Genomic DNA, 57,671 nt, shown 5'->3' with positions numbered 1-57,671 from the left:
AAAAATATTTAACAATTCCTTAAAAAACGATATTGATAATCTTCTTTGGCACAATAATTATTTTTTTAGGAGTTGCTCCCGCTAAAATTTCTTGAACCTTTTCATTACTCATCGCTATTTCTTCAATTTGTTTAGCATCTAAATCCGCTGCTAAAGCCAAGGTAAACTTCATTTTACCATTGAAACTTACCGGATAGTTTATCTCATCTTCTACCAAATACGCTTCATTTAATTCTGGTAATTTCTCAAATTCTATAGAAGTATTTTTACCTAATTTTTCCCACAATTCTTCGCAAATATGTGGCGCATAAGGAGAAATAATAACCGCTAAAGGTTCTAAAATCGCTCTCTTATTGCACTTCATTTTTTGCAACTCGTTTACAGCAATCATAAACTGAGAAACCGAAGTATTGAATGAGAAATTCTGAATATCAAACGTAAATTTCTTAATCAAAGTATGTAGAACTTTCAATTCTGCTTTGGTTGGCTCTTCCTCTGAAACCGAGAAGTTATCTCCATCAAAATAAAGGTTATAGAATTTTTTCAAAAATCCGTAAACTCCGCTTAAACCTTGTGTATTCCATGGTTTTGATTGCTCTAAAGGACCAAGGAATATTTCATACAAACGCAAACAATCTGCACCATATTCTTCTGCAATATCATCTGGATTTACAACGTTGTATTTTGATTTTGACATTTTTTCTACTTCACGAAGAACCTTTAACTCCCCTTTATTATTTGTAATAACAAATGCGTTGTTAAACTCTGAACGCCATTGTTTAAATTTTTCAATATCTAAACTACTTTCATTTTTCAATAATGAAATATCAACATGTAAAAATCTAAATTTAATTTCTGAAATTGTCTTTTCATCCAAACCTTCATTTCTGTAAAATTCTTCCTTTTTTTCAATCCAATCCGATTCAACACTTGAAAGAGCTAATAAGTCTTGGGAAATATAAATTGGCGTTATTTTTTTATCTTCATGATAAGATTCAGCAATAAATGCGCTATAACCCAAAATCATTCCTTGATTTATCAATTTTTGGAAAGGTTCATCTTGGTTAATGTAACCTCTGTCTTTTAAGAACATATTCCAAAAACGAGAATACAATAAATGACCAGTTGCGTGTTCGCTTCCGCCAATATATAAATCGACGCCGCCCCAATAATCTGATAAATCTTTTGCACAAAATTCACCATCATTTTTCGGATCCATATATCTCAAGAAATACCAAGAACTTCCTGCCCAACCTGGCATGGTAGAAAGTTCCATCGGGAAAACGGTTTTTTCATCAATTAAATCTACAGCCACTACTTTTTGGCTAGCTTCGTCCCAAGCGAAATTTTTCGCATTTCCTAATGGTGGATCGCCGTCTTCTGTTGGTAAATATTTCTCTACTTCTGGCAATTCTAATGGCAATGCAGAAACAGGCAAAGTATAAGGCATTCCGTCTTTATAATACACAGGAACCGGCTCTCCCCAATATCTTTGACGAGAGAAAATCGCATCACGCTGTCTGTAATTGGTAGTTCCGTGACCGATTCCCATTTTTTCGATTTCTGAAATAATTTTTGCTTTCGCATCATTATAATTCAGTCCGTTTAAAAATTCAGAATTTACACAAACTGAATCTTTAGAATCATAAGATTCTTCTTGAATATCGAAATCGTTTTCAATAACATTAATGATTTCTAACCCGAATTTTTTCGCAAAACGATGATCTCGTTCATCATGCGCAGGAACCGCCATTACAGCCCCTGTTCCGTAACCCATCAAAACGTAATCTGAAATATAAATCGGGATATTTTTCCCTGTGAAAGGATTTATTGCAAAACTTCCTGTGAACGCTCCGGAAACGTTTTTCACGTCTGCCATTCTATCACGTTCCGTTTTTTTAGAAGTTTCTTCTATATAGTTTTCAACTTCAGATTTTTGCTCTGGAGTCGTTAATTTTTCTACCAAAGGATTTTCTGGCGCCAAAACCATAAAAGTTGCCCCAAAAATCGTGTCGGGTCTTGTTGTAAAAACCTCAATTTCTGCCTCATCAACTCGGAACTCGGAACTCGGAACTCGGAACTTTACCGCTGCTCCTTGAGATTTTCCAATCCAATATTCTTGAGAATCCTTCAACGGTTGTGGCCAATCTAAAGTTTTCAATCCATTTAAAAGTCTTTCAGAATACGCAGTGATTCTCATGCTCCACTGCATCATTTTTTTCTGAAAAACAGGATAACCGCCACGTTCAGATTTTCCGTCTTTTACCTCATCATTCGCCAAAACAGTTCCCAAAGCAGGACACCAGTTTACAGTAGTTTCGGCTCTATAAGCCAATCTGTAATTGAGTAAAATATCTTGTTTTTTGTTTTCATCAGCAGCATTCCATTCTTCTGCGGTAAAATTTAATTCATCATTTTGAACTGCGTTTAAGTTTTCAGTCCCGAATTTTGAAAAATGTTCTACCAAAGTTTCGATAGATTCTGCTTTATCCGAAGTTTTATTGTACCAAGAATGAAACAATTCTATAAAAATCCATTGCGTCCATTTGTAATAAGAAGCATCAGAAGTTCTCACTTCTCTACTCCAATCGAAAGAGAAACCAATTTTTCTTAATTGCTCTTCATATCTGGTAATATTTTGCTCTGTAGTAATTGCAGGATGCTGCCCAGTTTGAATCGCGTATTGTTCTGCTGGCAAACCGAAAGAATCATAACCGATAGGATGCAAAACGTTAAAACCTTGATGTCTCTTGAACCTTGCATAAATATCAGAGGCGATATAACCCAGAGGGTGACCTACGTGTAAACCCGCTCCAGAAGGATAAGGAAACATATCTAAAACGTAGAATTTAGGTTTTGTAGAATTATTTTCAGTTTTATAAGTTTGGTTTTCTTCCCAAAACTTCTGCCATTTTTGCTCTATCTGCTTGTGATCGTAAAACACGCTGTAATATTTTAAAGTATTGTTAAACTTGATTTCTAAGAATTTACAAATTTATGATTTTTAAAAGAAAAATCCCTATCGTTATGAATAAGGATTATAAAATATCTCGTTTACAAATTAATTAATCTTATGTATTGATCACTTTTACAATATACATTTTCTCCGCCAATTTCTTTTTCCCCCTTTTACAATGAGTTTTTGAGCGGTGAAAGAAACTACTTCTACTTTTTTCACAGCTCCATCTTAAAAAATCCCTTACGGAAAGCCTCTTAAAAAAACTTTGGCTAAATACAGAATGCGAGAAGGAAGTGTTTCTAGAAAGAAAACCAATATCATGAAAGACCAAAATTTGGTGTACAAAGAACACATGAATTTTTCCACGCTCAAGTCTTTATATTATACCGCCAATTGGGCTTTCAATGGATTTAAGAAATATTCTAAAATTTTTAATTAAGAAAATCTACTTTCCCGTCATTAAGATGGTAATAACCACCAATGACTTTCAGTTCTCCTTTATCAATTAAATCTTTCAGTTCTTGGTTTTGAAGAATTTTCTGAATTTGTTGGTCTACATTATAATGAATTGCGTCATCTAATTTTTCAGATTTTCCTACGAAAGGCTCCACTCCTTTTCTGAGTGTTTCTATAAGATTAGAAATTTCTTTGGGTTCTTTTCCTTCATTATGTTGAGAAATTGCAGCCGTAATTCCGCCACATTTTTCGTGGCCCACTACAATAATTAATTTAGTGTGTAAATGATTCACCGCATACTCTAAGCTCCCCATCGTCATATCATCATCTAATGAATTCCCTGCAGTTCTTATCACAAACAAATCACAAATTCCACGGTCAAAAACCAATTCTACAGGCACTCTAGAATCAGAACAGCTCACAACCGTTGCGATAGGATGTTGCCCAGAAACTTCTTCCTTCATTCTGGCTTCATCTAAATGCGGAAAAGCATTTTTGTGATGTACAAAATGTTCATTTCCAGTTTTTAAAACTTCTAAAATTTGATTTGGATTAAGATTTTCTTGGATATGGGTTTCTTTTTGAGAAATTTGGTTAGAAGTACAACCCGTAAAACTCCACATTGCGCCTACCAACATTAAAACGCCTACAATTACTTTCTTCATGATAATTTTTTGCAAAATTATGAAGATTATAAATCGCTACGAGATGATTGTTATCAGGTATTATGCTCAGAATAAATTATGCTAAAATTTTCTCTAGAATAATCTCAGAAGAATTCGGTTGAGAATGAACAAAATTCCTTGCATTTTCACTCATTTCTTGTAACAGATTTGAATTTTTTGATAATTCAATGACAAAATCAGCTGCCAATTCTTCATTATCGAAAGATTTACCTCCATTTTGGGCAATTAAAGCATCAGCTTCAGGATTTTTCTTGTATTGATTTCCAAAAATTACAGGAACGCCGAAAGTTGCCGCTTCTAAAATATTGTGCAAACCTTTATCGTGAAAACCACCTCCTACAACTGCAATATCTGCATAAGAATAGAGTTTGGAAAGCAAGCCAATACTGTCTATGATGAGTATTTGTGAAGTTGTAAAATCGTGAAGTTGTGAAGTCGTTTCAATTTCAGTTTTACGATTTTGCGATTTTGCGATTTCACTGTAGAGAATTGCGCTTGGAAAAATTTGTTTGAGATTTTGAACTCTTTTTAAATCATGTGGTGCGATAAGAATTTTAAAATTTTCTAATTTTTGAGAAAGAATTTGAGCCATTTTTTCTTCGGCTTCCCAAGAACTTCCGAAAACCAGCAGTTTTTTATCTGCTTTAAAATCTGAAATCAACTCTACGGAATTATCTCTGTTTTTGATTTGTTTCACTCTGTCAAAACGTGTATCTCCAGAAACCGAACCTTTGGTTAAACCTACTCTTTGAGCTAAAGAAAGAGACTTTTCGGTTTGATGAAAAATCCAATCCACATTTTTTTTCAGTTCATTCACAAACCATTTTCCTTGTGGTTTAAAGTAAACTTGATTTTCATAAAACAACGCTGAAATCACAAAAACTTTAGCTCCATTTTGCTTGAGTTCGTCTAAAAGATGATACCAAAAATCGTATTTTACGGTAAAGAAAATTTCAGGATGAACCGCTTTTACAAATTCTGAAATCGTAGATTTTTTATCAAAAGGAAGATAACACAAAATATCTTCTTTGTTCTTTTTCAACACGTTTTCATAACCAGAAGGCGAGAAAAAAGTAATTAAAACTTTATGATTGGGATATTTATCTTTCAGTTTTTCTAAAACTGGCAAACCTTGTTCATATTCTCCCAAACTTGCAGCGTGCATCCAGAGGACACTGTCCTCATTTTTTATTTTAGATTTTACAATTTCTAAAGATTGTTTTCTGCCTTCTAAACCACTTTTAATCTTGTCATTAAACCACGACAAAACCTTGAACGCTAATTCAAGATGAAAGATGGATATGTTGTAGAGAAATTTCAATGTGAGAATGTAATTTTATTTTTTGTAATGATAATAGGTATTAAAACCAACAATAGAAACCAACATAACAATAATTATTGTAGGGACAAAAAAAGATAAACTTTCTTGAAATCCTTTAATAATTTTTATTTCTTCAAATAAAATTCTGGAAAACAAGAATAGAATAAAAACTAATAGTGCATTTACAAAAGTTCTTGCTAATTCGGGCTTTGCTTTTATTTTTGGAGATATATTTAGTAATTCTGAATCTGTATTTTTTGAGACATGATTGAGCAAAAGAAAAAGTAAACTCCCTATAATAGGCAAAGTCCAAATCATGCTTTTATTTCCATAAACATTTGGTTTTCCATCAAATCCATAATGTTGAGGAATTATTTCGGGAAGTTCAGAAAAATGAATTATTGTGAAAATCCATAAAAATAAAAACAATATAACTTGAATAATTAACAGTAGTTTATTAATGTTTTTGTAGTTTATCATTTAATAAAAATATTTTTTTTAAACTTAGTCATTAATTCACAACTTCCAATTTTTAATTAAATCATTGTTTTCACAAACCTCAATTTGTGCGTGTGCTTATTTTGTTCTGCATTATAAATTCCAGAAAAATCTAGAGAATCTATTCTCACTTTTCCACTTGCATGAATAATTTCAAAAGGCGATAATACTAAACCTACATGAATAATTTTTCCTTCTGCATCTTCAAAAAACGCTAAATCTCCTGCTTCGCTTTCTTCTACAAAATCACGAGCTGTTCCATGTAAAGCTTGTTGTTCTGGATCTCTCGGTAAAGTAATTCCGTGAACTTTATACAACAACTGTACAAATCCGCTATCATCTATTCCAAAAAAACTTCTTCCTCCCCATAAAAAAGGGACATTCAAGAATTTTTTGGCCGTTTCTACTAAACTTTCTCGCAGGTTATTTGTATCAACAGCATTTTCTGTTGCAAAACCGACTTCACTTCCTATGGAAAGTAAACTTTTACCTTCTGGCAAATTAAATTCACCAAAAGACTGCGTCACCAAATTTTTAGAAATTTCAGCATTTTGTTTTTTTAAAACTGTAGAATTCACCCAACCTTCATAGCCATCAAAATCCATTTTGATTTTACTGAAATTCCCTTCCGTTTCTAAAATTTCACAGGTTTCACCATATAAAATTTGAGAAATCATTTCAGATTTTTCTGAAACTTCGGCTCTCATCGGTGAAACAGACACGCTGCAGTAGTATTTTTCCATAACCTTATATCTTACGAACTAAATGAACTCCGTCTCGCAAAGGTAAAATTACATTTTCAAAATCTGCATCTTCAGCAACTAATTTATTCACGAGTTTTATCTGTTCGGTTTGTTTATTTCCCTTTTCATCAAGCACTTTTCCGTACCAAAGTACATTATCAATCATCAAAACACTTCCAGATTTCATTCTGGGTTTCACCAATTGTAAATATTCATGATAGTTTTCTTTATCCGCATCAATGAAAATCAAATCAAAGGTTTCGCTAGAATTTTTTAAAAATTCTTTAGCATCTTGTAGTTTAAAGTCTATTTGAGAAGCCCATTCACTTTGGGCAAAATATTTTTGAGGCAAATAAGCCAAATCTTCATTTACATCTAGCGTGGTCAATTTTCCGTCTCTCTGCAAGCCTTCAGCTAAACAAAGCGCTGCATAACCGGTGAAAGTTCCAATTTCTAGAATATTTTTTGGCGAAATCATTTTTGAAATCAAAGAAAGAAATCTACCTTGAAGATATCCCGAAATCATGTGTGGTTGTGTAGTTTTCTGAAAAGTTTCTTTGCGCAATCTTTTCAAAATTTCTGGTTCTGCAGAAGCGGTATCTTCTAAATATCTATCCATTTCTGGATGCAATTCTTCGAAATAACTCATGGATTGATGTGATGATTTTTTACAAAATTACAGAATTTATTTACTTTTCTTTTTAACTTTGAGCAAAAGATTCATTTTGAAAAACATTTTTTACCATCCAATTTTCATCTTTTTTATTTGGCCAATTTTATTTTTCCCACTTATTTTGATCACTGGCTATGATATTTTCTACAATAATCATTTCAATAAAAATATAAGGAGAAATTTATTCACCCTGTCTTTTGGAACATTATTTTATTTGGCTGTTGGTATAGGTTTGTTTTTTCTTTCATCAAAAAAATAAAAAACCTCGAAAAAAATTCGAGGTTTTTAAATAATAAATCTAAGATTCTATTTTTTTACTGGAGCGATGTCCATTAGTTTCATGAATTCATCTAGCTTAGGCATGATGATGATTTCTGTTCTACGGTTTTCTGCACGTCCAGAAACGGAAGCATTAGTCGTTTTAGGATTGTACTCACTTCTACCTCCTGCTGTAATTCTGTTAGGATTTACGCCAAATTGTGTTTGTAAAATTTTCGCAACAGAAGTAGCTCTAAGCGCTGACAAATCCCAGTTGTCTTTTGGTAAATTAGCACTTGCTAAAGGAACGTTATCCGTATTTCCTTCGATAAGAACGCTGTAAGTATCATAATCATTAATCACTTTAGCCACTTTTCCTAGCACTTCTTGAGCCGCTGGTAAAATGTTATAATCTCCTGTTTTGTAAAGCATTTTGTCAGAAAGTGAAATCATCACTACTCCTTTTAGAACTTTTACATCTACATCTGCATCTGCTACATTATCTAAACTTCTTTTCAATTTATTAGATAAAGCTAAATTTAAACTGTCATTTTTAGAATTGGTAGAAATCAAACGCTTAATGTAAGAGTTAGACGCATTAATCTCTCCGATTAATTTATCAATATTAGCAGAACCTTTTCCTGCGTTAGACAAACAAGCGTCTAGTGAAGATTTAAGTGCACCGTTTTGGTCTCTTAATAAATTGTTTTCACTGGTCAAACCTGCATTTGCTGCTTGTAAATCTTGAATTTGTCTTTGTCTCTCTCCTGCATTCTCAACACATTGTTTGTAGTTAAGATTTAATGCATCATATTGCTTTTTGCTCACACATGAAGTAAGCGTAAGTGCGATTGCTCCAAAAGCAAAAATTTTTAAAATTTTCATAAAGCTTTTATCTTTTTAAAATTATTGTTACCAAAATTACAAAAATCATTCCACAAGAAGAATTATATTTGCCTAAAAATAGGCAGTTTTGTTAGATTTTAACAATTTTAAGGAAAATTTAGAAGTTTTAGGAGAAGACATTTTTTCTAAAAAATTTCTTTTGGCTGTTTCTGGTGGTGCTGATTCTATGGTGCTTTCGCACTTGTTTAGATTTTTCAATTCCAGTCAAAATGGCAAAGGTCTAGAGTTTCAAGTAGCTCATGTAAACTATCATTTTCGAGGAGATGATTCTAATCTTGATCAAAAAATTGTAGAAGATTTTTGCAAAAAAAATAAAATCAAATTTCATCTAAAAGATGTTTCAGAACAAGAAAAAACTCAAATGAAATCCCTTCAAAATTGGGCGAGAGAATTGAGATATGATTTCTTTTTCAAAATTTTAGAGGAAGAAAATCTGGATTATGTTGTTACAGCTCATCATCTCAATGATGAGCTGGAAACTTTTTTCATCAATCTTTCTCGAGGTTCTGGAATTAAAGGATTAAGCGGAATTCCTAAAAATGAAAACAGCATTGTTCGTCCACTTCTGAAATTTACCAAAGCAGAAATTTATGATTTTGCAGAAGAAAACCGCATCGATTTCAGAGAAGATAAATCCAATGAAAAAAACGATTATCTTAGAAATAAAATCCGAAATCAACTCACCCCAAAAATTCTGGAAATTTTTCCACAGTTTCTAGAACAATTCGGTGAAAGTTTGTCTTATCTAAGTTCGGTTAACGATTTTTATCAAAACGAAACCGAAAAGACCTTTCAAGAAATTTTAATGGATGAAAATGAAGAAGGATTTACCTTGAACAAAGAAATTTTATTCCGAAAACCGAAAGTTCTCATCATTGAAATCATTAGAAAACTAGGTTTCACAGGAATTGAAATCGAAAAAATCATAAATGCTGAAAATGGTAAATTTTTCCGAAGCAACACTTATGAAATTTCTATCAAAAGAAAAGAAATTGTTTGCAACAAAAGAAAAAAATGAAATTTTACAAGAAATTGATAAAATTAATTCTTAAAATAAGTTAAATCAGACTATTTATATCTTTTTAAGACCTACAATTTTATATTTTTGTACCTCTAAAAATTAAATAATGAAGAAGTTTTTGCTTTTACTTTTTATCGCTATTACCTCATTGTTCTCTGCACAAATTCAGAAACACGTCACGATAAAATACGATGTAAAATCACTCCCAAATAACGAATACGAAGCAGTAATTACCGCTAATATTGACAAAGGATGGCATATTTACTCTAAAGATATTGATCCAGAATCTGGAGCGATTCCCACAGAATTAAAACTAAATTCTAAAGATATTCAACTGATTGGAAAACCTGTAGAAATAGGTAGCAGAAAAACTGAATTTTCTGAAGCTTTTGGTACAGATTTGATTTTCTTATCTGGAAATGTGACAATTAAGCAAAAATTTAAACTCAAAAATCCTGAAAAACCAGCCAATGTAATCGCAGAGTTTACGTATCAAACTTGTGATGACAGAGTTTGTCTAGCTCCTGAATCTTTAGAATTTGAAAAAACGATAGAAAGTTCAGCAGTTGTAAAAACTGAGGACAACAAAGAAAATGTACAAAATGTAGATTCAGCAAAATCTGTAGCCTCTACAATTCCTGCAACAACTGAAAATACAGAAATTGCTCCTCAACAAGAAGGTTTAAAGGTTTCTTCATTAGATTTCGAAAATCCTTTAACAGACTGTGGAGTAGCAAAAGAAAAAAAATCTGAAAACTACCTCACTTATTTATTTTTAGGATTTTTAGGTGGATTAATCGCTTTGTTAACGCCTTGCGTTTTCCCAATGATTCCATTGACGGTTTCATTTTTTACCAAAGGGCAAAAAGACAAATCAAAAGGAAAAAGAGACGCATTTATTTACGGATTTTTTATTCTTTTAATCTTCGTTTTATTGAGCGTTCCGTTTCACATTATTGATGGAATTGCGGGAAACATTTTCAACCAAATTTCTACATCAGTAAGCTTAAATATTGCATTTTTCTTGATATTCTTATTCTTCGCAGGAAGTTTCTTCGGATATTATGATATTACTTTGCCAAGTTCTATCGCCAATAAATCTTCAAAAGCGGAAGAAGCAGGAGGAATCATCGGGATTTTTTTTATGGCTTTAACCCTGGTCATTGTTTCATTTTCTTGTACTGGACCAATTTTAGGAAGTTTATTAGGAAGCGCTGTTACGGGTTCTGCAAACGTTCCGATGTTATTAACTTTTGCTTTAGCAGGATTTGGTTTAAGTTGGGCAATCGTTTTCGGATTATTGGCATTATTTCCACAAGCGTTACAAAGTTTACCAAAATCTGGCGGTTGGATGAATACCGTAAAAGTAGTTCTAGGATTCGTAGAATTAGCTTTAGCATTGAAATTTTTGTCAAAAGCAGATTTAGTTTCCAAAACATTCTTACTAAAACGTGAACTTTTCATCGCGATTTGGATTATCATCACCATCGGTTTAGTGCTTTATTTATTTGGAAAAATCAGATTTCCACACGATGATAAAAACCAAAAAATTTCTATCACTAGAAAAATCTTTGGAGTTTTAGGAATTGGATTTTTGGTTTATTTAGTTCAAGGATTAGTTCCTGCAGAAAGACCAAAATTACAAATGCTTTCAGGAATTTTGCCTCCAATTAATGTGAGCTATCTCCATGATGAAAAAGACGGAATTCTGGGAATGCATCCAGAACATGATTATTTCAAAGCAATAGCATTGGCAAAGAAAGAAAACAAGCCCGTTTTAATAGATTTCACAGGTTATGGTTGCGAAAACTGTAGAAAAATGGAAGAATTTGTGTGGAGCGAACCAGACATTTTACCTACTTTACAAAACGAGGTTATTCTCGCTTCTCTTTATGTAGACGACAAAGAAGAATTGCCAGAAGCAGAACAAACCAAAGTAGATTTAGGAAACGGACAAATGAAACGCATTAAAACCATCGGAGATAAATGGAGTATGTTCCAACAAGTGAATTTTAATAATAATTCTCAACCGCATTACGTTTTGGTAACTCCAGAAGAAAAAGTGATTAACACTCCTGTTTCTGGTTATATGCCGAAAGAAGATTTCAAAAAATTCTTAGAATGTGGAATCGAGTTTTATAAAAAACAGAAATAAAATCATCATTTCATGGATAAAAAAGAAAGCTTTCAAAATTTTGAAAGCTTTTTTTATAATTAAATTCTTTAGAACATTTTATTTAGCCAATTCTTCGTTTACCGTTTTGGTATTGATTCCGTTGGTTACATTTTTTATTCCGTTATATTCTAGAATCGCTTTTGCTTGGCTGCTTCTGTTTCCAGTTCTACAAAAAACAATTACAGATGGTTTTCCTTTGAATTCATTCAATCTACTTTCTACTTCATCAAGCGGAATATTCACGGCTCCTTTTACACTTCCTTCTGCAAATTCTTGTGGCGTTCTTACATCTACTAAAAATGCTCCGTTTGCAACTTGTTCTTTAATTGAAACTTCTTTTTGGGCTTCAGTTTGAGCATTACTTTCTGCTGGTTTAGGAGAAGAACACTGTGTTCCTATAATAACTAAAGCTCCAAAACTCAATATTGATATTAACTTTTTCATTTTTTTTCTATTTTTTACAAAACTATTTCATTAGCGAGAGTTCTTATGTAACAAAAGTTACAATAGCAAATTTTGGTTTTGAATATTTTCGCAATCGATAATTCAGAAAAAACATGCTTCAAAAAAAATTACTTCTTCAACTTCTCTTTTTAGCACTCGCTGTTTTATCTTTTTCACCCCTAATTTCTCCGCCAATTGCTTTATTATTCGGAATTCTTTTTGTGAATATATTCGGAAAAGTTCTAGAGACAGATACTTTTGTCAAAAAATTATTGCAATATTCTATTGTAGGATTAGGTTTCGGCATTAACCTGAACACCGCAATAGAAGCAGGAAGTCAAGGTTTTCTTTTTACCGTTTCTACGATTGCTTTGGTCATGATTTTCGGCTTATTTTTAGCCAAAATTTTAAAAATTGACAAAACCATTGCTCAACTCATTTCTGCAGGAACCGCAATCTGTGGAGGAAGCGCCATTGCAGCAGTTGCACCCATTTTAAAAGCCAATAGCAAACAAACTTCTGTAGCTTTAGGAATTGTTTTTGTCTTGAATGCTGTTGCACTTTTTATTTTCCCAGAAATTGGGCATTTTTTTAATTTAAGTCAAAATCAATTTGGAATTTGGAGCGCTATCGCCATTCACGATACAAGTTCTGTAGTTGGCGCTGCCAGTAAATATGGCAACGAAGCATTACAGATTGCCACCACCGTAAAATTAGCAAGAGCTTTATGGATTATTCCGTTGGCTTTTCTTATTTCTATTTTTACCAAAAGTGAAGGGAAAATTAAGATTCCTTATTTCATTGGTTTCTTTGTTTTAGCGATTTTAGCAGGAACTTATCTTCCTTTTTTACAAAATTTCAATTCTATCATTTCTGAAATTTCCAGAGACACACTCAAGGTTGCTCTTTTCTTAATTGGAGCAGGATTATCTCTACAAAATCTCAAAAATATAGGTGTCAAGCCTCTTCTTTTAGGAATTATCCTTTGGATATTCATTTCTAGCATTTCACTTTACGCTGTTTTAGAATTTTTGAAGTAAGTATCGGCAGAATAAAAAGTTTGGTTTAAATTTGTATTCAATCAATACAAATTAATTAGATAACCATGAAGAAACTATTTTTTATTCCTTTGATTCTAATCGCTTTCTCGTGCAACAAAACCGCAGAAAATAATGCTAAAGATATAGACAGCACTAAGATTATTGATTCCATCAATGCGGTGAGAATGAAATACAATGACAGCATCAGAGCATTGAACAACAAAAATAATTACAGTGATTTAAGCGGAAAACATAAACTTACTTTCGTATCTGATGATGGCGTTTCATTAACTGGAACCGTGAATTTCACAAAAATTATGAGTGATGGTTACGAAGTAAAAGGAAATGCAAAATCTGGAAAAAACATCCTCATCATTGACGGAAAAGCTGATAGAGTATCGCCAAAACACATTAATTTCTACGGAAAAATCACACAAACCATCAATGGTAAAACAGAATCTAAGAGCAACAGCAATACATTCAGAGATGAAGGAAAAGGAGAGTTCTTTAGACTTCAACAGAAAATAAACGCTCAAGGTTTTGTAGATTACATCGATATTTGGAAATAAATTGAGGTAAAGGTAAAGGTAAAGGTAAAGGTAAAGGTTGAAAAATTTGAAATCTTTAATCTCGTATCTCAAATCTCTCATCTAAAAAATTAAAAATTATGCTACATCACGAAATTTCAGGAAACGGCAAAAAACCATTGGTTTTACTTCATGGTTTTATGGAAAACACGACCATTTGGGAAGAAATGGAAGCTCATCTTTCTAAAGATTTCACACTGATTAAAATAGATTTACCCGGCCATGGAAAATCTAAAGTTTATCAAGAAATACACACCGTAGAATTGATGGCAGAAAAAGTAAAAGAAGTAATTGATGCTCTAAAATTAGAGAAAATCAATTTGCTAGGACATTCTTTAGGAGGTTATGTTTCTCTGGCTTTTGCAGAAAAATTTCCTGAAATTTTAGAAAGTATGACTTTATTTTTTTCGACTACAGTTGCAGATGATGACGAAAAAAAGCAAATCCGTAAAAGAAGTATTGCAGTAATTGATGAAAATTTTGAGACTTTCGTCAAAACTTCTATCCCAAATCTTTTTAGCAATAATGAAAAAGATATTTTAGAAGGCAAAATAGAATTGGCGAAAAACATTGCAAAATCTACCAATAAAGAAGGCGTAAAAGCCGCTCAATTAGGAATGGCAGAAAGACCAGACCGAACTGAAATTTTAGAAAATTTAGATGCAAAAATCCTCATCATTACTGGGAAATATGACAATGCTGTAAAAACCGAAAATCTTCTTAAAATAATCCCTGAAAAGACCAACATCAAAACGTATGTTCTTGATTGCGGACATAATGGACATTGGGAAAAACCCACGATTTGTGCAGAAATTATCAATACGGAATTGTTGCATAATTTGCCGAAACATTTTGTTTTGTAAAATATCAATATTACTATTTACAATATGATTAATAAAGATATTTTTAAAATTTTCATATTAACTCTAATAATAACAAATTCCTTGATAATTGGTTTTTTGCCAGGATTATTATACTTCTATTTTTTACCAATAATAAGTCTAATAATTTTAATTACAATCTTATGGTTTACTAATTATAATTCTTTAAAAAAAATTGTATTTTCAATTCTTCCAATTATAATAGTTCCTATATGCATTTTAATTTGGAAGAAAATAAATACTATTGAACCAGAAATTTTTTTGATTCCAAAAAACTATAGAGGTTTTGTTTATATTTCTTATAATCATAAATGTGGAACTCCAATAAAATACGAAGAAGATTCACGAGTTTATGAGATTCCAAACGATGGCGTTCTTTTAACTCAATTTAAAGATGAACAAGGATTTATAAATCAAAAATTTTATATTATTGATAATGAAAAAAGAGTGAAAATTGAAGAGTTAATGGTACAAGATTTCAATGAAGAATGGACGTTAGAAAAAAATAAAAAAGAACCTCCTAGAGATAAATTAGCAATTTTTTATGCGGGAAGAACATATTCAAATGGTAATTCAGAATTTTTTATTGGAACGTATAACGATTTAAAGAAGTATTACTATTATGAAAAAAGAATAGATTCTACCGCAAATAAAAAAATTGAGAAATTAAAAACTGATTGCCGATAATGAAATAATAATCAAATCTCTTTTCACAATAGGGATTGCAGTGAAAATCCCGCAACCGCTGAAAGCGAGTGAGGAATTGCAACGGAAAGCCCGACCCTTTTTGCAAAATTGCAAAGATTTGGGTGTTGGAAATTTTGCAAATTGGGGATTGCCCAAATTCTAAAGCAACCCTAGATTTTCAACCACCACTTTTCCGCCGTAAACGATACAAAGTATAGAGGAAATAATCACCAAACTGGCTTGTAATTTTTTAGATTTCAAAAGACTTTTGGTATAAGGAATACTAAACAAATACGCCGCTAAAAACATCCCGAAAATAGAACCTAACCCGAAAATAAGAATGTACATCAACCCTTCTAAAGGTGTTTTCATCTGAGAAATCACCAAAACTACTAATGCTCCGCTCCCAGCCAAACCGTGAATTAATCCCACGCCGAAAGCTGCTCTAGAAGTGTTATGAGTATGAGTGTGTTCTTTCGGAAAAAAGAGTTTAAAAACTCTGTAAAGCCCCAAAATAATTAACATAACACCTACTCCTGCTTCAAAATTTTTAAAAACTTCTTCCCCAATTTGAAACTTAAATCCAATCATTAAAATTCCAATGAAAAAAATAGTTGCGGTATGACCAATTCCCCAATAAATTCCATCTTTCATGGATTGTTTCAGATTTTCGCGGTGAGAAACAAGTGTGTTCACCGCCAATAAATGGTCGGCTTCAAAAGCATGCTCTAAGCCAGAATAGATGGTAAGAAATATTTTAAACATTTTTAAGATTTGAGATATGATACTTTAGATATGAGATAATTATTAAATGAGATGTAATTTTTTAAATAAAAATCTGAAATCTCACTTCTTGAATCTCGCTTCTATTAACTGTAATGATAATACGCTGCACAAGCTCCCTCTGAAGAAACCATTGGTGCTCCTAAAGGATTCCCAGGATTGCAAAGTTTCCCAAAATGCGGACATTCAACTGGTTTTTTAATGCCTTTCAGGATTTCACCAGCAATACAAAGATTTTCTTCTTTTTTCTCTAAATTTTCAATGTCAAATTTTTTAGAAGCATCAAAATCTTTGTACTTTTCTTTCATGACTAAACCAGAATTTGGGATTTCGCCAATTCCGCGCCATTCTTGAGTTCCAATTTCAAAAATTTCGTTGACCACTTTTTGAGCAGGAATATTTCCTTCGTCTTTCACCAAACGTTCGTAGCAATTTTCTACTTTATGTTCGCCTTTTTCGAGTTGCAAAACAGCGTGATAAATGGCTTTAAGCAAATCTGCAGGTTCAAATCCTGAAATAACAATCGGTATTTTATATTTTTCGGCCAAAGGAAAATATTCTGAAGTTCCCATAATGGTACAAACATGACCCGCTCCCAAAAACGCATCAATATTGCAAAATTCATCATCTAAAATGGCTTCCATTGCAGGCGGAACCAGAACATGAGAAACTAAAAGTGAGAAATTTTTAAGACCTAATTTTTGGGCATGAACCACGCTTAAAGCATTACTTGGAGCGGTAGTTTCAAAACCTACAGCAAAGAATACCACTTCTTTATTAGGATTCTGCTCTGCAATTTGAACAGCTTCTAACGGAGAATACAGAATCCTTAAATCTCCACCATCAGCTTTGGCTTGAAGCAATGATTTTTCACTTCCCGGAACTCTTACCATATCTCCAAAAGAACATAAAACGGCGCCTTTTTCCATTAAAGCTACCGCTTTATCAATCAACGAAATCGGGGTAACGCAAACTGGGCAACCAGGACCGTGAATCATTCTCACTTTGTCTGGAAGTAGTTCTAACAAACCGTTTTTCACTAAAGAATGGGTTTGTCCGCCACAAATTTCCATGATATTCCAAGGTTTTGTAACAATTTTTTCGATTTCGTTTAAATAAAACTTTACGAGTTCTGGATTGCGGTATTCGGTAAGAAATTTCATGCTTTTTTATTTAAATACTTCAAATTCAATGTCTTTCAAAGATAATCATTTTTAGAAGAAATAAGTGTAACTTAATTTACCAAAAAACGGAGTTCCTGGCGTAAAGTGAATCTCTGAAACAGGCTGAATTTCGTTATACAATCTGCTTTCTGTATCAAATTGGGTTTCTTTCCATTTCACATTAAAAATGTTCTGAACAGAAACTCCCAATTCCCATTTTTTAGTGGTATAATTTACCGTTCCATCCCAAACAAAGTATCCTTTTGCCACCACAGAATTATCTTCATTTGCAGGTCTATCTCCCATTAATCGGTAACGCAAACTTCCGTTGAAACCCATTTGTTTTCTGTAGGTAATTCCTCCTGTGCTTACTAATTTTGGAGCTAGAGGAATGAAATTTTCATCAGCAGGAAAATTTAAACTTCTTGGTTTCGCTATACTTAAATTAAAATCTGCAAACCAATTTTTATAAATTTCGTAGCGAGCAGTGATATCAATTCCCATTCTTTCGGTTTTTCCACCTTCTTCTACCACCGCTTCATCTCCAACATAAACAAACTCTTGGTCTAACCAAAGATACCAAACCGCCGATTGAAGAATGAGTTTTTTGCCAATTTTAAAAACTCCACCAAAATCAGCTCCCAAAGCTGGTGGTAAAACCTTTTTGCCGTTTTCTAAAACTGTAACTCTGGTGTCATTGCTATGAAATCCTTTCCCAAAGTAAGAATACAATTGCACATTTTCATTGAAACGATAATTCATTCTTAATTTTGGACTGAAAATATTGGAATTTGATTTTAGTTTTTGCTGAAGAAGTTTGTCATTATACTGATTATCAAAATAATCAAATCTGATGGAAGGTGTAATATCAAAATTTTGATTTAAAGCAATTTTTTGACTCCAAAAAGCACCCAAATTCATTTCATTTACGTCACCAAATTTTAAAGCTTCTGTAGTGATGGTTCTGTCTTTGGTTCTGGAAAGTTCTAAATCATTTACATCATCATAACGCAATTGAATTCCTGCAAATGTCTCAGATTTCAGACCAAAAATTTTTGTGGATTTTTCGTAAGTAGAATTAAAACCGTACAAATTTCTATCTTCTTTTTGGCGAATTTGGTCGCCATTAATTGGGTCATTTAAGAAAAATGTAAAGTTGGAATACAACTCAAATAGGTATTTAGAATAGAAAATCTGATTAGTGAGTTTCCCACCATTTTTTAAATACGATTTTAGATTCGCATTAAAATTATATCGAGAAGTTTTGCCTCCTTCATTGTCATCAATTGCACCAAACCAGTCAATTGTCCCATCATCTACGGCTCTATCAGGTATTTGCCCGGAAGCATTCCATTTACTGGAAAGTCCAGAGAAATAAGCTGTTAAGAAATTATTATCATTCAACTTTCCATGATATTTCAGCATTCCATTAAAACGGTTAAAATCTTGAGGACTTTCAAAATAGCCGTCTGTGAAATAAGCTTCTGTTGCTAAAAATAAACTTTGATTTTTTACTTCTTTGTTGTTTTTTAAAAGATTAAAACCCAAAACTCCACGGTACGTTTTGAATTGCCCAACTTCTAATTTGGCAAAATTATTTTCCAGAAAATCTTTGGTTTTAAATTCTACAAAACCAGCAGTAGTGAAATTTCCTTTTTCGGCAAAATAAGGTCCTTTATCAAAATTTACTTTATCAATAAATTCAGGAATCACGAAATGCAAATCTGCATAACCTTGTCCGTGAGCATGAGAAACCATGTTTACAGGAATTCCGTCCACAGAAATATTAACATCCGTTCCGTGATCTACATCAAAACCGCGAATAAAAAGCTGCTCCGCTTTTCCGCCTCCAGCGTGTTGACCGATGAAAAGCCCTGGAACAGAACGCAAAATTTCTTGCGAATTGTTAATCGGGCGAAGATGAATATCTAATTCTGAAATCGTTTGGAAAATGTTATTTTTTGCAGAACTTTTCAATTGAATCTCTTCGATACTCACTATTTTTGGGTTGAGAAAAATGTAACCAAAATCTTTCTCTTTTTTAATGGAATTTAAGTCAAATTCTTCTTTTTCGTAGCCAATTCCTGAAACATAAATTTTTTGATTTTCCGAATTGAAATTTTGAAGACTCACAAAACCATTTTCGTCAGAAAATTCTTGAAAACCATCATTAAAATCACTTATTAATACTGATGAAATTGGCTTTTTTGTAATTTCATTTAAAACATAAATTCCTTTTAAATTTTGTGCAAAAAATTCATTAATTGAAATTAAAATTAATAAAAAAAGAAAGATTTTTAACCTCATACCGTATTACTTTTTTATATTTTCGTGTTACTTTTTGCAAATTAAAAACCCTTTCAGAGTTTGAAACTCTGAAAGGGTTAGTTTATATCATTTTACTGGTTACCAATTTCCCATGAATAATCCCTTTTAAACCAATTAATTTATTGGCTAAATCGGTTAAACGATTTGCGTTTCCTTTAACTGCAATAATTTCTAAGCAATTATCATGGTCTAGATGAAAATGTTGTGCTGAAAGAATTTCTTTGTAAAATTTATGCTGAATATCATTCATCTTTACACCTACATCACCTTTATGATGATCAAAAAGCAACACAATAGCACCAGAAACCACATCATTTTCTTTCCATTTCTTTTCTACAATTCGGTTTTCTACCAAGTGTCGAATCGCTTGTGAACGGTTTGGCAAATGATTGTCTAGAACAAATTGGTCTAATTCTTTCAAAACTTCTTCGTCTAAACTCACTCCAAATCTTACTTGCGCCATCGTGTTACTTTCTTAAAAATTATTGTTACTAAAATAATTAAATTCCAGATAGTGAATAAATTATTTTACATGATTTTATTCAGTTCTATCACAAAAACCAAAGTAGCATTCGGTTGAATCATTGGTGGCGCTCCGTTTTCGCCATAAGCTAAATGTGGCGGAATATACACTTTCCAACGAGAACCTTCTTGCATTTTAGTCAACACATCTTTCCATCCTTCTATCATTTCTGAAATTCTAAAAACTTGAGCACCTACATCTTTAGTAGAATCAAAAACCTGCTTATCTAGCAAATAACCTTCATATTCTACTTCTACCTCATCGGTTATTTTTGGAACTGCTCCGTTTCCTTCTACCAAAATTTCGTATTGCAAACCGCTTTCTAATTCTGTAATTTTAGGATTTTCTTTATTTTTTTCGAGAAAAGCTTGTCCTTCATCTGCATTTTTTTGCAACATTTCACCACGAAGCAAGAGCACATAATTGTTGAAAATATCAATAGATTTTTTTGGCGAAATTTTTCCCATTTCATTATTGAAAACAGTTTTCATTCCTTCCGTAAAATCATCGTATTTAATATCTTCAAAGCCCATATCTTTCAAGCTCATCGCCAAAACAACACCTGCAGAATAAGATACTTTGTCTTCGTCTTCGGTGTGGTCTATTTTTCCTAATAAATCGTAAATGTCCATTTATGAAATTTTAAATTTTTTTAATGTCATTCTGAATGCAGCAAAGCGAAATGAAGAATCTTTTACCATTAGATTCTTCACTACATTTCATTTCTTTCAGAATGACAGTATTCATTTTATTATTTTAACTTTAAGTAATAATTCAATTGTCCGAAACTGATGTTCTCGTCATTTGGTGAAAGTTTTTCGTGGAAATGAAGCTCAAATTTATCTCCCAAAAATTCTATTACCAAATCTACTAACAAAGCATTTTGCCATACTCCACCAGAAAAAGCGATTTCTTTCACAGCAAAACCTTCTGCTATTTTTTCAATCGCTTTAATTAAAGTATAATGAAAATTCAGTCCGATTTCTCCCAAATTTTTTCCTGATATTTTTTCTTTTAAAATCCTTGAAAATAGTTTTTTAGTGGGAATATTTTCAAAATTTTCTTCTTCTAAATAATCAATCAACTTTACATTTTCATCAAAAGCATCTTGAGAAATTTTCTCCAGCCACATTGCAGATTCTCCTTCAAAAAACAAAGGTTTTTCATAACCTAAAACAAAAGCAACCGCATCAAAAAACCTTCCCATAGAAGAAGTTTTAATCTCTGATTTTTCAATTAAGTTGGTGTAAATTTTCCATTCGTTTTCATCAAAAGCAAATTTCAAATCTTCATTATTTCCTGAAATTGAAAGTGCTGAAATTTTAGGTGTTTTAGACATTTTATCGCTTAAAATCCAAGCGAAATTTTCGAGTTGAGCCACTCTTTCCATTTTTTGATTTTCAAAAAGGAAAAATTCTCCGCCCCAAATTTCTGTAGAAGTTCCGAAACCAATTCCGTCCCAAATAATGCCCAAAATTTTATCTTTTTTCCATAGCTTTTTTTCTCCTAAAATGGAGGCGAAATGTGCTTTATGATGTTGGATTTCTTCTATTCTCGCAGATTGAGCAGATTTTTTTGAAAATTTTGAAATTATATTTTGATTTTCATATTTTGGGTGTAAATCTTTAAGAATTATTTCTGGCTGAAAATTAAATATTTTTTGATAAGATTTTACCGTATTTTCAAATCTTTCGTAGGTTTCAAAATTCGCTAAATCGCCTATGTATTCTGAAATATAAACGTGATTATTTGGAACAATAGCAAAGGTGTTTTTCAAGTCTCCACCTAAACTCAAAATTTTATTTTTCTCTTTATTGAGTTCCGAAAGTTCTTCGGCAAAGAAATAATTCGGCGCAAAACCTCTGGAACGACGAAAAACAATTTTCTGGTGATGTTTTGGAGAAAATTTAATCACAGAATCGTCTTGAGGATGCTGAATTTCTAATGTATTATGCAAAAAATAATCTGCAATTTTACCTAAAATTTGCTCAGCTTCTTCTGTTGTAGAGCAAATTGGCGAACCATGGAAATTTCCACTGGTTGCGATGAGTGGTTTTCCGAAAGTTTTCGAAATCAACTTCAACGTTCCAGAATACGGAAACATCGCGCCAATCGTATTCATATTCGGTGAAATTTCTTCAATTGCCAAATCTTTTTTGTCCTTAATTTTAGTAACAATTATAGGACTTTCAGAGGATTTGAAATGCTGAATTTGCAATTCAGAAATTTCTAAATATTCCTTCATTGTTGAAATTCCTGAAAATAAAACGGCGAAAGGTTTCGTAGGTCTGCGTTTTCTTTTTCTCAACTCTAAAATGGCTTCTGAATTGGTAGCATCACACATTAAAAGATATCCTGCTGTATTTTTGAGTGCTACGATTTTTCCTTGAGATAATTCTTTGGCTAATTTTTCGAAAATTTCTTTGTTGGAGCCTTTAAATTCGTTTCCTTGGTTGTCTTTTAACCAAATTTGAATACCACAATTCGGACAAGAATTGGTTTGAGAATGAAACCTTACATCCTCTGGATTTTGGTATTCTGCTAAACAATTCGGGCACATTTTAAAAACTTCAATTGCTGTGTTTTCTCTTTCGAAAGGGAATTTCTTAGTCACGGAATATCTCGGTCCGCACTGTGTACAAGTGGTAAAAGGATAAAAATAACGAGGATTTTTCTCATCAAAAAGTTCTGTTTCACAAGATTCGCAAGTGGCAAAATCTGGCGTTAACGGAATATCTACCACAATGTTTTTTTCGGTAGGTTTGATATAGAAATTATCAAAAATTTCTGCCGTTTCAATTTCTTTGATTTCCGAAAAAATGATTTCGGAAGATTTCGGTTTTCTATGGTGAATTTCATTAAAAAATTGCTCAGAATTTTCACCTTGACAAACGATGATTACACCCAACTCATCATTAGAAACGTAGCCTTTCAACTGAAATTCTTCAGCCAAATTGAAAATAAAAGGACGAAAACCTACACCTTGAACTCGCCCTGATATATGTATTTCGGTAGTTTTCATTTTGTTCGAACAGATTTCACGGATTTTCACAGATGAAATTATTTTAATAAAAATTTAAAATTGACTTGTTTATTTCTATGAAATCTATGAGCGTTTAATTTTTTCTAATTTTTTGAACTAATTCTAGAGCCATTTCGGTTACTTTTGGAATAGCCGCGGCTACTTTTGGTGAAAGCTCAAGATACATGGGCTCCATTTTAGAAATGGTAACCGTGAAAAGGTAAATATTAGGCATTTTATCCATAAAAGTAAGAATATCTACCATGTCTTTTAATCCAAAATTATGACCGCTCAACGAAACGGGGAAATCATCTGAAAATTTAGGGGTAAGAAGGGTAATCGTTCCTTCTTCTTTTCCGTCCATCGTGGCATCTACAATAATCACATGCTCATGACTTTCGATGTAGGGAACAAGTGAAAAACCGCCAGTTCCTCCATCTAAAAAACTGATATTTTTTGGAAATCTAGAAGTGTCTAAATTTTTAACAAACTGAACACCAATTCCTTCGTCTCCCATCAAATAATTCCCGATTCCCAAAATGAGAATGTCATTTCCGTCAGAATGAAATTCGTCTACGGTATATTGGAAAGTTTCTGTATTATTTTTCAAAATTTTAAATTTTTGAGGCAAAAAATTCCCCGAAAATGATCATTATTTCAGGGAATTCGGTTTAGTTTAATATTAATGTTTCTCCTCTTCTTTATAATCTTCGAATCTTTCCTTTCTTACGAATTTGTAACCACTTACCATTGCCGAAGATTCACCACGACCTTCTAACCAATCGTGGAATAAGACTAGGTAAAAATGTACTGCAATGAACAATATAAATGCCCACATTACAATATGGTGAATTCTTCTGATTAAAAATTCATCTGTAGTAATCAACGAGGTAGCCCAAGCAAAAAACTTAGGGAAGAACCAAGTAGAAGTTGGTGCATATAATGCAAACCCAGTGAAAATCATCACTAAAGCTAGAATGAACATTACCAAATAAGATGCTGCAGCAACTGCATTATGACCAATAGGAATGCTCGTGAACTTATATTCTTTTTCGTTGAATAAAAAGATATCGTACTTGATTACGTGCCACATTTTTTCTCTTCCTTTTTTATCAAAAGGCACAAACTGTCTCCAATTGGCAAATCTGTTTCCTACAAAAGCCCAATAAACTCTCATAAACATTACAGCAACCATTGCATAAGCACTTATGAAATGTACTTGTCTGATTAGTCCCATCCAAAATTGTCCTGACGCTTCTTTTGCAGTCATAATTGCAGGAGGTTTCGCGATTAAAAACCCTGTAATAATGAGAAAAGTAATTGCAAAACCATTAATCCAATGGAAAAAACGAACGGGCAATTGCCAAATGTACGCTCGTCTGAAGGTGACCGTTTTAATAGGAACGCCTTCTTGAATTTGAGTTGTGTTTTCCATTTTAAAATATTTTTAGATTAAACGGTACAAACAGAAACGTCATTAATTTCTTTGATGATATTTCCTTTTTCGTCATACAAATGCACTGCACAAGCAATACATGGGTCAAAAGAGTGAATCGTTCTAATGATTTCTAATGGAAGTTCTGGGTCTGCAACTGGAGTATTGATTAAAGTACTTTCGTAAGGAGAGCGCTGTCCTTTTGGATCACGTGGTGAAGCATTCCAAGTTGAAGGGACAATTTGTTGGTAATTTTCTGTTTTACCATCTTTTATTACAATCCAGTGGCTTAATCCACCTCTTGGAGCCTCTACTCTACCTACACCTTTGGCTTCGGCTGGCCATGTAGAAACTTCCCATTTCTCCATATTTGCCATTCTTTCATCACCTCCTTTGATATTTTCAATTAATTTATCATAGAATTCTAAATTCCACTGAGCTACTAATTGAGTTTCTAAACCTCTAGCTGCTGTTCTACCTAAAGTAGAGAATAATGCTTCTGCAGGAACATCTAATTTCGTTAATGCAGAATCTACTACTTCTTTGAAATCTTCTCTTCCTAATGCATAACCAACTAACATTCTGGCTAATGGGCCTACTTCCATCGCTTGACCTTTCCAACGAGGAGTTTTGATAAAGCTGTATTTATTTTCTACATCTAAGAATTCATATGGAGGTTTCGGACCTGTATAATTGATATTCGTTTCTCCACTCCATGGTTGTTTTCCAGCGTTTGGATCACCTGTATAATCGTACCAAGAATTATTCACGTGTTCTTCTACTGTTTTCAGATTTTCTAAATCTACATCATGTACTTTAGATAAATCTTTATTAAGAATTACACCTGCTGGGAATTTGTAGGTACTCATGTCTTTATTTCCATAACCAGCCATTGGGAAATCTCCGAATGCCATAAAATTATGGAAACCACCAATTGCGCCCCAATCTTTGTAGAAACTAGCAATCGTTAATAAATCTGGAAGATAAACTTGTTCTACAAATTCTTTTCCTTGGATTAATAATTTTTGAACCAATGCTAATCTTTCAGCGTTCAGTCCGCTCGCATCATCTACATTAATTGCACAAGCCATTCCTCCTACTAAGAAATTAGGGTGTGGATTTTTACCTCCAAAAATAGCGTGAATTTTTACGATTTCTTTTTGCCATTCTAAAGCTTCAAGGTAGTGAGCTGTTGCCATTAAATTCGCTTCTGGTGGAAGTTTCATAGCTGGGTGTCCCCAATATCCGTTTGCAAAGATTCCTAACTGTCCGCTGTCTACAAATTTTTTCAAACGTTTTTGTAAATCAGCAAAATATCCTGGTGAGGATTTTGGCCAATTAGAGATAGACTGTGCTAATTGTGATGTTTTTACAGGGTCTGCACTTAAACCATTGACTACATCTACCCAATCAAATGCATGAAGGTGATAGAAGTGTACAATATGATCATGCACATATAATGAACCTAGCATTATATTTCTCACCATTTCTGCATTAGGCGGTACATTAATTCCTAATGCGTTTTCTACTGCTCTAATAGAAGCAATAGCGTGGGTAGTAGTACATACTCCACAAGTTCTTTGTACAAAAGCCCAAACATCTTTTGGGTTTCTGCCTTTTACAATATTTTCTAAACCACGTACCATCCCTGATGAAAGGAATGCGTCTCTGATGGTTCCGTCTGTGATTTCTACCTCTGCTCTTAAGTGACCTTCAATCCTTGTAATAGGATCTACTACTATTCTATTTGCCATTTTTTAAATTTTTAAATCTTGTCTTTAGCTAATTTTTTTTCACTTTCTTCTGCTTCTTTTATTCTTCTTTCTAAATCTTTTCTCTTAGAAATATTAGAAGCTACGGCATGTATTGCAGCTCCGGCAACTACACCACCAAGAGCAACTTTACCCACAGTATCAGCATTACTCTCTGCGAAACCACCTATTGCAGAAATGTCTCTAGAATAGAAACTATCTGCTGCATCCCAGAATTTATCTGCACTACATCCTAGACATCCATGACCAGACTGAATTGGGTAAGAAATGCCACCATTCCATTTCATATTACCACAGGTATTATAAGTAGATGGTCCTTTACAGCCTACTTTATATAGACAATATCCTTTTTTAGCATTTTCGTCATCGAAACTTTCTACGAAAAGACCAGCATCAAAATAAGGTCTTCTGTAGCAGCTATCGTGAACACGTTTAGAATAGAAAGCTTTTGGTCTTCCTGCAGCATCTAATTCTGGTAATTTACCAAATGCTACATAATGTACAATCACTCCAGCCATTACCTCACCAATTGGAGGACAACCTGGAACATTGATAATCGGTTTATCTGTAATAATTTTATTAATAGGAACCGCACCAGTAGGATTAGGTTTTGCTGCTTGTACACAACCTGTAGTTGCACAGCTTCCCCATGCTATGATAGCAGCAGCGTCTTTGGCAGATTCTTTTAGAATATCTATAGCTGTTCTTCCTGCAATTACACAATAATTACCATCATCTCCTAGAGGAACAGAACCTTCTACACAAAGAATATATTTTCCTTTATATTTCTCCATGGTAGATTTTTTCGCAGCTTCTGCTTGATGACCACTAGCCGCCATCAATGTTAAAGTGTAATCTAATGAAATCTTATCAAGAATTATATCCGCTACGATAGGATGGTCTGAACGGATAAAAGACTCACTGCAACAGGTACATTCTTGGAAATGCTCCCATATTACAGGTAATCTTGGTGTAGTAGCTAATGCTTTGGCTACTTGACCAAGAGCTGAACTTTCGATACCCATGTATGCGCCAATAAAGGCAACAAATTTCATGAAATCTCTTCTAGAATATCCTTGTCTCTCAATACTCTGAAGATAAGTTTCATTGGTTGAAGTTTTAGTCCCCATATTATTTTTTATTAATCCTTCTAAAATTAGAAAATTTTTGAAATACAAACGAAAAACATTATGTTATTTATAATTATTTTAAATTTATTTTAAACAAAACATCCCATAAACAGTGACTTTATTAAACATATGTTACTTTTGTTACTGATTAAAATCATATAAAAGTCCTATTAAAAACACAAAAATCATTTAAAAAATTAATCAGAAAAGTGTAGATTTGTTACATATGATTTAACAAAAAAATGCACGAACTTTCAATTGCAACCTCTATTTTAAAAACTGCCACTCAAGAAGTTGAGAAAATTAACGGCAAAAAAGTAGAAGAAATTTACCTAGAAATTGGCAAAATTTCTGGCATTGAAATTCCTTCTTTAGAATTTGCGTGGGAACAATGCATGAAGGATAGTGTTTTAGAAAATGCTAAAGTTCACATTACAGAACCAGATGGTTTTGCGAGATGCGCAGAGTGCAATCATGAATTCGAGATTTCTAAAATTTATGATTCCTGTGAACGCTGCGGAAGTCCTTTTAAGGAAATCATTACAGGACAAGAAATGAAAATAAAAAAATTAATTATCAGCTAAAATTTAAACATATGTGCTCAACTTGCGGATGTAGCTCCAACGAAAACGGAATTACTTTAACAAAAATGGGAGAAAACCGTCATACTCACCATCATCACAATGGTCATACTCATTCTCATGAACATCATCATGGAGATCACTCCCACAGTCATGAACACCATCACGAACATGGACATGAACATAATCATGACCACGAACATCATCATCACGACCACAATCATGATCACCACCATCATCATGATGTAAATATTGTAGAACTAGAAAAAGATATTCTTCACCAAAATCAATTAGTTGCAGAAAGAAACCGTGGATTTTTTGAAGCTTTAAATATTTTCGCAATGAATTTGGTTTCTTCGCCTGGTTCTGGGAAAACTTCGCTTTTAGAAAAAACCATCGCCGACTTAAAAGGTGAAATAGAATTTTCTGTAATAGAAGGGGACCAACAAACCACCAATGACGCAGCCAGAATACACGCGTTAAACGTTCCTGTTCTTCAAATCAACACTGGAAAAGGATGCCACCTCGATTCAGAAATGATTGCCAAATCTTTAAAAGAACTAAAACCAAAACAAAATTCTATACTCATGATAGAAAATGTAGGAAACTTAGTTTGTCCTGCCATGTTTGATTTAGGAGAAAACCAAAGAGTAGTCATTATTTCTACCACAGAAGGAGAAGATAAACCTCTGAAATATCCAGATATGTTTTACAGTTCTAATATTTGTATTATCAATAAAATTGATTTATTACCATACTTAAAATTTGATGTAGAAAAACTGAAAGAAAACACAAAAAAAGTAAATCCAAATATCCAATTTTTTGAAGTTTCAGCTACTTCAGGAGAAGGAATGGAAGCTTGGTATGAATTTTTAAGAAGCAAAATTGTAAAATCGTAAAATCTCGAAAGAATTATTTTTTACAGTTTTACAACTTTACAAATCATCAACTTAACAAAGAAAATTATGTGTTTAGCCATTCCAGGAAAATTAGAAAACATTACTTCTCAGCTAGACGAAGTCTTTAGAATAGGAAGTGTAGATTTTGAAGGCATCAGAAAAGAGGTAAATCTCGCTTTGGTTCCAGAAGCCAAAGTTGGCGATTATGTTCTCGTTCACGTAGGTGCCGCTATCGGAATAATTGATGAAGATGAAGCAAAAAAAACGATGGACGCCCTGAAATTAATGGGAGAAGATTTAGAATTAGAGCCCGAAAACTAGGTAATCATCACGATTTTCTTATTTTTGTTAAAACTTTATAAGAATTTTGTGATAAAACTTAAAAATGATTCACCTAAAAAAAGCAGTTCGTTCCTTTGTGCAATCTAAATATTTAGACCTATTTGGAGCAACATTAGTCCTCGTTATCAGCATCTATAATCAATATCATCTCACTTATTATTTCCAAGGAAATGTAAAGTTCGACGTTCCTTTTTCAGAGCAAATCGCACTCATCAAACAAGGTGCTTTTCCTCTAGGAATTTTCTCTACCATCGGAGCCGTTTTTTCTTTACTCTCTACCAGATTTGTGGGCAAACAAAATAATGTGGGCAATATTATTGGCGTTTTTACCACTATAAATTCGGGAACGATTGATTACTTTTTAGGAAATCATTCCGCAGCAATTACCTATCCTTTAACCTTTATCATCACTTATTTCGCAGTGATTAAATGGAAAAAAGGTGAAAAAATTAGAAAAATAGACATCAACTATTACCTCATCAATAGTGTAGGTTTAGTTTTAGGATATTTACTGGTTTACATAGGAACGGAAATCTTCGGAGGAAGAGACGATTTATTGTTTTTCAACATCGTTTCTATCACTTTCGGACTTTCTTTGGGCGCCAATTTCAGTTCGGCGCTTAAATACGAGACCACGTTTTTAAGTTGGACCATTTATAACGTTGTACAGCTGATTAAAGCATTTTTACAACTGAATATTGCAAATATTGCCAAATATATTTTTTATATGATAAACGCTGCCATCACTTTGGGAGACTGGATTTGGAACAGAGATGTAAGAAAAAAAGCAGCATTATCTTAATTAAAATTTAAAAATTAAGCATCATGCCAGAAAGCATTAACCTTCAGCACGGAAGTGGCGGCGAAAAGATGACCGAACTTCTCAATAACCTTATTTTTAAAAATTTAGGAAACGAAATCTTAAACAAAAAACATGATGGTGCTTTTCTAGAATTATCTGGAAGGTTAGCATTTTCTAGCGACAGTTTTGTGGTTTTTCCTATATTTTTCAAAGGAGGAAATATTGGCGAATTGGCGGTTTTCGGAACGGTAAATGATATTTCGATGTGTGGTGCAGAACCCAAATATTTATCGCTTTCGTTTATTATTGAAGAAGGTTTTGCAATGGAAGATTTTGAAAAAATCATTCATTCTATAAAATTAGCCACCGAAAAAGCAGGTGTACAAATTGTAACAGGCGACACTAAGGTGGTAGAACGCGGAAAAGGCGACAAAATCTACATCAACACCTCGGGAATTGGTGTAATTTATGACAATGCAAAAATCGGAATCGAATACATAAAACCGAACCAAACCATCATCATCAATAGAGACATCGCTTCTCACGGAATGGCAATTATGAGCGAAAGAGAAGGTTTAAAATTCGATTCTGAAATCTTGAGCGACACTAAAAATCTCAATTTTGAAGTCAAAAAACTCATCGAAAATTTTGGTGAAAAAATTCATTTCCTAAGAGATGCAACAAGAGGCGGCTTAGCTTCTGTTCTCAATGAAATTACTTCTGAAAGCAACCTCGGAATTCATCTTTTTGAAGAAAAAATTCTAGTACAAAGACAAGTAAAAAGCGCTTGCGAATTGCTAGGTTTAGACCCAATGTACGTTGCGAATGAAGGAACATTTCTTTGTGTTTGCGACGATGAAATTTCAGACGAAGTTTTAGAAATTTTACAAAGAGTTAATCATCACGCTTCGAAAATCGGTTATATCACCGAAGAACACGCCGGAAAAGTCATTATGGAAAGTGCTTTTGGCGGAAAACGCGTGGTAAATCCTTTAATTGGTGAGCAATTGCCTAGGATTTGTTAAGATTTTTATTTCTTAATTTTCTTATTAAAAAATGATTTCAAAATAAACTGTGATAAATGAAATACTAAAAAATAAAAAGCTAGAGCCGAAGCATATCTTATCAATTTTTGATAAAATCTTGACAAACTTTTAACAAAATCTGGTTCATAAGGTTTCCATATAAAAAATATAAATGGTAAAATGGACAAAACACCAATCAAACCAGAGATTCTATACTGCCATTCTTCACGGCTACCATTCAGAAATTCAGAAATGTAGTCTTTTAACTCTGCGAAAAATTGTTTAAAAATCTTCATTCTCAATCTTCGATTTAAAATCTTCAATGGTTTCGTGGATATTTTTAAAATATTTACCTCCAGATGCATTGATATGTCCACCTCCATGGAAATGAGCTCTCGCAAATGCATTGGTATCTACATCGTCTTTGCTTCGGAAAGAAATTTTGATGAAATCTTCATATAAATCTTCCATGAAAAAAGCAGACATTTTAGTTCCTGCAATACTCAATCCGTAGTTTACAAACCCTTCTGTATCTCCTTTTTCGAAACCAAATTCTTTTAATTCGTCACGTTTTAAATAAAGAATCGCCACTTTTCCATCTTTTACCAATTCTATTCTTCCTAAAATCAACGACAAAAGATGTAATCTAGAAACCGTATTGGTATCCCAAGTATTAGACGTAATCATAGAAGGATCAGCGCCTTTTTCTATTAAATTCGCTACAATTCTATGTGTATCTGCAGAAGTAGAACGAAAACGGAAACCTCCAGTATCAGTCATAATTCCCGTGTAAAGACATTCTGCCACGTCTTGATTTACCAAATCTTCTTTTCCCAAAGCTTCAATGAAATGATACACCATCTGACAAGTTGCGGGAATACTGGTATTAGAATAGACAAAATCGAAATGCTCTGGTTGCTGATGATGGTCTATCAAGATTTTTTTCGCCCAAGATTTCGTGAGCCAATCTCCTAACATTCCAATTCTAGAAGGAGCATTAAAATCTAAACAAAAAATTACATCTGCATGATAAATCGCTTCGCCAGCAATTTTACGTTTGTACTCTGCGATGACTATTTTTTTTGCTTCGGGCATCCATTTTAGAAATTTCGGGAAATCATTCGGAACAATTACCGTAGCATCAACTCCTAAATTTTTAAGAAAATGTTTTAAACCAAGACTACTCCCAATTGCATCACCATCTGGATTGTAATGCGTGATAATCACTACATTTTTATTCGGTTGCAAAAGGCTTCTGATTTCTGTAAGTTGGTTTTCTGTAAACATTGTAAAAATTTATGGTGCAAAGATAATTTTTTTACTCCAAAATCTCGAAACCTCAAAGATGATGTTTGAACGCTCAACATTTATAAAATGATTTTCAGAATCATATTAAACAGAATTTGAAGAAGTACAATCATTAAAATCACTTAAAAATAGTTATTGAGAAAAGTTTTATTCCATTTACTCAAAAAAAACTTAATTATTTCTAAAATTAATTTGCAGAAAATAAAAAAAAACATATCTTTGCAACCTCAAAAAGAAGAATAATTACGGACCCATTATAAATTGAAGTAATGAAAAGAACATTCCAGCCATCAGAAAGAAAGAAAAGAAACAAACACGGTTTCAGAGAAAGAATGTCTACTCCAAATGGTAGAAGAGTATTAGCTGCTAGAAGAGCAAAAGGCAGAAAGAGATTAACGATTAGCGACGCAAGAGCTAAGAGATAATAATTTCTTTTGATTTTATTATAAAAGACATGCTTGGAAATTTACTTTCCGAGCATTTTTTGTTGTTAAAATTTCCTTAAAATTTAGGATAAAAAAAAGGTTTTCCTTATTTTTGAAAGTTGATAAAAAAGTAAGCCTTCTTATCAATCAAGAAAAATCAACCATCATTTATAATCATTATGCCACATCATAACACCTACGGAGAAGACATCATTACGCTGCAAGACGCGAAAATTGTACAAAAAAACTTTACCGTTTTATCTCATGTGAATTTACATATTAAGAGAGGTACTTTCTGTTACCTTATTGGTAAAACAGGCTCTGGAAAGAGTTCATTGTTAAAAGTTTTGTACGGACACTTGCCTTTAAAAGAAGGAAACGGAGAAGTAGTAGGATTTGATTTACAAAAATTAAGAGCATCAGATATTCCTAACCTTAGAAGAAGATTAGGCATTGTTTTTCAAGATTTTCAATTATTGACGGATAGAAGTGTAGAAAGAAATCTGCGTTTCGTGCTAGAAGCTACTGGCTGGAAGGATAAAAACCTGATGGACGACAGAATAAACGAGGTTCTAGACAGTGTAGACATGAAAACGAAAAAACACAAAATGCCTCATGAACTTTCTGGTGGTGAACAGCAGCGTATTGCTATTGCAAGAGCTTTACTAAATCATCCAGAATTGATTCTTGCAGACGAACCTACAGGAAACCTAGACCCAGAAACTTCTAACGATATTATGAATTTATTGAAAAAAGTATCTTTAGAAAGAAACTGTGCAGTTCTGATGGCGACTCACGATTACCACATGATTCAAAATTTCCCTGGAGAAGCGATTAAATGCGAAGATGGCGGAGTTAAGGTGATGAACACCGTAGAACTTTTTGAATAATTTTATTTTCCAAAAACATGAAACTCTTTTGTGAGTTCTAAATATTGGTCCGAGTATTTTCTCGGACTTTTTTCTATCGTAAAATCAAGAGTTTCCAATGCTGATTTTTTCTTAGAAAATTCTAAAACATTTCGTTTTAAAACACCGTTTTCAATACCGAAAATATTTACTTTTCTTACCAAATATAAATCAAAATCTTCAGCTAAGTTTTCAAATTCTTGTGCAGATTCCGAAGGAATAATTACTGAAAAAATTCCTAGTGAAGATAAAACGTCAGCTGTTTTTTGTATTAAATTTCTAAAAGTAAGTTCTACTTGTTGTCTCGCTAAAATATCTTTCACAGAATTATTTTCCTCGAAAAAAGGTGGATTACAAACCACAAAATCATATTCTTTTTGCGACGCAAAAGTTTTAAAATCTTGATGAAAAACCTGTAATCTTTTTGAAAACGGAGAATTTTTAAAATTTTCTTGAGCCAAATTCACCGCATCTTCATTTAAATCTAAAGCAGTAATCTCAGCATTTGCATTTCGCTGAGCAAGCATTAGAGAAATCAAACCTGTTCCCGTTCCTACTTCTAAGATTCTTTGAGCATTTTCAACCTTGCATAAAGCTCCCAGCAAAACACCGTCTGTTCCTACTCGGAAAACATTTTTATGCTGTATAATATCAAATTTTTGAAATCGAAAAGGTTTCATTTTAAAGAAATTCTCAATGAGAAAAGTAAAAAATTAAACGTTTGTTGGAAGAATGATGGTGAATTTGGTTCCTTTTCCTTCTTCGGATTTCACGGAAATTTCGCCTTTATACTCTTCTATCATTTTTCTGACCATGGTTAAACCGAGTCCCATTCCAGAATTTTTGGTCGTAAAATTAGGCTCGAAGATTTGCTCTAATTTATCTTTAGGAATACCAATTCCGTTGTCTTCTATAACGATGATGATTTTCTTATTGAAGAGTTCTGCATCTATATTGATGATGGATTTTCTTTGTTCAGAAACGGCTTGTTTTGCATTGGTAATCATATTGGTGAAAATTCTAGAAAGATAAATTCTATCCATTCTCACCGGCATCATATCTTTATTCGCATGGAAATAAATATTACCATCATCATTGAAAACTCTTACCAAATTTTCTAATTCTTCTTTTAAGTTAAAAGATTCATCATTTTTTGGCGGCAACTTGGCAAATTCTGAAAAAGCACTTGCTACAGTAGCTACTAAATCGATTTGATCAACCAAACTTCGACTTAGATTTCTGACTTTTTGATCAATTTCTGGGTCATTTTTATCAAATTTCCTCTCAAAATTCTGAATGAGCAACTTCATTGGCGTGAGCGGATTTTTCACTTCGTGGGCAACTTGTTTTGCCATTTCTCTCCATGCTTCTTCTCTTTCTTTATTGGCCAAAAGCATTTTTTGATCTTCAATTTGGTAAATCATTTTGTTATAAGATTTTACCAAACCACTTAATTCATCATTTTGAAAATACTTAATCGGCTTCATTTCTCTACCAAAAAGCGTAGTTCTGGTAATGAGCTCAGAAATTCTTGTAATTGTTTTGGTCAAATTTTTAGAAATCACCCAACTTAGCCAAATACTCAACAAAATGAGGAAAAGATTGACCAAAATAATGTACTGAACATATTTATTAAATGCACCTGCATAAATATTATCATTGTGATAAAAAGGGAAATACACAATCGCAATAGGCTCTAACATGTTATTCCTAAGAATCATATAAGAAGAGGTGACATTACTGCCCACTTTTTGATCGTATTCTTGTACATCTACTCTTTTGTCAGACTCCAAAACATTCATTAACGTTTCATGAGGAATTTTTTTCTGCGCTACAAGATTCAGTTCTTTATTGGATACCAAATAATTACCTTGTAAATCATAAAGAATTACATCATGCTTATTAATATCTGAAATCTCGTAAATTTCGTTTTGGAGAATATTGACTAAATCTTTGTCTTGAGTAATATTAGTATGGCTTACTGCGTAATCCAGCGTTTTCATTAATGCTTCAAACTTATTTTGCATTTCTGTAACGCTCTGTTCATCTGTAGATTTTTTGATGATAAGATAAGACATAGCTGTAGAACCTATGATACTGAAAAAACAGACTACCATAAATCCTATAAAAATTTTAGTTCTTAAGCTATAGCTATGTAATGCCATCTTTTATCTCTTCATAAGCTTGGCTACATATTTTCCAATAATATCGAATTCTAAATTTACACGGTCTCCCACTTTTAAAGTATTCATATTGGTATGTTCCCAAGTGTACGGAATTATCGCCACAGAAAACTGATTTTCTTTGCTATCAGCAACAGTCAAACTAATTCCATTTACAGTAATAGAACCTTGCGGAACTGTGGTAAAAGAACCATCTTCTTCGTAAGTAAATGTTAAATAATAACTTCCGTTAATATTTTCGATAGCAACAATTGAGCCAGTTTTATCTACATGACCTTGTACAATATGACCATCTAATCTGCCATCCATTTTCATACAACGCTCTAAGTTTACTACGCTTCCTACTTTCAATTCGCCCAAATTGGTTTTTTCTAGCGTTTCATTAATCGCTGTAACCGTGTACAAATCACCATCTATTGATTCCACAGTAAGACAACAACCATTATGCGCTAAACTCTGGTCTACTTTAAGTTCTTGTGTAAAAGGACCGCTAAAAGTAAAGACAACATTAGTCCCTTGTTTTTCCAATTTTTCTACCTTTCCTGTCGCTTCAATTATTCCTGTAAACATATTTTGTTTATATAAGTTAAAGTTTAAAAATATTAGATTAAAGATTTATAAATTAAAAATCACTAAATTTGTGACAATCTTTTTTTAAAATTCAAAGATAATTAAAAATGAATTCTAAACACCATAAAATTAAGGTAGGAATTTCAGTGGGAGATTTTAACGGAATAGGCGTAGAAATCATCCTAAAAGCACTGAAAGACAAAAACATTACTGACTTTTTCACGCCGATAATTTTCGGATCGGGGAAATTATTTTCTTACCAAAAGAATGTGTTTAAGATTAACACCACTTTTAATTATGTACAAACTGCCAAAGAAGCCGCTAATGGCAAACTCAACATTGTAAATCTCTGGAAAGACAATGTAAATGTAGACTTCGGTACACCTACTGAAGAATCTACTAAAATGGCTATAGATTCTTTAGAAGCCGCTACAGATGCTTTAATGAAAGGCGAAATAGATGTTTTGGTAACCGCTCCTATCAATAAAGACGAGATGATGAAGCAAGGCTTCAAACATGCTGGTCATACTGGTTATTTTGAAGAAAAATTCGGCAAAAAAGGACTTATGTTCCTCGTTACCGAAAAATTAAAAGTTGCAGTTTCTACGCATCATATTCCTGTTTCAGAAATTTCTAAAAATATTTCTAAACAAAAAATAAAGGAACAAGTGAGAGTTCTCAACCAATCATTGATTGAAGATTTCTGCATCCAAAAACCGAAAATTGCTATTCTAGGCCTTAATCCTCATGCTGGAGATGGCGGTGCAATTGGCAAAGAAGAAATAGAAATTATAGAACCTGCTATTAAAGAATTATTTAATGAAGGAATTTTAGCTTTTGGCTCTTTCCCTGCAGACAGCTTCTTCCAACCAGAGAAATACAGTTCATTTGATGCTGTTCTAGCAATGTATCATGACCAAGGATTAGCTCCTTTTAAAACATTAGCTTATGAAGAAGGCGTAAATTACACTGCAGGATTGCCCTTCATCAGAACTTCGCCAGATCATGGAGTAGCGTATGACATTGCAGGTAAAAATTTAGCAGATGAGCAATCTTTTTCTGAGGCCATTTTTACAGCGATTAAAATTTTTAAAAATAGAAACGAGTATCAAGACCTCATAGAAAACCGCTTGAAACCAAGAGTTTTAGCTCACGACAATGGTATAGATGAAGATTTACCAGAAGAAAATGAATAAAACTTTTGTTATTTAAAAAAATTAACTTATTTTTGCACACCATTTTTTATGGACAAATTTAGAAATTATGACGTAGCATTTTCAGGGCTTAAGACTGGAAAGCACGAATTTAAATTTGAAGTAGAACAAGCGTTCTTTGATTTATTCGAGACTGAACAAGAGTTTTTAGGCGCTAAAATAGACGTAGATGTATTATTAGAAAAGCACTCTACCTTTTTAGATTTCCTGATTAAAATCCATGGAACAGTAAATTTAGTTTGTGACATCACCAGCGAAACTTTTACTCATCCTATAGAAAACGAAATAAAATTCTTGGTAAAATTCGGAGAAGAATATGATGATAGTAATGAAGAAGTAATTACCATCCCACAAGGAGATAGTGCTTTTAACATTTCTCAGGCAATTTACGAAGCAGTAATATTATCTATTCCTATGAAAAAAATCTCTCCTAATGTAAAAAAAGAAGATTTTGAACTCATCGAAAAATTCAGTCCCAAAGAAATTGAAGAAGAAGAAACCCTCGAAATAGACCCTCGTTGGGAAGCTTTGAAAAAATTAAAAGACAAAAAATAGAAATCTTACATAAAGTTTAAAGAATTACAAAATGGCACATCCTAAAAGAAGACAGTCATCTACTAGAAGAGATAAAAGAAGAACTCACTACAAAGCTGTGGTTCCTCAATTAGCAAAAGATGCAACTACAGGTGAATTACACTTGTATCACAGAGCACATTGGCATGAAGGAAAACTATACTACAGAGGAAAAGTAGTATTAGAGAAACAAGTAGAAACTACTGAAGACTAATTAAGAAAAAGCATAGCTTTTTTCTTTTCGATAAAAAAACCATTCTATTTATATAAAAAATTGAATGGTTTTTTGTTGTTTTATTACTATATTTGAAGCCGTAAAAAATTATATATATGGACTCTAAAGAATTATTAAATCTTATAAGATTCGTAGCAAAAGCTGGTGTTTCTGAAGTGAAATACAAAACAAAAGATTTCGAAATCAACATAAAAACTCCACTTGCTGGTAGTGAAGCAGTAAGTTATGTACCTCAACCTGTAGCTTATCAAGCTCCTGCAGCTGCACCAGTTGCCGCTCCAGCTGCTACTGCTACCGAAACAAAAGCTGAATCAACTTCTGATGACAGCAAATACATCACCATTAAGTCTCCTATGATTGGCACTTTCTACAGAAAACCATCTCCAGACAAAGATGTATTCGTAAATGTAGGTAGTGAAGTGAAAAATGATACAGTGGTTTGTGTAATCGAAGCAATGAAATTATTCAACCAGATTGAAGCAGAAGTTTCTGGTAAAATTGTTAAAATTTTAGTAGATGACGCTTCTCCTGTAGAATATGACCAACCGTTATTCTTAGTAGACCCATCATAAGTAATTTTAAATTATAAATTATAGATTTTAAGTGAATCTTTTTCATTTTAAAATAATTTAAAAATTCAAAAATTTAAAATTTAAAATTTCTAAAAAGATGTTCAAAAAAATATTAATTGCCAATCGTGGAGAGATTGCTATGAGGATTCTTCGTACTTGTAAAGAGATGGGAATCAAAACGGTAGCAGTTTACTCTACTGCAGACAAAGACAGCTTGCATGTGAGATTCGCAGACGAAGCTGTTTGTATAGGACCACCTGTAAGTAAAGATTCTTATCTTAAAATTTCTAATATCATTGCTGCTGCAGAAATTACCAATGCAGATGCTATCCATCCTGGTTACGGATTCTTATCAGAGAATGCAAATTTCTCAAGAATTTGTGAGAAAAATGGTATAAAATTCATTGGTGCCACTCCAGAGCAAATAGAAAAAATGGGAGACAAAGCTACGGCTAAATCTACCATGAAAGAAGCTGGCGTTCCTTGCGTTCCGGGTTCTGATGGCTTAGTTCCTAACTATGAAACCGCTGCTAAATTAGCCGAAGAAATTGGCTATCCTGTAATGATTAAAGCTACAGCTGGTGGTGGAGGAAAAGGAATGCGTGCTGTTTGGAAGGCAGAAAACCTAAGAGATTTATGGGATTCTGCTGTACAAGAAGCTACTGCAGCTTTCGGAAATGGAGGTATGTATATGGAAAAACTTATTGAAGAACCAAGACATATCGAAATTCAAATTGCTGGAGACCAATATGGCAATGCTTGTCACCTTTCAGAAAGAGATTGCTCTGTTCAGAGAAGAAACCAAAAACTAACCGAAGAAACTCCATCTCCATTCATGACCGAAGAATTGAGAGAAAAAATGGGAGAAGCTGCTGTAAAAGCTGCAGAATATATTGGTTATGAAGGAGTAGGAACTATAGAATTCTTAGTAGACAAACATAGAAATTTCTATTTCATGGAAATGAATACCAGAATTCAAGTAGAGCACCCTATTACTGAACAAGTAGTAGATTTTGACTTAATTAGAGAGCAAATTTTATTGGCAGCTGGTCAACCAATTTCTGGTAAAAATTACTATCCAAAATTACACTCTATAGAATGTAGAATTAATGCGGAAGATCCTTTTAATGATTTCCGTCCGAGCCCAGGAAAAATTACTGAATTGAACATTCCTGGTGGTCACGGAGTAAGAGTAGACACTCACGTTTACAAAGGATATACCATTCCTTCTAACTACGACTCTATGATTGCTAAAATTATTACTACAGCGCAAACTAGAGAAGAAGCAATTGCAAAAATGAAACGTGCTTTAGAAGAATTCTACATTGCAGGAATTAAAACGACTATTCCTTTCCATAGACAATTGATGGAACATCCTGATTATCTTGCAGGAAATTACACCACTAAATTTATGGAAGATTTTGTAATGGATAAATCTTACGAAAACATTATTTAAAATGTTTTAAATAAATGAAAAAGTTGTCTTGAAAAAGGCAACTTTTTTTATTGAAAAATTCTAAAATTAAAATGTAAATTTGTAAAAATTCAATAATACATTTATGTCTACAAAAAACGCTCAATATTATATAGATTTAGAAGATAAACATGGTGCTCACAACTATCATCCGCTTCCTGTTGTATTAGAAAAAGGTGAAGGTGTATATGTTTGGGATGTAGAAGGGAAACAATATTTTGATTTTCTATCAGCATATTCTGCAGTAAATCAAGGACATTCTCACCCTAAAATTGTAAAAGCACTTACGGAACAAGCTCATAAACTTTCTCTTACCTCTAGAGCGTTCTACAATTCAAACTTAGGAGAATACGAGAAAAAAATCACTTCTCTTTTTGGATTTGACAAAGTTCTCCCGATGAATTCTGGTGCAGAAGCAGTAGAAACAGCCATTAAACTCGCTAGAAAATGGAGTTACGAAGTCAAAGGAATTAAAGATGGTTATGCTAAAATAATCGTTTGTGAAAACAACTTCCACGGAAGAACTACCACCATCGTTTCTTTTTCTAATGACAAAGATGCACACAATAATTACGGACCATTTACACCCGGATTTTTAAGAATTCCTTATAACGATATTGAAGCATTATCAAAGGTTTTAGAAGATGAAGCACAACACATCGCTGCATTTTTAGTAGAGCCTATTCAAGGAGAAGCTGGTGTTTATGTTCCAGATGAAGGATATTTAAAAAATGCTTCAGAATTGTGTAAAAAACATAATGTTCTTTTCATTGCAGACGAAGTTCAAACGGGTATTGCTAGAACAGGAAAATTAATCGCTTGTCATCATGAAAATGTTCAGCCAGATATTCTTATTTTAGGAAAAGCACTTTCTGGAGGCATGTATCCTGTTTCTGCAGTTTTGGCAAATGATAACATTATGCAAGTTATTCATCCTGGTCAGCATGGTTCTACTTTTGGAGGGAATCCATTAGCTTGCGCAGTTGCAGTAGCTGCCCTTGATGTAGTAGAAGAAGAAAAATTATCAGAAAGAGCAGAAGAATTAGGAAAATTTTTCCGTGCAGAAATTCAGAAAATCATTGCTAAGACAGATTTGATTTATCAAGTAAGAGGAAAAGGCTTATTGAATGCTATTTTGGTGAATGATACTCCAGAATCACCTACTGCATGGAATCTTTGTATGCAATTTGCAGAAAATGGTTTATTAGCAAAGCCTACTCATGGCAATATTATAAGACTCGCTCCACCATTGGTAATTACCAAAGAACAACTGTTAGAATGTGTAGCTATTATAGAAAAAGTAATCTTGAATTATAAAAAATAAAAAAATCCCGAGTATTTCGGGATTTTCAATTTTAATTTCTTTCGTAATCATCTTCTATTCTTACGATATCATCTTCGCCAAAATAAGTTCCAGTTTGTACTTCTACAAAAACCAAAACTTCATCACTGCGATTCTCTATTCTATGTTTAGCTCCTTGAGGAATAAAAATACTCTGCCCATATTGTAAGAAATTTTCTTCCCCATCTAATACTACTACCGCCTCTCCTTCTACGATTGTCCAAAATTCTTGACGATGATGATGGTACTGATAAGAAAGTCTTTGATTAGGCAAAACTTCTATTCTTTTTAATTTAAAATTAGGTTCATCTTGTAATACAAAATACTTTCCCCAAGGTCTTTCACCAATTTCTAGCATGTTTTTAAAGTTTAAATTATATTACAAAATTAAGAAATAAAAATTTTAGGCACTGTATAATAATCAGAAAACTATAAAAATCGTAAATTTGCAACTTAAAATTTCATAAAATGAGCAAAGTAAGAGTGCGTTTTGCACCAAGTCCTACTGGACCTTTACATTTAGGTGGTGTAAGAACAGCGTTATACGATTATCTTTTTGCCAAAAATAAAGGCGGAGATTTCGTGCTGAGAATAGAAGATACAGATACAGCAAGATATGTAGAAGGTGCAGAAGAATACATTATGAAAGCTCTAGAATGGTGCGGCATTATTCCAGATGAATCCCCAATTCATGGAGGAAACTACGGACCTTATAGACAATCAGAAAGAAGACATATTTACGACAAATACACCGCAGAAATCCTGAAAACGGATTATGCATATATTGCTTTTGACACTCCCGAAGAATTAGAAAAAGTAAGAGCAGAATACGAAGCAAAAGGCGAAGTTTTTTCATACAATAATTTCACCAGAAATAGTATGACAAATAGTCTTACACTTTCTGAACAAGAAACTCAGGAACTCATCAATCAGAACGTTCCTTATGTGGTAAGATTTAAAATGCCGATTGATAGAATTGTAAATCTAGAAGACATCATCAGAGGAAAATCTTCTGTAAACACCAATACTTTAGACGATAAAGTTTTGGTTAAAAATGATGGAATGCCCACTTATCATTTCGCTAATATTATAGACGACCACGAAATGGAAATCACCCACGTAATCCGTGGTGAAGAATGGCTTCCTTCAATGCCTTTACATGTTTTATTATATGAAGCAATGGGTTGGACTGCTCCAGAATTTGCACACCTTTCTCTAATTCTAAAACCAGAAGGAAAAGGGAAATTAAGCAAAAGAGACGGCGCAAAATTTGGATTCCCAGTTTTCCCAATGAATTTTTATGATGAAGCAACTGGCGAAACATACAAAGGTTATAAAGAAGAAGGTTATTTACCAGAAGCTTTTGTAAATTTCTTGGCACTTTTGGGCTGGTCACCTTCAGATGATAAAGAAATCCTAAGTCTAGAAGAAATGGCTTCAGAATTTGATTTGCATAAAGTTCACAAAGCGGGCGCAAGATTTTCTAAAGAAAAAGCAGAATGGTTTAATCACCAATATCTTCAAAAGCAGTCTAATGAAGAACTTTTAGAAAGTTTTAAAAATTTAGAAGAAACTCAAAACATCAATCTTTCAGACGAAACCTTATTAAAAATTATCGGTTTAATGAAAGAAAGAGCCACTTTCGTGAAAGATATTTATGCACAAGGAAAATTCTTCTTCGAAGCACCTGTTGTATATGATGAAAAAGCATTAAAAAAAGCTTGGAACGAAGAAACAGCTTCCATCATGACAGAACTTTCTGAAAAATTAAACACTACAGAATTTAAATCCGAAATTTTGAAAGAAGAAATTCATCATTTAGTAGAAGAAAAAGGGTTAGGTTTTGGGAAAGTCATGATGCCACTTAGACTCGCTCTAGTAGGGGAATTAAAAGGACCAGACGTGCCAGATTTATTAGAAATTTTGGGCAAAGAAGAAAGTTTAACAAGGCTAAAATTAGCCATAGAAAAAATAAAATAATTCTTTCAAACAAGAAATTTTACTACATTTGAAGGATTAATTCTAAACAAAAATGGAATATTTAGATTTTGAATTACCAATTAAGGAGTTAATGGAACAATACCAAACTTGTTCTTTAGTTGGTGAAGAAAGCGGTGTAGATATGAAATTGGCTTGCAGCCAAATTGAAGACAAAATCATCGAAAAAAAGAAAGAAATCTACGGAAATCTTACGCCTTGGCAAAGAGTTCAACTATCACGTCATCCAGACAGACCCTACACATTAGATTTTATTAATGGAATTGTAGACAAAGATAGTTTTGTAGAATTACACGGTGATAGAAATTTTGCTGATGATCCTGCAATGGTAGGTGGTCTTGCAAAAATAGACGGTCAAAGTGTAATGATTATCGGAACTCAAAAAGGAAGAACTACTAAGGAAAGACAGCGCAGAAGATTCGGGATGAGTAATCCTGAAGGTTACAGAAAAGCGCTTAGATTAATGAAATTGGCAGAAAAATTCAGAATTCCTGTTGTTACTTTCATTGATACTCCTGGAGCTTATCCTGGTTTAGAAGCCGAAGAAAGAGGTCAAGGTGAAGCCATTGCTAGAAACATCTATGAAATGTGCCAAATGAAAACTTCTATTATCACCATTATCATTGGAGAAGGTGCTTCTGGTGGTGCTTTAGGAATTGGTGTAGGAAATAAGGTATACATGCTAGAAAACACTTGGTATTCTGTAATTGCACCAGAAAGTTGCTCTTCTATTTTATGGAGAAGCTGGGAGCACAAAGAAACTGCTGCCAATGCATTAAAACTTACTCCACAAGATATGCTGAAAGAGAAAATCATCGATGGTATTATAGAAGAACCACTTGGTGGAGCTCATTATGATCCTCAAATAGCTTATAATAATGTGAAGAAAAATATTTTAACCAATATTAAATCGCTCAAAAATTTCACTGGTGATGAATTAGTAAATCACAGACAAGAGAAATTTATTGCAATGGGTAGATTTGTAGGTTAATTTTTCTAAAAAATATTTGAATAAAAAAGTCAGAAATTATTTTCTGACTTTTTTTGCTGCATTCAAGTTGATTTCTAAATCTTGTGTTATATTTTTAACCGATGCGTATTGCGCATTACAAATCATCGTGGTAATTCTGTACGTTCCTTTCTGCACCAGAATATAATTTTCACCCATTTTAGGAACATCTAGATTATAGAATTTTTTTCCTTCGAATTTTACAATGAGGTTACACTCAGATTTATTTCTAATCAAAACGTAAGCATCTTTTTTATTGGGGTCATTATTAAATAAGTGCGTAAGAACTTCGGCAGTACGTTTTGCTTTAGCATCTGGTTCTCCTTTTGCCTCACTTTTTTCTACTTGTTTTTCTAATTTCTCGGTATTCAGCGGTTGTATACTCGGTTTAGCGGCTGCATTTCCACTCCCAGTCATACTGTTTAGTTTTCTTTGAAGAAAAGCCGAATTCTTATTATGTGGATATTTTTTAATAAAATCCGCAATCACTTTAGGGTCTTTACTCAGCATTGCTTTGTCTAATTCCTGAGAAGTTTGCGAAAACGAAAAGGTGGAAAAGACCAGCAAAATAAGAAGTAAAAGTTTATTTTTCATTATAGTTTAATATCAATTATTTTAAGAAATATAACGCAAAAACCCTCTTTTTAGTTTACACGAAATTTCATATCTTTGCAAATCTAAAAATTTACCAAATAAATAAACAAAAAATTTCAATTATGTATACACCAGTTGCTGCAGACGTAGCTAAACTTAGAAACACGACAGGTGCAGGTATGATGGACTGCAAAAAAGCGCTTACAGAAGCTGAAGGAGATTTCGAAAAAGCTATTGAAATCCTTAGAAAAAAAGGACAAAAAGTAGCTGCTAACAGAGCAGATAGAGAATCTACAGAAGGAGCTGTAATTGCTAAAGTAAATGCTGACCACACTGCAGGTGTTGTAATCGCATTAAACTGCGAAACTGACTTCGTTGCTAAAAACGAAAGCTTCGTAAAATTAGCTCATGATTTCGCTGAAAGAGCGCTTAATTTTGACTCTAAAGAAGATTTCTTAGCTTCTGACTATAATGGTATTTCAGTTGCTGAAAAATTAATTGAACAAACAGGTGTTATTGGTGAAAAAATTGAAATCGGTGCTTTTGAAAAATTAGCAGGTGATTTCGTAGGTTCTTACATCCACGCTGGTAATAAAATCGCTACTCTTACTTCTCTTTCTGCTAATGTAGAAGGTGCTGAAGATGCTGCTAAATCTGTAGCTATGCAAGTTGCTGCTATGAACCCAATCGCTTTAGACGAAACTCAAGTTTCTCAAGAAGTTATTGACAGAGAATTAGAAATCGAAAGAGATATCTTAACTAAAGAAGGAAAACCTGCAAACATTATTGATAATATCCTTAAAGGAAAAATGCAGAAATTCTATAAAGAAAACACTTTAGTACACCAAGCTTTCATTAAAGATGGAGGTATGTCTGTAGCTGATTTCGTAAAATCTGTAAACGGAGATTTAAAAGTAACAGGATTCAAGAGAGTTGCTCTTTCTTAATTCTTTTTAAATACTTAACTCATAAAAAACTCTGTAAGAAATTCTTACAGAGTTTTTTTATGCATTATTGGCAATAATAAAGTAAATTTGCTGTCCCTGTTTTAAAAATATGAGTCTGTCTAAGAATTTTAGTTTTATACTATTATTATTCATATCATTCATTAATGCACAATACATTAATGTAAATACCACTTATACCGCTAATGATTTGGTAGACAAACTCATAGGCTCGTCTACTTGCTTATCTGTATCTAATATTAATTTAAAGGGATACAATTCTAACGGAATAAAAAGCTATGGATATATCACCTCCAACAATTCAGGTTTTGAGATCAATGAAGGGATTCTTCTTACGACTGGTGACGCTTCTAAATCATCTGGAGTTTTTTCTGGAATACAAAGTTTTGAACCTTCAGATTGGTTGGGAGATGATGATTTAGAAACCGCAGTCAACATTGTGGGAACAAGTAATGCTACTATTTTAGAGTTTGACTTTATCCCGACTACCAATAAAATTAGTTTTGAGTACATGTTCCTTTCTGAACAATATTTAAGACAGGGTGATCCTGGAGGCTGTGGATACACTGATGGATTTGCATTTTTAATTAAAAAAACTACAGACGCCAGTTATAAAAATCTTGCTTTAGTTCCTAACACCAATGTTCCTATTACTTCAGAAACCGTAAGAGGCTCTGGAGGAAGATGTCAAGAAAGCAATTCACAATATTTTGGTCATTATAATCCAGACAGAACACAAACCAATTTTAACGGTCAAACTGCCATTCTCACTGCTGAAACCAATGTGATACCCGGCACAAAATATCATATAAAATTGGTTATTGCAGACCAAGGAAATGGTAAATACGATTCGGGAGTAATTTTAAAAGCAGGTAGTTTTGTGGGAAGTAGAGATTTAGGTCCAGACAGATTGATTTCTACAAAAAATCCACTTTGCGAGGGAGACAATTTGACTTTAGATGCTTCTACTCCTAGTTCATCCTATCAATGGTACAAAGATGGAAATATACTCTCTGGAGAAACTTCAGCTACTTATACAGTTAATTCTCCTGGCAAATATGAAGTAAATATTTCTAATTCAAATTGTAATTTAAAAGGTACTATTTTGGTAGAATATCTAGAAAAAGCAATAGTAGCCACTAAAACTTTTAACAATTGCGACACAAATTTTGACGGAAATATTCCAATTAAGTTAGATGACTTAAATGCTACCATTATTACCAATTACAAACCAGAATTTGTAGTAAAATATTATCCAAATTTAACCGATGCTACTCTTGGAAATGCCAATACTTTGCCCAATAATTGGTCATACAATACAGACATCACCATTTATGTAAGAGTAGAAAATGGTGTTTGTGCTCCAGAAATTCAACCTATTCAATTTATTTTCGGGAATAAAATTTTAGTAACTAATTATTCTACAAATGTTTGCGATAGCGATTTTAACAATACCGAAACCGTAAATTTAGACACTTATCTACCTCAACTTACCTCAGAAACTGGATATACTCACCAATTTTATCTTACCAAAAATGATGCAGATTTAGAACAAAATCCTATTGCTTCTTCACAGAATTTAACCACACCTACTACTTTCTACGTAAGAATTAAAAAATCTGGAATTTGTGATAACATTGCAGCTCTTACCCTTAATTTTGGACAACCTAAAAGATCAAATTTACCTCCCGTGGTTACCATTTGTGAAGGGGAAACCACAAATCTTGATGCAAATATAGGTGGACTAGAATTCTCCACATACTTATGGAGCAATGGGGAAACTTCTCATCAAATTAATAATGTAGGAAAAGGTGAATATACCGTGATTTTGACTTCTGAAAACGGCTGTACTTTTACTCAAAATGTAAAAGTTGTAGAGTCTCCAAAAGCGATTGTTGATATTTCTAAATTCAATACTACCCTTTGTGACCAAAATTTAGATGGAACCATCAAAGTAAATCTGAACAAAGTTACTGCTGCAATTCTTCTAAATCCAGGAATCTATCGAGCTAAATATTACGCAAATATTACCGATGCAAATGCTGGAAACGCGAATGCTTTAAACAATTCTTGGTCATTTTCTACAGACACAACTATTTTTGTAAGGGTAGAATCTGATTATTGTCCTGCTCTAATTTATCCTTTAGAGTTTAAATTTGGAAATAGAGTAACTTTATTGACTTCTACTCTTTCTCAAGAGGTGTGTGATGATGATTTAGACGCTATAAAATCTGTAAATCTTAAAACATTTGAATCTTTCTTTACCACGGATAATAGCGTTTCCATAACTTATTTCAACTCTGAAAATGATGCGAAAAATAATATCAATCCTATTTCAAGCACTCAAAATATTACTTCAACTGGAACTTATTTCTTAAGATTAGAACAAGCAAATTCTTGTCCGAATTGGGCGAAAATTACGGTAAATATTAAAACTCCAAAAGCTTCTTTTGATTTACAAAATAAAACTATTTGTAAAAACACCACCGCTGAGGTAGATGCAGGTACCAATTTCATTTATTACAAATGGAGCAATGGAACCGAAGGAGAAACACTCCACAATGCTACTTATGGAATAGGAACGCATTATGTAGAACTTACTTCTACAAATGGTTGTGTTTACAAGCAATCTTTTACGATTTCAGAAGCAGCAGCCCCTGTAATTGACAGCGTGATAGAACAAGGAAACAGCATTACCGTAAATGTTTCGGGTGGAACTGCACCTTATGAATATTCTTTAGACCAAATCAATTGGCAGACTTCTAACATTTTTTACAATCTCAATAGAGGCGTGCAAAAAGTATACGTAAGAGACAGTAAAAAATGTACAGTTAAAGGATATGAATTCTCCATCATTAAGCTACTTAACGCCATTACTCCAAATGGTGACGGATTAAATGATGTCCTAGATTACTCAGATTTACGAGTGAAAAAAGAGGTGAAAATTCTCATTTTTGACCGTTTTGGAAAGAAAATTTTCAGCAATGAAAATTCTACTAGCTACATTTGGGATGGAACAGAAAACGGCAGACCTCTTCCTAGTGGCTCGTATTGGTACATTTTAGAATGGACAGAGCCTGATACCAATACTAAAGTAAGTAATAAAGGTTGGATTCTTCTAAAAAATAGAAATTAGAATGCTCTCATAATAAAAACATTACTTACATTTGTTAAGTTTTTTTTACACAAATGAAGAAATTTTTAACTTTTTTACTATTTTTATTTTTCTTTGCCAAAATTTTCGCTCAATTTGATACAGAACATTGGTTTGCACCAATGGCAGATGCTTCTAATGGCTCAGAAGCTCAACAATATATTTATATTTCCACTAATGAATCTACTCCTTTTAAAGTAGACATCTACAACAATAATATCGTCATAGGAACCATCAACAATCTGAGCAAAGGAAGTCCTCAGAAATTTTATATTCCCAGAGAGTATATTATCACCAGTAATAATATTGAAATCAATGCAAAAGCTACCTTAGGATTACACTTGGTAGGAGAAAAAAAATTCTTTGCCAATTTAAGATTCTCTGTATTTAACCATGCCGAAATTCTAACTTCTAAAGGAAAATCTGCATTAGGAAATCATTTTTTTATAGGAATGGGAGAACAATATATTCCTAACGACATAAGAAATATAAGAGGAATTAACGCTGTAGTAAGCGTGATTGCAACAGAAGATAATACTACTGTAAAATTGAGTGGTTATAACAAAGACGTTATCTTCTCGGACAGTAGTACAGATGATGAAAAAGTAATCGTGCTTAAAAAAGGAGAATCTTATATATTCGAAACTTTAGTAGCTGATACCAACGCTAATCTGGAAGGACTTATTGGTTCTACCATTACTTCTGATAAGCCCATATCTGTAACCAATGGAAACTTTCTAAGTGTAGCCGAAAATAAAGGTAATTATGATGTTTTAATGGACCAATCAGTCCCTATAGAAAGAATAGGAACAGAATATGTAATCCTTAAAGGAAATGGTACTGCAAATGGATTAAATGAAGGTTATACTGAAAAGACTTTGGTAATTGCTACAGAAGACGACACCCAAGTTTTTGTAAATGAGAGTAATATTCCTATTAGCCTTAATAAAGGACAATATCATTTCATAAGAGGAGGCTTTTATAATCCAAGTAATAATATTTTTAACTTATACATTAAATCCACTAAGCCTATTTATGTATATCAATTTTTAGCCGGAACAGATGGAACAGATGGAACTCCAGAATTTGCAACGGGCGGTTTCAATTTTATTCCTGCACTAAGTTGTTATCTTCCGAATAACATAGATGAAATTGGTTCCGTAAACGAAATGCCATATAGAAATTCTTTTGCAAAATATAAAAATACCAAACTTAATATCATTACAGAAAAAGGCGCAACAGTTTCTATCAACGGAGTTCCTATTAGCTCTAGTTATGGACCATTTGCGTTAAGTGGAAACTCTGCTTGGGAAACTTATGTTGTTCCCAACGTCTCTGCTAATATTTCTATAAAATCTAACAAAGCCGTTACAGCAGGGATTGCTTCAGGAAACGGAGCTGTAGGTTATGGCGGCTATTTTGCAGGTTTTAATTCTGTACCTATTATATCCAAAGGAGGTGATTGCGAAAAAGGAAATGTAACACTAGAAGTAGATAATACTTATGATGGTTATCAATGGTATTACAATGGAAATCCTTATACAGGATCTGGAGCAAACACCTACATCATCACTCCCACAGAAAGTGGAGATTACTATGTGAAAATTTCCAAAAGTAGTTGTGGCAGCCTAGACTCTCCTATTTTTAAATTTCAAAGATGTCCTTTTAAAACAACATTAGCGATAGAAGTAAGTGACTGTACTCCTACCTATAAAATCACTCCTAAATTTTCTACATCTACCCAAACTATAGATATTCGTTCTATAAAAATCACAAAAGCTCCATCTTATGGAACTGCTTCTATAGATGCTACTACAGGCGAAATAACTTATACTTTAACGGATACTACTGTAATTTCAGATACTTTTACCTATTCTTTTTCTGGCACAGAACCTAATTATCCAGATACAGAATTTGTAACAGTAAATATTATTGTCAATAGATTAAAAACCATCACTGGTGAAGCGCTTGCTTGTATTAAACCTGATAAAACAGGGGATTTTGACCTTACACAAGCCAAAGTTTCTAATGACACCAACATTACCAAGGTAGAATATTTTGAAAATTATGATGCCGCAACGAAAACGTTCTCTAATCCTATTGCCAATTTCACCAGCTATAACTCTATCCCAAAAACCATTTATGCAAAAGTGACAAACAGCTATGGCTGTACAGAAATGGCAGAAATAAATTTGAATTTTTATCCTATTCCCAATATTGATACGCTAAAATTTGATTCAACTTTATGCGATACTGATTTTGACGGACTTTACGAACCTGATTTCGATGAAATTTCTAAAACCATTGTCAATAATTCAGCAGATTTTGACATTTATTATTTTGACAACCCTGGATTTAATTTCCCTGCGTTACCAAAAAATTGGACTTATACTACACCAACCCGAATTTACATTTTAGTAGCTTCTAGAAATGGCTGTACCAATGCAACTGGCTTTTTGGATTTTAAAATTGGAAACAAACTTTCGGTTACAGACGCTACTTCTCAAATTTGTGATGGAGATTTTAACAATACAGAAGCCGTAAATTTAGACACTTATTTGCCTCAACTTACCTCAGAAACTGGTTACTCACGCCAATTTTATCTCACCAAAAATGATGCAGATTTAGAACAAAACCCTATTGCTCCTTCACAGAATTTAACCGCAACTACTACTTTCTATGTAAGAATCAAAAAATCTGGAATTTGTGATAACATTGCTGTTCTTACATTTAAGTTTGGACAGCCTAAAAAATCAAATTTACCTCCAGTCATTACCGTTTGTGAAGGAGAAACCACAAATCTTGATGCTGGACTAGAATTCTCCGCATACTTATGGAGTAATGGTGAAACCTCTCACCAAATTAAAAATGTGGGAAAAGGTGATTATTATGTTATTTTGACTTCTGAAAACAATTGTACTTATACACAAAAAATAAGCGTAGTAGAATCCCCAAAAGCCATTATAGATATTTCCAAATTCAATACTACAGTTTGTGACCAAAATTTAGATGGAACCATCGAAGTAAATCTCAACAATGTTACTGCTGCAATTCTTCTCAATCCAGGAATCTATCGAGTTAAATATTACGCAAATATTACCGATGCAAATGCTGGAAACGCAAATGTTTTAAACAATTCTTGGTCATTTTCTACAGACACCACTATTTTTGTAAGAGTAGAATCTGATTATTGTCCTGCTCTAATTTATCCTTTAGAGTTTAAATTTGGAAATAGAGTAACTTTATTGACTTCTACTCTTTCTCAAGAGGTGTGTGATGATGATTTAGACGCCGTAAAATCTGTGAATCTTAAAACATTTGAGTCTTTCTTTACCACGGACAATAGCGTTTCCATCACTTATTTCAACTCTGAAAATGATGCGAAAAATAATGCCAATCCTATTTCGAGTATACAAAATATTACTTCAACAGGAACTTATTTTTTAAGATTCGAAAAAGCAAATTCTTGTCCGAATTGGGCGAAAATTACGGTAAATATTAAAACTCCAAAAGCTTCAACTACTCTTCAAAATAAAACAATTTGTAAGAATACAACTACTGTTGTAGACGCTGGTACTGATTTTACCTATTACAAATGGAGCAATGGAACCGAAGGAGAAACACTCCACAATGCTACTTATGGTGCGGGAACCCATTTTGTAGAACTGAAAGCAGAAAACGGATGTGTTTACAAACAATATTTTACGATTTCAGAAGCAGTAGACCCTGTAATTGACAGCGTGATAGAACAAGGAAACAGCATTACCGTAAATGTTTCGGGTGGAACTTCACCTTATGAATATTCTCTAGACCAAATCAATTGGCAGAATTCTAATGTGTTTTACAATCTGAGATATGGAGTACAAAAAGTATACATAAGAGATGCATATGTTTGTACACCTGTTGAATATGAATTCGCCATTATTAATATTATTAATGCCATTACTCCAAATGGTGATGGAATAAATGACGTTCTAGATTACTCAGATTTAAGGGTGAAAAAAGACGTGAAAATTTCTATTTTTGATAGATTTGGGAAAAAAGTGTATTCCAGCGAAAAACAATCCAATTACATTTGGAATGGAACAGAAAACGGAAGAAGTATCATCACGGGAACATATTGGTATGTTTTAGAATGGACAGAACCTGATACCAACACTAAGATTACTTATAAAAACTGGATTATTGTAAAAAACCGAAATTAATACAATACAAAGCTTCCTAAAATTTAGGAAGCTTTTTTATTAAGAAAATTTAATTTTCATGATTAAAAAAAAACGTTTAATTTTGCAAAGAAAGTAAAGATGTCTATTCACAACAAAATCGTAGAAACCGCCATCACCTTTGATGATGTGCTTCTTATCCCTTCTTACTCAGAAGTTTTACCCAACCAAGTTTCTCTTAAATCTAGAATTTCAGACAAAATCACGCTTAATGTTCCTATCGTTTCCGCAGCGATGGACACCGTTACAGAAGCAGATTTGGCCATAGCTATTGCCAGAGTTGGAGGTTTAGGTTTTATTCATAAAAACATGCCTATTCCAGAACAAGCGGCACAAGTAAACCGTGTAAAACGTTCAGAAAACGGAATGATTGCTGATCCTGTTACGCTTTCTAAAGATCATACTTTGGCTGAAGCTAAGGAACTTATGGCGAAATATAAAATCTCTGGACTTCCAGTAGTAGATACAGAAAATAAATTAATTGGAATCATCACCAATCGTGATGTAAAATATCAAGAAAATCTTTCTGCAAAAGTAGAAGAATTGATGACCAAAGAAAATCTTATCACTTCTGATAAATCTACCAACTTAGAGCAAGCCAAAGAAATTTTGCTTAAAAACAGAATAGAAAAACTTCCGATTGTAGATTCAGAAAATCATTTGGTAGGATTAATTACCATAAAAGATATCGACAATCAATTAGAATATCCTCAAGCCAATAAAGACCAAAACGGAAGATTAATCGTAGGAGCTGGAGTTGGTGTAGGAGATGACACAATGACTAGAGTTGCTGCATTAGTAGAAGCTGGTGTAGATATTATCGCAGTAGATTCAGCTCATGGTCATTCTAAAGGTGTTCTCGATAAAATTACAGAAATTAGAAATGCTTTTCCAGATTTAGATATTGTAGGCGGAAACATTGTTACTGCAGATGCAGCTGAAGCTTTAATCAAAGCTGGAGCTAACGTATTAAAAGTAGGAGTTGGTCCTGGTTCTATCTGTACTACCAGAGTTGTAGCGGGAGTTGGTGTTCCTCAACTTTCGGCGATTTATAACGTTTACGAAAAAGCTAAAGAATATAATGTAGCCGTAATTGCAGATGGTGGAATTAAACTTTCTGGTGATATTGTAAAAGCTATCGCTTCTGGAGCTGGTGCAGTAATGCTAGGTTCACTTTTAGCAGGAACGGAAGAAGCACCAGGTGAAGAAATTATTTTCCAAGGTAGAAAATTCAAATCTTATCAAGGAATGGGAAGTCTTTCTGCTATGAAACGTGGTGGAAAAGAAAGATATTTCCAAAGTGAAGCCAAAAAATTTGTTCCAGAAGGAATTGAAGGAAGAGTTCCATACAAAGGAAAATTAGAAGACGTAATCTTCCAATTGACTGGTGGAATTAGAGCTGGAATGGGTTATTGCGGAACAAAAGATATAGAAACTTTACAAAAAGACGGAAAAATGGTGATGATTACAGGTTCTGGATTAAAAGAATCTCATCCTCACGATGTAATTATTACGCAAGAAGCTCCGAATTATTCACTATAATTCCTAGAAACTTTAAAATAGAAATCTCTCAAAAATTTTGAGAGATTTTTTTATATCTTTACTTCACATCAAATTAAATTATATGAAAACAGTTTACAACATTTTATGCATTCTCTTCGGAGTGGGAATGATTATTTTCGGGGCAAATAAATTTTTCAACTTTATGCCAACGCCAAAACTAACTCCAGAACAACTAGAAATGTTCAATGCTTTTGGCAAAATTGGTTGGTTAATGCCTCTCATTGCGATTACAGAAATTGTAGGAGGACTTTTAGTATTACTTCCAAAAACAAGAGCAGTTGGTGCATTAGTTATGTTACCAATTATTATTGGGATTTTAGCGCATCATTTTCACCATGATCCTTCCGGAATTGTTCCAGGATTGGTTTTCGCGGTAATTTTACTTTGGATTTTGTGGGAAAATAGAAAAAAATACAGTCAACTGATGAACTGATATTCTAAAGCTCAATTTTTATTGAGCTTTTTTATTTTTCACAAAAAACGATAACCCAATTCCCAAAGCTATTAAAACCAAAGCTACTTTATAGGCATATAATCCTGCGTTTTCGGCGAAATGATCTTTCATGTAAGCGGTGATTTGTGGACCTAAAATTCCACCAACTCCCCAAGCTGTAAGTGCTGCTCCGTAAACTATCGGCATCAGTTTTGTTCCAAAAAAATCTTTAATTAAAGACGGTAAAACGCCGAAACCTCCTCCATAATTCAGTAAAATCAAACAAACACCTACAGAAAATAAAATGGGTGATTTAATAAAAATCAAGGAAGCAAAAACACCCATTTCTATTAAAAGTAATAATCTGAAAGTGGTTACTCTTCCTAATTTATCTGAAATACTTCCCCAGAAAAATCTTCCTAACCCATTGAATAATGCACTAATTGCAATTAAAGTAGCTCCACTTTTTTCTAGCGTTGCGGTGTCTATATTTACGTTTTCGGCTTTCAATAAGTCTTGTAATAAAGGTGATTGAAACGATATAAAAATCATTCCTGCAACTACATTAAACATGAAAATCAACCAAATGAAAATAAAATTGGGAGAGAGAATTTCTTTGGTAGCACTTAATTTTTCGGCTGAAATTTCTGTCGATTTTTCTTCTGTTGGCAAGTTCAAAAAATTGGCAAAAAACGGAAGAAGAACCAAAAGAGTAATCCCAATTGCAAGGAAAGTTTTGGCTAAATCTTTTTCAAAATATTCTAAAAAAATCGGAGCGAGAAGCTTTGACATGAGTAAAGCACCCAATCCAAATCCCATTACCACCATTCCAGTAACCAAACCTTGTTTGTCTGGAAACCATTTAGAAACTGTAGCAACTGGCGTTACATAAGCCAAACCTAAACCAATTCCGCCCACAATTCCGTAACCGAAATACAGCAGCCACAAACTTTCGTTTTGTAAAGCGAAATAGGAAATAATATAACCAAAGGCGTAAAGAAATGCTCCTATTAACGCTAATTTTCTCGGCCCAAATTTCTGTAAATTTTGTCCGCCCCAACTTGCAGTTACACCCAACATAAAAATGGCTAAACTAAATGCCCAAGCTGTTTCTGAATTGCTCCAACCAAAAGTTTCGGAGACGGTTTTCTGGAAAAAACTCCACGCATAAACTGTTCCTAAACACAGATGTACTAAGGTCGCCATCACGGCAATAAACCATCTTTTTCCCGAATTCTGCATAGCACTTTTCATATATAATTTGACGATGCAAAATTATCACTTGAAAAAACTTCCAGAAATTTTATACGGCTGAATTATCGCAGGTTTTCGAAATTTTATTTTCCCAGATTATTTTTGAAATTCTCTATTCTAAAATCTGTAGCGGCGTTTCCTTTTTCTATTTTTTCTTTAGAATACAGTCGATAATCGTTTTCGGTTTTATCGAGAAGATAATCATAAGGTCCAACTGAGGAAATTAGCTTCACCAAAACAGGAGAAATTTCTAGCGTAATAAACATCATCATAATGAAAAATGACGCAAGAGCCATGATAGAATTAGTATCTCCCAATTCTGAAAGTGCTTGTAATCTCGCAGCAAAACCATCAAATTTATTTTCGGCTTGTTCAGAATTTTTCTGTTCGGTTTGTAGATTTTGATACACACCAGAAATTTGAGAATCCAAATATTTCAATCTCGGCTCCATTTGTTTTTGGTAATTTTCTAAATCTTTTCTGCGTTGTTCTTTCAGTTCAGATTTTCTTTTAGCATTTGTTCCGAAGCCTAC

53 protein-coding genes and 1 pseudogene (1 of these 54 running past the window's edge) are annotated in these 57,671 nt (G+C 33.1%); 27 read left to right on the top strand and 27 right to left on the bottom strand.

The genetic code is table 11. The features are described from left to right. Positions 1-19: 19 nt before the first annotated feature. Positions 20-2,944, bottom strand: a complete 2,925-nt coding sequence (locus C3729_RS09650) for a leucine--tRNA ligase (protein WP_104793943.1) — start codon at positions 2,942-2,944, stop codon at positions 20-22. Between the two features lie 247 nt (positions 2,945-3,191). On the opposite strand from C3729_RS09650, the pseudogene C3729_RS09645 reads away from it, so the two are divergent. Continuing rightward, a pseudogene (locus C3729_RS09645) lies at positions 3,192-3,398 on the top strand (glycosyltransferase family 2 protein); the annotation flags it as partial. Here C3729_RS09645 and C3729_RS09640 read toward each other — a convergent pair. The 6 genes from C3729_RS09640 to C3729_RS09610 all read right to left on the bottom strand — a co-directional run bounded on the left by C3729_RS09640 (position 3,391) and on the right by C3729_RS09610 (position 8,479). Next, positions 3,391-4,080 carry a carbonic anhydrase gene (locus C3729_RS09640; protein ID WP_104793942.1) on the bottom strand — a complete coding sequence of 230 codons (690 nt, stop codon included), beginning with the start codon at positions 4,078-4,080 and terminating at the stop codon, positions 3,391-3,393. The pseudogene C3729_RS09645 and the gene C3729_RS09640 overlap by 8 nt on opposite strands. 76 nt (positions 4,081-4,156) lie before the next feature. Then, a complete protein-coding gene (locus tag C3729_RS09635) occupies positions 4,157-5,422 on the bottom strand; it encodes a 3-deoxy-D-manno-octulosonic acid transferase (protein ID WP_104793941.1) in 1,266 nt (421 codons plus the stop codon). A 15-nt stretch (positions 5,423-5,437) separates the two neighbouring features. Next, positions 5,438-5,902, bottom strand: coding sequence for a DUF1648 domain-containing protein (locus C3729_RS09630; protein WP_104793940.1), 465 nt, complete (start codon positions 5,900-5,902; stop codon positions 5,438-5,440). Between the two features lie 56 nt (positions 5,903-5,958). After that, a complete protein-coding gene (locus tag C3729_RS09625; protein ID WP_104793939.1) occupies positions 5,959-6,663 on the bottom strand; it encodes an NlpC/P60 family protein in 705 nt (234 codons plus the stop codon). Between the two features lie 4 nt (positions 6,664-6,667). Then, positions 6,668-7,312 carry an O-methyltransferase gene (locus C3729_RS09620; protein ID WP_104793938.1) on the bottom strand — a complete coding sequence of 215 codons (645 nt, stop codon included), beginning with the start codon at positions 7,310-7,312 and terminating at the stop codon, positions 6,668-6,670. 330 nt (positions 7,313-7,642) lie between these two features. Then, positions 7,643-8,479 carry a flagellar motor protein MotB gene (locus tag C3729_RS09610; RefSeq protein WP_104793936.1) on the bottom strand — a complete coding sequence of 279 codons (837 nt, stop codon included), beginning with the start codon at positions 8,477-8,479 and terminating at the stop codon, positions 7,643-7,645. Between the two features lie 88 nt (positions 8,480-8,567). On the opposite strand from C3729_RS09610, the gene tilS reads away from it, so the two are divergent. Together tilS and C3729_RS09600 are read left to right on the top strand one after the other, a co-directional pair. After that, positions 8,568-9,518: a tRNA lysidine(34) synthetase TilS gene (tilS, locus tag C3729_RS09605; RefSeq protein WP_104793935.1), complete on the top strand. Its 951-nt coding sequence runs from the start codon at positions 8,568-8,570 to the stop codon at positions 9,516-9,518. 109 nt (positions 9,519-9,627) lie between these two features. Further along, the gene (locus C3729_RS09600) at positions 9,628-11,676 is read left to right on the top strand and encodes a protein-disulfide reductase DsbD family protein (protein WP_104793934.1); all 2,049 of its coding nucleotides are present in this window, start codon (positions 9,628-9,630) and stop codon (positions 11,674-11,676) included. 78 nt (positions 11,677-11,754) lie between these two features. On the opposite strand, the gene C3729_RS09595 is transcribed toward C3729_RS09600, so the two are convergent. Next, complete coding sequence (locus C3729_RS09595; RefSeq protein WP_104793933.1) at positions 11,755-12,141, bottom strand: rhodanese-like domain-containing protein; 387 nt, start codon at positions 12,139-12,141, stop codon at positions 11,755-11,757. A 113-nt stretch (positions 12,142-12,254) separates the two neighbouring features. Here C3729_RS09595 and C3729_RS09590 point away from each other — a divergent pair, with 113 nt between their 5' ends. From C3729_RS09590 to C3729_RS09575, 4 genes are all read left to right on the top strand, one after another. Beyond that, positions 12,255-13,181, top strand: coding sequence for a YeiH family protein (locus tag C3729_RS09590; RefSeq protein ID WP_104793932.1), 927 nt, complete (start codon positions 12,255-12,257; stop codon positions 13,179-13,181). Between the two features lie 65 nt (positions 13,182-13,246). Then, positions 13,247-13,750 carry a hypothetical protein gene (locus C3729_RS09585; protein ID WP_104793931.1) on the top strand — a complete coding sequence of 168 codons (504 nt, stop codon included), beginning with the start codon at positions 13,247-13,249 and terminating at the stop codon, positions 13,748-13,750. Positions 13,751-13,848: 98 nt separating this feature from the next. After that, positions 13,849-14,631 carry an alpha/beta fold hydrolase gene (locus C3729_RS09580; RefSeq protein ID WP_104793930.1) on the top strand — a complete coding sequence of 261 codons (783 nt, stop codon included), beginning with the start codon at positions 13,849-13,851 and terminating at the stop codon, positions 14,629-14,631. A gap of 24 nt (positions 14,632-14,655) precedes the next feature. Continuing rightward, positions 14,656-15,336, top strand: a complete 681-nt coding sequence (locus C3729_RS09575) for a DUF6843 domain-containing protein (protein ID WP_104793929.1) — start codon at positions 14,656-14,658, stop codon at positions 15,334-15,336. 159 nt (positions 15,337-15,495) lie between these two features. Here the strand turns inward: C3729_RS09575 and C3729_RS09570 are convergent, their stop codons facing one another. The 10 genes from C3729_RS09570 to C3729_RS09525 all read right to left on the bottom strand — a co-directional run bounded on the left by C3729_RS09570 (position 15,496) and on the right by C3729_RS09525 (position 27,492). Continuing rightward, positions 15,496-16,101, bottom strand: a complete 606-nt coding sequence (locus C3729_RS09570) for an urease accessory protein (RefSeq protein WP_104793928.1) — start codon at positions 16,099-16,101, stop codon at positions 15,496-15,498. A gap of 104 nt (positions 16,102-16,205) precedes the next feature. Continuing rightward, entirely contained in the window at positions 16,206-17,282 is a 1,077-nt protein-coding gene (hypD, locus tag C3729_RS09565; RefSeq protein ID WP_104793927.1) for a hydrogenase formation protein HypD, read from the bottom strand. 51 nt (positions 17,283-17,333) lie between these two features. Further along, entirely contained in the window at positions 17,334-19,589 is a 2,256-nt protein-coding gene (locus C3729_RS09560) for a TonB-dependent receptor (protein ID WP_104793926.1), read from the bottom strand. Between the two features lie 82 nt (positions 19,590-19,671). Continuing rightward, on the bottom strand, positions 19,672-20,073 hold the full coding sequence (nikR, locus tag C3729_RS09555) for a nickel-responsive transcriptional regulator NikR (RefSeq protein WP_104793925.1): 402 nt from the start codon (positions 20,071-20,073) through the stop codon (positions 19,672-19,674). Positions 20,074-20,138: 65 nt separating this feature from the next. Further along, on the bottom strand, positions 20,139-20,765 hold the full coding sequence (locus C3729_RS09550; RefSeq protein WP_104793924.1) for an FKBP-type peptidyl-prolyl cis-trans isomerase: 627 nt from the start codon (positions 20,763-20,765) through the stop codon (positions 20,139-20,141). A gap of 119 nt (positions 20,766-20,884) precedes the next feature. Continuing rightward, complete coding sequence (gene hypF, locus C3729_RS09545) at positions 20,885-23,155, bottom strand: carbamoyltransferase HypF (RefSeq protein WP_104793923.1); 2,271 nt, start codon at positions 23,153-23,155, stop codon at positions 20,885-20,887. Between the two features lie 94 nt (positions 23,156-23,249). Continuing rightward, positions 23,250-23,765, bottom strand: coding sequence for a HyaD/HybD family hydrogenase maturation endopeptidase (locus C3729_RS09540; protein ID WP_260204511.1), 516 nt, complete (start codon positions 23,763-23,765; stop codon positions 23,250-23,252). Between the two features lie 72 nt (positions 23,766-23,837). Further along, on the bottom strand, positions 23,838-24,590 hold the full coding sequence (gene cybH, locus C3729_RS09535; protein WP_104793922.1) for a Ni/Fe-hydrogenase, b-type cytochrome subunit: 753 nt from the start codon (positions 24,588-24,590) through the stop codon (positions 23,838-23,840). A 17-nt stretch (positions 24,591-24,607) separates the two neighbouring features. After that, positions 24,608-26,344 carry a nickel-dependent hydrogenase large subunit gene (locus C3729_RS09530; RefSeq protein ID WP_104793921.1) on the bottom strand — a complete coding sequence of 579 codons (1,737 nt, stop codon included), beginning with the start codon at positions 26,342-26,344 and terminating at the stop codon, positions 24,608-24,610. 11 nt (positions 26,345-26,355) lie between these two features. Further along, positions 26,356-27,492 (bottom strand): hydrogenase small subunit, encoded by a 1,137-nt coding sequence (locus C3729_RS09525; protein WP_104793977.1) that lies wholly within the window; start codon positions 27,490-27,492, stop codon positions 26,356-26,358. 242 nt (positions 27,493-27,734) lie between these two features. On the opposite strand from C3729_RS09525, the gene hypA reads away from it, so the two are divergent. From hypA to hypE, 5 genes are all read left to right on the top strand, one after another. After that, positions 27,735-28,076, top strand: a complete 342-nt coding sequence (gene hypA / locus C3729_RS09520; RefSeq protein ID WP_104793920.1) for a hydrogenase maturation nickel metallochaperone HypA — start codon at positions 27,735-27,737, stop codon at positions 28,074-28,076. An 11-nt stretch (positions 28,077-28,087) separates the two neighbouring features. Next, the gene (hypB, locus tag C3729_RS09515; protein WP_104793919.1) at positions 28,088-28,972 is read left to right on the top strand and encodes a hydrogenase nickel incorporation protein HypB; all 885 of its coding nucleotides are present in this window, start codon (positions 28,088-28,090) and stop codon (positions 28,970-28,972) included. A 66-nt stretch (positions 28,973-29,038) separates the two neighbouring features. Further along, complete coding sequence (locus C3729_RS09510) at positions 29,039-29,293, top strand: HypC/HybG/HupF family hydrogenase formation chaperone (protein WP_104793918.1); 255 nt, start codon at positions 29,039-29,041, stop codon at positions 29,291-29,293. 64 nt (positions 29,294-29,357) lie between these two features. Beyond that, a complete protein-coding gene (locus C3729_RS09505) occupies positions 29,358-30,116 on the top strand; it encodes a nicotinamide mononucleotide transporter (RefSeq protein WP_104793917.1) in 759 nt (252 codons plus the stop codon). A gap of 23 nt (positions 30,117-30,139) precedes the next feature. Continuing rightward, on the top strand, positions 30,140-31,141 hold the full coding sequence (gene hypE / locus C3729_RS09500; RefSeq protein WP_104793916.1) for a hydrogenase expression/formation protein HypE: 1,002 nt from the start codon (positions 30,140-30,142) through the stop codon (positions 31,139-31,141). A gap of 5 nt (positions 31,142-31,146) precedes the next feature. Here the strand turns inward: hypE and C3729_RS09495 are convergent, their stop codons facing one another. Then, entirely contained in the window at positions 31,147-31,437 is a 291-nt protein-coding gene (locus C3729_RS09495; protein WP_104793915.1) for a hypothetical protein, read from the bottom strand. Beyond that, positions 31,424-32,428, bottom strand: coding sequence for a DHH family phosphoesterase (locus C3729_RS09490; RefSeq protein ID WP_104793914.1), 1,005 nt, complete (start codon positions 32,426-32,428; stop codon positions 31,424-31,426). The genes C3729_RS09495 and C3729_RS09490 overlap by 14 nt, the downstream gene beginning before the upstream one ends. A gap of 290 nt (positions 32,429-32,718) precedes the next feature. Here C3729_RS09490 and rpmH point away from each other — a divergent pair, with 290 nt between their 5' ends. Both rpmH and C3729_RS09480 read left to right on the top strand, forming a co-directional pair. Continuing rightward, positions 32,719-32,874: a 50S ribosomal protein L34 gene (gene rpmH / locus C3729_RS09485; protein ID WP_069797858.1), complete on the top strand. Its 156-nt coding sequence runs from the start codon at positions 32,719-32,721 to the stop codon at positions 32,872-32,874. A 179-nt stretch (positions 32,875-33,053) separates the two neighbouring features. After that, positions 33,054-33,764, top strand: a complete 711-nt coding sequence (locus tag C3729_RS09480) for a cell division ATP-binding protein FtsE (protein ID WP_069797856.1) — start codon at positions 33,054-33,056, stop codon at positions 33,762-33,764. A gap of 2 nt (positions 33,765-33,766) precedes the next feature. Here the strand turns inward: C3729_RS09480 and C3729_RS09475 are convergent, their stop codons facing one another. The 3 genes from C3729_RS09475 to C3729_RS09465 are packed head-to-tail and all read right to left on the bottom strand — an operon-like array spanning position 33,767 to position 36,535. Then, positions 33,767-34,462 (bottom strand): tRNA1(Val) (adenine(37)-N6)-methyltransferase, encoded by a 696-nt coding sequence (locus C3729_RS09475; protein WP_104793913.1) that lies wholly within the window; start codon positions 34,460-34,462, stop codon positions 33,767-33,769. Positions 34,463-34,495: 33 nt separating this feature from the next. After that, the gene (locus tag C3729_RS09470; RefSeq protein ID WP_104793912.1) at positions 34,496-35,947 is read right to left on the bottom strand and encodes a sensor histidine kinase; all 1,452 of its coding nucleotides are present in this window, start codon (positions 35,945-35,947) and stop codon (positions 34,496-34,498) included. Positions 35,948-35,950: 3 nt separating this feature from the next. Next, complete coding sequence (locus tag C3729_RS09465; protein WP_104793911.1) at positions 35,951-36,535, bottom strand: riboflavin synthase; 585 nt, start codon at positions 36,533-36,535, stop codon at positions 35,951-35,953. A 107-nt stretch (positions 36,536-36,642) separates the two neighbouring features. On the opposite strand from C3729_RS09465, the gene pdxA reads away from it, so the two are divergent. The 6 genes from pdxA (at position 36,643) to rocD (ending at position 41,927) form a co-directional block, all read left to right on the top strand. After that, complete coding sequence (gene pdxA / locus C3729_RS09460) at positions 36,643-37,731, top strand: 4-hydroxythreonine-4-phosphate dehydrogenase PdxA (protein WP_104793910.1); 1,089 nt, start codon at positions 36,643-36,645, stop codon at positions 37,729-37,731. A gap of 48 nt (positions 37,732-37,779) precedes the next feature. Next, positions 37,780-38,304 (top strand): YceD family protein, encoded by a 525-nt coding sequence (locus C3729_RS09455; RefSeq protein ID WP_104793909.1) that lies wholly within the window; start codon positions 37,780-37,782, stop codon positions 38,302-38,304. A 31-nt stretch (positions 38,305-38,335) separates the two neighbouring features. Then, a complete protein-coding gene (rpmF, locus tag C3729_RS09450; RefSeq protein WP_069797844.1) occupies positions 38,336-38,536 on the top strand; it encodes a 50S ribosomal protein L32 in 201 nt (66 codons plus the stop codon). 116 nt (positions 38,537-38,652) lie between these two features. Next, positions 38,653-39,129: an acetyl-CoA carboxylase biotin carboxyl carrier protein gene (gene accB / locus C3729_RS09445; protein WP_104793908.1), complete on the top strand. Its 477-nt coding sequence runs from the start codon at positions 38,653-38,655 to the stop codon at positions 39,127-39,129. A 97-nt stretch (positions 39,130-39,226) separates the two neighbouring features. After that, on the top strand, positions 39,227-40,585 hold the full coding sequence (gene accC / locus C3729_RS09440; RefSeq protein WP_104793907.1) for an acetyl-CoA carboxylase biotin carboxylase subunit: 1,359 nt from the start codon (positions 39,227-39,229) through the stop codon (positions 40,583-40,585). A 103-nt stretch (positions 40,586-40,688) separates the two neighbouring features. Next, positions 40,689-41,927: an ornithine--oxo-acid transaminase gene (rocD, locus tag C3729_RS09435; RefSeq protein ID WP_104793906.1), complete on the top strand. Its 1,239-nt coding sequence runs from the start codon at positions 40,689-40,691 to the stop codon at positions 41,925-41,927. Positions 41,928-41,958: 31 nt separating this feature from the next. Here rocD and C3729_RS09430 read toward each other — a convergent pair whose 3' ends face one another. Further along, on the bottom strand, positions 41,959-42,303 hold the full coding sequence (locus tag C3729_RS09430; RefSeq protein ID WP_104793905.1) for a phosphomannose isomerase type II C-terminal cupin domain: 345 nt from the start codon (positions 42,301-42,303) through the stop codon (positions 41,959-41,961). Positions 42,304-42,413: 110 nt separating this feature from the next. Here C3729_RS09430 and gltX point away from each other — a divergent pair, with 110 nt between their 5' ends. Together gltX and C3729_RS09420 are read left to right on the top strand one after the other, a co-directional pair. Beyond that, the gene (gene gltX / locus C3729_RS09425; RefSeq protein ID WP_104793904.1) at positions 42,414-43,925 is read left to right on the top strand and encodes a glutamate--tRNA ligase; all 1,512 of its coding nucleotides are present in this window, start codon (positions 42,414-42,416) and stop codon (positions 43,923-43,925) included. Between the two features lie 52 nt (positions 43,926-43,977). Continuing rightward, positions 43,978-44,934, top strand: a complete 957-nt coding sequence (locus C3729_RS09420) for an acetyl-CoA carboxylase carboxyltransferase subunit alpha (protein ID WP_104793903.1) — start codon at positions 43,978-43,980, stop codon at positions 44,932-44,934. Between the two features lie 36 nt (positions 44,935-44,970). Here C3729_RS09420 and C3729_RS09415 read toward each other — a convergent pair whose 3' ends face one another. After that, positions 44,971-45,546, bottom strand: a complete 576-nt coding sequence (locus C3729_RS09415; protein ID WP_104793902.1) for a DUF6759 domain-containing protein — start codon at positions 45,544-45,546, stop codon at positions 44,971-44,973. A gap of 122 nt (positions 45,547-45,668) precedes the next feature. Here C3729_RS09415 and tsf point away from each other — a divergent pair, with 122 nt between their 5' ends. The 5 genes from tsf (at position 45,669) to C3729_RS09390 (ending at position 55,884) form a co-directional block, all read left to right on the top strand. After that, on the top strand, positions 45,669-46,493 hold the full coding sequence (gene tsf, locus C3729_RS09410; protein ID WP_069798828.1) for a translation elongation factor Ts: 825 nt from the start codon (positions 45,669-45,671) through the stop codon (positions 46,491-46,493). A gap of 109 nt (positions 46,494-46,602) precedes the next feature. Next, a complete protein-coding gene (locus tag C3729_RS09405) occupies positions 46,603-49,647 on the top strand; it encodes a choice-of-anchor L domain-containing protein (RefSeq protein ID WP_104793901.1) in 3,045 nt (1,014 codons plus the stop codon). Positions 49,648-49,700: 53 nt separating this feature from the next. Further along, positions 49,701-53,870: a gliding motility-associated C-terminal domain-containing protein gene (locus C3729_RS09400; RefSeq protein WP_104793900.1), complete on the top strand. Its 4,170-nt coding sequence runs from the start codon at positions 49,701-49,703 to the stop codon at positions 53,868-53,870. 99 nt (positions 53,871-53,969) lie between these two features. After that, entirely contained in the window at positions 53,970-55,430 is a 1,461-nt protein-coding gene (guaB, locus tag C3729_RS09395; protein WP_104793899.1) for an IMP dehydrogenase, read from the top strand. Positions 55,431-55,512: 82 nt separating this feature from the next. Next, entirely contained in the window at positions 55,513-55,884 is a 372-nt protein-coding gene (locus tag C3729_RS09390; protein WP_104793898.1) for a DoxX family membrane protein, read from the top strand. 18 nt (positions 55,885-55,902) lie between these two features. On the opposite strand, the gene C3729_RS09385 is transcribed toward C3729_RS09390, so the two are convergent. Next, positions 55,903-57,138 carry an OFA family MFS transporter gene (locus tag C3729_RS09385; protein WP_260204510.1) on the bottom strand — a complete coding sequence of 412 codons (1,236 nt, stop codon included), beginning with the start codon at positions 57,136-57,138 and terminating at the stop codon, positions 55,903-55,905. 83 nt (positions 57,139-57,221) lie between these two features. Then, on the bottom strand, positions 57,222-57,671 hold the end of the coding sequence (locus C3729_RS09380; protein WP_104793975.1) for a DUF4407 domain-containing protein. Its footprint extends 642 nt past the window's final position; only the last 450 of its 1,092 coding nucleotides appear in the window; the start codon falls outside the window, past its right edge; the stop codon is at positions 57,222-57,224.

The sequence above is a fragment of the Cloacibacterium normanense genome, assembly GCF_002943105.1.
Classification (GTDB): domain Bacteria; phylum Bacteroidota; class Bacteroidia; order Flavobacteriales; family Weeksellaceae; genus Cloacibacterium.
This window is presented reverse-complemented; position numbering and strand designations above follow the sequence as displayed.

Coding starts and splice junctions, on each gene's coding strand:
- hypA (WP_104793920.1), top strand. CDS start 27,735: ATGCACGAACTTTCAATTGCAACCTCTATTTTAAAAACTGCCACTCAA.
- C3729_RS09525 (WP_104793977.1), bottom strand. CDS start 27,492: ATGGGGACTAAAACTTCAACCAATGAAACTTATCTTCAGAGTATTGAG.
- rpmH (WP_069797858.1), top strand. CDS start 32,719: ATGAAAAGAACATTCCAGCCATCAGAAAGAAAGAAAAGAAACAAACAC.
- hypF (WP_104793923.1), bottom strand. CDS start 23,155: ATGAAAACTACCGAAATACATATATCAGGGCGAGTTCAAGGTGTAGGT.
- C3729_RS09465 (WP_104793911.1), bottom strand. CDS start 36,535: ATGTTTACAGGAATAATTGAAGCGACAGGAAAGGTAGAAAAATTGGAA.
- C3729_RS09600 (WP_104793934.1), top strand. CDS start 9,628: ATGAAGAAGTTTTTGCTTTTACTTTTTATCGCTATTACCTCATTGTTC.
- C3729_RS09575 (WP_104793929.1), top strand. CDS start 14,656: ATGATTAATAAAGATATTTTTAAAATTTTCATATTAACTCTAATAATA.
- nikR (WP_104793925.1), bottom strand. CDS start 20,073: ATGGCGCAAGTAAGATTTGGAGTGAGTTTAGACGAAGAAGTTTTGAAA.
- C3729_RS09505 (WP_104793917.1), top strand. CDS start 29,358: ATGATTCACCTAAAAAAAGCAGTTCGTTCCTTTGTGCAATCTAAATAT.
- C3729_RS09610 (WP_104793936.1), bottom strand. CDS start 8,479: ATGAAAATTTTAAAAATTTTTGCTTTTGGAGCAATCGCACTTACGCTT.
- gltX (WP_104793904.1), top strand. CDS start 42,414: ATGAGCAAAGTAAGAGTGCGTTTTGCACCAAGTCCTACTGGACCTTTA.
- C3729_RS09455 (WP_104793909.1), top strand. CDS start 37,780: ATGGACAAATTTAGAAATTATGACGTAGCATTTTCAGGGCTTAAGACT.
- C3729_RS09640 (WP_104793942.1), bottom strand. CDS start 4,080: ATGAAGAAAGTAATTGTAGGCGTTTTAATGTTGGTAGGCGCAATGTGG.
- C3729_RS09550 (WP_104793924.1), bottom strand. CDS start 20,765: ATGGACATTTACGATTTATTAGGAAAAATAGACCACACCGAAGACGAA.
- C3729_RS09560 (WP_104793926.1), bottom strand. CDS start 19,589: ATGAGGTTAAAAATCTTTCTTTTTTTATTAATTTTAATTTCAATTAAT.
- C3729_RS09415 (WP_104793902.1), bottom strand. CDS start 45,546: ATGAAAAATAAACTTTTACTTCTTATTTTGCTGGTCTTTTCCACCTTT.
- hypB (WP_104793919.1), top strand. CDS start 28,088: ATGTGCTCAACTTGCGGATGTAGCTCCAACGAAAACGGAATTACTTTA.
- C3729_RS09625 (WP_104793939.1), bottom strand. CDS start 6,663: ATGGAAAAATACTACTGCAGCGTGTCTGTTTCACCGATGAGAGCCGAA.
- C3729_RS09510 (WP_104793918.1), top strand. CDS start 29,039: ATGTGTTTAGCCATTCCAGGAAAATTAGAAAACATTACTTCTCAGCTA.
- C3729_RS09580 (WP_104793930.1), top strand. CDS start 13,849: ATGCTACATCACGAAATTTCAGGAAACGGCAAAAAACCATTGGTTTTA.
- pdxA (WP_104793910.1), top strand. CDS start 36,643: ATGAATTCTAAACACCATAAAATTAAGGTAGGAATTTCAGTGGGAGAT.
- tsf (WP_069798828.1), top strand. CDS start 45,669: ATGTATACACCAGTTGCTGCAGACGTAGCTAAACTTAGAAACACGACA.
- C3729_RS09390 (WP_104793898.1), top strand. CDS start 55,513: ATGAAAACAGTTTACAACATTTTATGCATTCTCTTCGGAGTGGGAATG.
- C3729_RS09475 (WP_104793913.1), bottom strand. CDS start 34,462: ATGAAACCTTTTCGATTTCAAAAATTTGATATTATACAGCATAAAAAT.
- C3729_RS09620 (WP_104793938.1), bottom strand. CDS start 7,312: ATGAGTTATTTCGAAGAATTGCATCCAGAAATGGATAGATATTTAGAA.
- C3729_RS09420 (WP_104793903.1), top strand. CDS start 43,978: ATGGAATATTTAGATTTTGAATTACCAATTAAGGAGTTAATGGAACAA.
- C3729_RS09400 (WP_104793900.1), top strand. CDS start 49,701: ATGAAGAAATTTTTAACTTTTTTACTATTTTTATTTTTCTTTGCCAAA.
- C3729_RS09595 (WP_104793933.1), bottom strand. CDS start 12,141: ATGAAAAAGTTAATATCAATATTGAGTTTTGGAGCTTTAGTTATTATA.
- C3729_RS09530 (WP_104793921.1), bottom strand. CDS start 26,344: ATGGCAAATAGAATAGTAGTAGATCCTATTACAAGGATTGAAGGTCAC.
- rocD (WP_104793906.1), top strand. CDS start 40,689: ATGTCTACAAAAAACGCTCAATATTATATAGATTTAGAAGATAAACAT.
- C3729_RS09480 (WP_069797856.1), top strand. CDS start 33,054: ATGCCACATCATAACACCTACGGAGAAGACATCATTACGCTGCAAGAC.
- C3729_RS09430 (WP_104793905.1), bottom strand. CDS start 42,303: ATGCTAGAAATTGGTGAAAGACCTTGGGGAAAGTATTTTGTATTACAA.
- cybH (WP_104793922.1), bottom strand. CDS start 24,590: ATGGAAAACACAACTCAAATTCAAGAAGGCGTTCCTATTAAAACGGTC.
- C3729_RS09630 (WP_104793940.1), bottom strand. CDS start 5,902: ATGATAAACTACAAAAACATTAATAAACTACTGTTAATTATTCAAGTT.
- C3729_RS09495 (WP_104793915.1), bottom strand. CDS start 31,437: ATGAAGATTTTTAAACAATTTTTCGCAGAGTTAAAAGACTACATTTCT.
- accB (WP_104793908.1), top strand. CDS start 38,653: ATGGACTCTAAAGAATTATTAAATCTTATAAGATTCGTAGCAAAAGCT.
- guaB (WP_104793899.1), top strand. CDS start 53,970: ATGTCTATTCACAACAAAATCGTAGAAACCGCCATCACCTTTGATGAT.
- C3729_RS09570 (WP_104793928.1), bottom strand. CDS start 16,101: ATGTTTAAAATATTTCTTACCATCTATTCTGGCTTAGAGCATGCTTTT.
- C3729_RS09385 (WP_260204510.1), bottom strand. CDS start 57,138: ATGAAAAGTGCTATGCAGAATTCGGGAAAAAGATGGTTTATTGCCGTG.
- hypE (WP_104793916.1), top strand. CDS start 30,140: ATGCCAGAAAGCATTAACCTTCAGCACGGAAGTGGCGGCGAAAAGATG.
- C3729_RS09405 (WP_104793901.1), top strand. CDS start 46,603: ATGAGTCTGTCTAAGAATTTTAGTTTTATACTATTATTATTCATATCA.
- C3729_RS09585 (WP_104793931.1), top strand. CDS start 13,247: ATGAAGAAACTATTTTTTATTCCTTTGATTCTAATCGCTTTCTCGTGC.
- C3729_RS09470 (WP_104793912.1), bottom strand. CDS start 35,947: ATGGCATTACATAGCTATAGCTTAAGAACTAAAATTTTTATAGGATTT.
- C3729_RS09490 (WP_104793914.1), bottom strand. CDS start 32,428: ATGTTTACAGAAAACCAACTTACAGAAATCAGAAGCCTTTTGCAACCG.
- C3729_RS09590 (WP_104793932.1), top strand. CDS start 12,255: ATGCTTCAAAAAAAATTACTTCTTCAACTTCTCTTTTTAGCACTCGCT.
- hypD (WP_104793927.1), bottom strand. CDS start 17,282: ATGAAATTTCTTACCGAATACCGCAATCCAGAACTCGTAAAGTTTTAT.
- rpmF (WP_069797844.1), top strand. CDS start 38,336: ATGGCACATCCTAAAAGAAGACAGTCATCTACTAGAAGAGATAAAAGA.
- accC (WP_104793907.1), top strand. CDS start 39,227: ATGTTCAAAAAAATATTAATTGCCAATCGTGGAGAGATTGCTATGAGG.